Raw genomic sequence first — 56,065 nt, forward strand, 5'->3', positions numbered from 1 at the left:
GTGCTTGGGAATTGCCCCCGATATCTTCGACCTCGACGACGAGGATTACGCCGTGGTGAAGCTCGACCCGATTCCCGCCGATCAGGAGCAGTTGGCCGAGCAGGCGATCGCCGAATGCCCGCGCGCCGCGCTGTCCCGCGGCGACTGATCCGAGCCTAGAGCGCGCAACCCGAAACTAGAGGTATTCATAAATTGACTAGGCCTTATGACCCGGCTTCTCCTCAGACCGCTGCGCGGTCAGCATCGTCGCCGGGCGCTAGCACGAACGCGACCGATCTCTCCGGAAAGGTCGCGGTGGTCACCGGTGCGGCCGCGGGCCTGGGACGGGCCGAGGCGCTCGGCCTGGCACGCCTCGGAGCGACCGTCGTCGTCAACGACATCGCCGCCGCGTTGGACGCCTCCGACGTCATCGACGAGATCAACTCCTCCGGTTCGAAGGCCGTTGCCGTGGCGGGCGACATCAGCGAACGCTCCACCGCCGACGAATTGGTCGCCCAGGCCGACGGGCTGGGTGGGCTCGACATCGTGGTCAACAACGCCGGCATCACGCGCGACCGGATGCTGTTCAACATGTCCGACGAGGAGTGGGACCAGGTCATCGCCGTGCACCTGCGCGGCCATTTCCTGCTGACCCGCAACGCCGCCACCTACTGGCGCTCCAAGGCCAAGGAGGCGGACGGCAAGGTCTTCGGCCGGATCGTCAACACCGCATCGGAGGCCGGCCTGGTCGGCCCCGTCGGGCAGGCGAACTACGGCGCCGCCAAGGCGGGCATCATCTCGCTCACCCTGACCGCCGCGCGGGCGCTCGGCCGCTACGGCGTGTGCGCCAACGCCATCTGCCCCCGCGCGCGCACGGCGATGACGGCCGACGTGTTCGGCGATGCACCGGAGGTGGAGGCCGGCGGGGTCGATCCGCTGTCGCCAGAGCACGTCGTCAATCTGGTCAAGTTCCTGTCCTCGCCGGCGGCTGCGGAAGTCAACGGCCAGGTGTTCATCGTCTACGGTCCGCAGGTGACACTGGTCGCTGCCCCGACGGTCGAGCGCAAATTCAGCGCCGACGGCGCCGCTTGGGACCCTGCACAGCTGAGTGCGACGCTGCAGGAATACTTTGCTGGACGTGATCCTGAGCACAATTTTTCGGCGAGCGCACTGATGGATCAATAGCCATTTGGGGCTAGTCGATCGGGGGGAATCGGCAGGTAGAACGTGTGTCAGTTTGACACGTGACAAGTGCGTCTGACCTGGCGAATTAACGGTTGGGATAAGAAATGCTGTTCATTGACATGGTGAACTTGTTCTGAGTTAATATGATCCGGCTCACACCGAGCCCCATGCGACCGTAGACAACGCAAAGGCCAGCCATAGACTTCGCCGAGACCAGCCGAGGGGGGACACCGAGTTGAGGGAGCAACTTGCCGTTCCCGCCCGCGCCGTCGGCGGATTCTTCGAAATGATGATGGACACCGGCCGGGCAGCTTTTCGCCGGCCGTTCCAGTTTGGCGAGTTTCTCGATCAGACGTGGATGATCGCCCGCGTGTCGCTGGTCCCGACGCTGCTGGTGTCCATCCCCTTCACGGTGCTGGTGGCCTTCACCCTCAACATCCTGCTGCGCGAGATCGGCGCCGCCGACCTGTCCGGCGCCGGGACGGCGTTCGGCACCATCACCCAGCTGGGTCCGGTGGTGACCGTGCTCGTCGTCGCCGGTGCCGGCGCCACCGCGATCTGCGCCGACCTGGGCGCGCGCACCATCCGCGAGGAGATCGACGCGATGCGCGTGCTCGGCATCGACCCGATCCAGCGGCTGGTGGTCCCCCGTGTGCTGGCGTCCACGGTGGTGGCGCTGCTGCTCAACGGCTTGGTATGCGCCATCGGGCTTTCCGGTGGCTATGTGTTCTCCGTCTTCCTGCAGGGCGTCAACCCGGGCGCGTTCATCAACGGCTTGACCGTGCTGACCGGACTGCGCGAGCTGGTACTCGCCGAAGTCAAGGCGCTGCTGTTCGGTGTGATGGCCGGGATGGTGGGCTGTTACCGCGGCCTGACTGTCAAGGGCGGGCCCAAGGGCGTCGGCAACGCGGTCAACGAAACCGTGGTCTACGCCTTCATCTGTCTGTTCGTGATCAACGTGGTGATGACCGCCATCGGCGTGCGAATTTCGGCGAAGTGATGAGACGGGTGAGCACGCGATGAGTTACGACGCCACACTGCGGTTTCGTCGCCTCTTCTCGCGGCTGCAGGAGCCGGTCGACGACTTCGGCGAGCAGGCGTTGTTCTACGGGCAGACCGTGCGCTACGTCCCCAACGCGCTCACCCGATACCGCAAGGAGACGGTCCGGCTGATCGCCGAGATGACCATGGGCGCGGGGGCTCTCGTGATGATCGGCGGCACGGTCGGTGTCGCGGCGTTTTTGACCCTGGCCTCCGGCGGTGTCATTGCCGTGCAAGGGTATTCGTCGCTGGGCAACATCGGCATCGAGGCGCTGACGGGATTCCTGTCGGCCTTCCTGAACGTCCGGGTGGTCGCCCCGGTGATCGCCGGCATCGCGCTGGCGGCCACCATCGGCGCCGGCGCCACCGCCCAATTGGGCGCCATGCGGGTGTCCGAGGAGATCGACGCCGTCGAGTGCATGGCGGTGCACTCGGTGTCCTACCTGGTGTCGACCCGCCTGATCGCCGGCCTGATCGCGATCATCCCGCTGTACTCGCTGTCCGTGCTGGCCGCGTTCTTCGCCGCCCGCTTCACCACGGTGTACATCAACGGGCAGTCAAAAGGCCTCTACGACCACTACTTCAATACGTTCCTGATCCCGTCGGACCTGTTGTGGTCGTTCCTGCAGGCGATCGTGATGTCCATCGCGGTCATGTTGGTGCACACCTATTACGGCTACAACGCCAGCGGTGGTCCCGTCGGCGTCGGCATCGCAGTCGGCCAGGCCGTGCGGACCTCGTTGATCGTCGTGGTCGTCATCACTTTGTTCATCTCGCTCGCTGTGTATGGGGCGTCCGGTAACTTCAACCTCTCCGGCTAAGAGGACCGCTTAAAAAGACATGGCAGACACAGGCGCGCGACGCACGACCGTCCGGCTGGCAGCAGCAGTGCTGGCCGGCCTGATGGTGGCTTTCGCTGTGCTGACTTACCTTTCCTACACGGCCGCCTTCGCGTCGATCGACACCGTCACCGTGTCGGCGCCCCGGGCGGGGCTGGTGATGGAGAAGGGCGCCAAGGTCAAATACCGGGGCATCCAGATCGGCAAGGTCGAGACCATCGACTACTCCGGCGACCAGGCGCGCCTGACGCTGGGCATCAACAGCGACGACATGCATTTCATCCCGTCCAACGCGGCGGTGCACATCGCGGGTAACACCATCTTCGGTGCCAAGGCGGTGGAATTCATTCCGCCGCAAACGCCGTCGCCGACCTCGCTACGTCCGGACGCGCACGTCGCGGCCTCGTCGGTGCAGCTCGAAGTCAACACCTTGTTCCAGTCGCTGATCGACCTGTTGCACAAGGTCGACCCCGTCGAACTCAACGGGACGCTGAGCGCGTTCGCCGAAGGCCTGCGTGGCCACGGCGATGACCTGGGCGGCATCCTTTCGGGACTGAATACGCTGACGCGCCAAGCGAATCCGAAGCTGCCCGCCTTGCAGGAAGACCTCCGCAAGACCGCGGTCGTGGCGAACGTCTACGCCGACTCCGCCCCCAATCTGAACACCGTGTTCGACAACCTGCCGACGATCAACAAGACCGTCGTGGACCAGCAGAAGAATCTCGACAAGACCCTGTTGGCCACCATCGGCCTGTCGAACAACGCCTATGACACGTTGGCGCCGGCCGAGCAGGACTTCATCGACGCCATCAACCGGCTGCGGGCCCCGCTCAAGGTGGCCGCCGACTACTCACCGGAATTCGGCTGCCTGTTCGCCGGAATCGAGCGCGGCATCAAGGAATTCGCCCCGCTGCTCGGCGTCCGCAAGGCCGGCCTGTTCACGTCGTCGAGCTTCGTGCTGGGCGCGCCGTCGTACACGTACCCGGAGTCGTTGCCGATCGTGAACGCCTCCGGCGGCCCGAATTGCCGTGGGCTGCCCGACATCCCGACCAAGCAGACCGGCGGCTCGTTCTACCGGGCGCCGTTCCTGGTCACCGACAACGCCAACATCCCGTACGAGCCGTTCACCGAGCTGCAGTTCGACGCGCCCTCGACGCTGCAGTTCTTGTTCCACGGCGCCTTCGCGGAACGGGACGATTTCTGATGCCGGACAGTTCGGGCATGCCGTCGCACCGCGAGATGATGATCAAGGTCAGCATCTTCGCCGTCGCCATGCTGCTGGTGTCGGCCGGGCTGGTGGTGGTGTTCGGTGACTTCCGGTTCGGACCCGAAAGCACCTACCACGCAACGTTTACCGACGTCTCGCGGTTGAAGGCCGGTCAAAAGGTGCGCATCGCCGGGGTGCCGGTCGGTGCTGTGTCGGACATCAAGCTCAATCGCGACAACACCATCGACGTGAAGTTCGGGGTCGACAAGCGCTACACGCTCTACTCGTCGACGCGCGCGGTGATCCGCTACGAAAACCTCGTCGGTGACCGATATCTGGAGATCACGTCCGGCCCGGGAGAGTTGCGAAAACTCCCCGCCGGCGCGACGATCAACAGCCAACACACCCAGCCCGCACTGGATCTCGACGCGCTGCTGGGCGGGCTGCGGCCGGTCCTCAAAGGCCTCGACGCCGACAAGGTCAACACCATCAGCAGCGCGGTCATCCAGCTGCTGCAGGGCCAGGGCGGCGCGTTGTCGAACGTGCTGGCCGACACGAGCGCGTTCTCCTCGGCGCTGGGCCAGCGCGACCAGCTCATCGGCGACGTGATCAACAACCTCAACACGGTGCTGACGACCGTGGACCAACGCAGCGCGCAGTTTTCGACAAGCGTGGACCAGTTGCAACAACTGATCACCGGGCTGGCCGAACACAAGGACGACATCGCGGGTGCCATCCCCCCGCTGGCCTCCACGACGACGGATTTGACCCAGCTGCTGAAGAATTCGCGCCGCCCGCTGCAAGGCGTCCTGGAGAACACCCGTCCGCTGGCCACCGAGCTGGACAACCGCAAGGCCGAGGTGAACAACGACATCGAACAGCTGGGCGAGGACTATCTGCGGTTGGCGGCCCTCGGCGCTTACGGGTCGTTCTTCAACATCTATTTCTGCTCCGTGACGATCAAGATCAACGGCCCCGCCGGTGGCGACATCCTCCTGCCGCTTGGTGGCCAGGTGGATCCCAGCAAGGGGAGGTGCGCTTTTGCCAAGTAACGCAACACATGAGCGCGATCCGCTGCGCACCGGCATCTTCGGCGTGGTGCTCGTGGTCTGCGTCGTGCTCATCGCATTCGGGTATTCCGGGTTACCGTTCTGGCCGCAGGGCAAGATCTACGACGCCTACTTCAGCGACGCGGGCGGAATCAATCCCGGCAATGCCGTTTACGTCTCGGGTTTCAAAGTCGGCAAGGTGACCTCCGTGGGTCTGGCCGGCGACAGCGCCAAGATCAGCTTCAGCGTCGACCGCCACGTCGCCGTCGGCGACCAGTCGCTGGCCGCGATCCGCACCGACACCATCCTCGGTGAGCGCTCCATCTCGGTGACCCCGGCCGGTGGCGGCAAGGCAACCACCATCCCGCTCAGTCGCACCACGACGCCGTACACGCTGGCCGGCGCGCTCGAGGACTTGGGTTCCAATGCCAGCAACCTGAACAAGCCGCAGTTCGAAAAGGCGCTGAACGTGTTGACCGACACGCTGCACGACGCCACCCCCGAGCTGCGCGGTGCGCTGGACGGCGTGACGTCGCTGTCTCGCACCCTGGACCGACGCGACGAGGCGTTGCAAAGCTTACTGGCGCACGCGAAGTCGGTCACCGGCGTGTTGTCACAGCGCGCCGAGCAGGTCAACAAGCTGGTCGACGACGGTAACGAGTTGTTCGCCGCGCTCGACGAACGCCACCGCGCGCTGGGTCAGCTGATCTCGGGCATCCAGGAGCTCTCGGCGCAGATATCCGGCTTCGTCGCCGACAACCGCAGGGAATTCGGGCCCGCGCTCAACAAGCTCAACGATGTGCTGTCCAACCTCAACGAACGCCGCGACTACATCACCGAGGCCCTCAAGCGGCTGCCCACCTACGCCACCGAGTTGGGCGAGGTGGTCGGCTCGGGTCCCGGCTTCAACGTGAACGTCTACGGCGTCATCCCGGCGCCGCTGCTCGCGACGATGTTCGACTTCTTCTATCAGCCCGGCAAGATGCCGGCCAGCCTGGCCGACTACCTGCGCGGGTTGATTCAGGAACGCTGGATCATCAGGCCGAAGTCACCATGATGCAGCGGATCATCCGCAGCAGGGGGCTGCGCTACGCCACCATCATCGCGCTGGTCGCGGTGCTGGTGGGCGGCGTGTATGTGCTGTCGTCGCAAGGGAATAACCGCAAGATCGTCGGCCACTTCGCGTCGGCGGTCGGGTTGTATCCCGGCGACCAGGTGCGCATCCTGGGTGTCCCGGTCGGCACCATCGACACGATCGAGCCGCGACCCTCCGACGTCAAGATCACGATGTCGGTGTCCAAGGACGTGAAGGTCCCCAAGGACGCCAAGGCCATCATCATGTCGCCAAACCTGGTGGCGGCCAGGTTCATCCAGTTAACGCCGGCCTACACCGGCGGGCCGGAGATGGCCGACGGCGCCAGCATCGGCCCGGACCGCACCGCGGTCCCGGTGGAGTGGGACGAGGTCAAAGAGTCGCTGACCCAGCTGGCGGTCCAGCTCGGCCCGACGGCCGGATCGCTGCAGGGCCCGTTGGGCGCGGCGATCAACCAGGCCGCCGACACCTTCGACGGCAAGGGCCAGTCGTTCCACAGCGCCCTGCGCGAGCTCTCGCAAGCCGCTGGGCGACTTGGGGATTCGCGCGGCGACATCTTCGGCACGGTCAAAAACCTGCAGGTCGTGGTCAACGCCCTGTCGTCCAGTAACGAACAGATCGTCCAATTCGCCGGTAGCGTCGCCTCCGTGTCGCAGGTGCTCGCCGACAGCTCGCGCCATCTCGACAGCACCCTGGGGACCCTCAACACGGCGCTGTCGGACATCCGTGGGTTCCTCCACGAACACAACTCGACCATCGTCGACACGGTCAACAACCTCAACGATCTCGCGAAGACACTGAGCGACGAGAGCGACGACATCGAGCAGGTGCTGCACGTGGCGGGCCCGGGTATCGCCAACTTCTACAACATCTACGATCCCGCGCAGGGCACGCTCAACGGTCTGCTGTCGATACCGGAATTCGCCAACCCCGTGCAGTTCATCTGCGGGGGATCCTTCGAGACCGCGGCCGGGCCCAGGGCGCCGGACTACTTCAAGCGCGCCGAGCTCTGTCGTGAGCGGCTGGGGCCGGTGCTGCGCCGGCTCACCGTGAACTACCCGCCGCTGATGTTCCACCCGCTCAACACGATCACGGCGTACAAGGGGCAGATCATCTACGACACCCCGCAGACTCAGGCCAAGGCGGCGACCCCGGTTCCGGAGCTGACGTGGGTGCCGGCCAAGGGCGCCCAGACGCCGGCCACGCAGAACCCGGCGGATCTGCAGGCGCTGCTCGTCCCGCCGGCCCCGCAGGCCGGTCCGGGGCCCGGCCCCGCGCCGGCCGGCGCCGCTCCGGCCCCCGGTCCCGCTCCCGGAAGCGCGTTCGGGCCGCGGCCGGGGCCTGCTCCGGCCCAACCCGCGCCCAACGGGCCCGCGGCCGGCTTGGGCGGTGGCGGATGAACCGAATGTGGTTGCGCGCCAGCGGATTGGCCGCGGGGAGCGTGCTGCTGGCCGGTTGCCAATTCAACGGCCTGAACTCGTTGGCGATGCCGGGCACCGCTGGCCACGGCAGCGGCGCCTACTCGGTGACCGTCGAGCTGCCCGACGTGGCGACGCTGCCGCAGAACTCGCCCGTCATGGTCGACGACGTCACCGTCGGAAGCGTTGCCGGCATCGCGGCCGAACAGCGCGCCGACGGATCGTTCTATGCGGCAGTCAAATTGGCGCTGAACAAAAACGTCGTCCTGCCCGCCAACTCGACCGCGACCGTCGCCCAGACGTCGCTGCTGGGTTCGATGCACATCGACCTGGCCCGGCCGAAGAACAAGCCGGCCGTGGGCCGGCTGACCGACGGGTCGAAGATCACGGAGGCCAACACCGGCCGCTATCCCACCACCGAAGAGGTGCTCTCGGCGCTCGGCGTTGTGGTGAACAAGGGCAATGTCGGTGCGCTGGAAGAGATCACCGACGAGACCTATCGGGCCGTCGCGGGCCGGCAGGACCAGTTCGTCGACCTGATCCCCCGGCTGGCGGAATTGACCTCGGGGCTCAACCGCCAGGTCAACGACATCATCGACGCGGTCGACGGATTGAACCGCTTCTCGGGCGCACTGGCGCGCGACAAGGACAACCTGGGCCGGGCGCTGGACACGCTGCCCGAGGCGATTCGCGTGCTCAACAAGAACCGCGACCGCATCGTGGAGGCCTTCGGCGCGCTGCACAAACTGGCCAACGTCACCTCGCACGTGCTGGCCAAGACCAAGGTGGACTTCGCCGCCGACATGAAGGACCTGTACTCGGTCGTGAAGACCCTGAACGACAACCGAAAGAATTTCGTCACCTCACTACAGCTGTTGCTGACGTTTCCGTTCCCCAACTTCGGGATCAAGCAGGCGGTGCGGGGTGACTATCTCAACGTGTTCACCACCTTCGACCTCACCCTGCGCCGGCTCGGTGAAACGTTCTTCACGACGGCCTATTTCGACCCGAACATGGCTCACATGGACGAGATCCTCAACCCGCCGGACTTCTTGACCGGCGAATTGGCCAACCTGTCCGGACAGGCCGCGGATCCGTTCAAGATTCCGCCCGGCACGGCTTCGGGACAGTAGGGCGGGCGCACATGCATGACAGACTGACCAGGATCCAGCTGGCGATCTTCGCCGTGATCACGGCGATCACCCTGACTGTGATGGCGATCTTCTACCTGCGGCTGCCCGCGACCTTCGGCATCGGAACCTACGGTGTGAGCGCCGATTTCGTTGCCGGCGGCGGCCTGTACAAGAACGCCAACGTCACCTACCGCGGCGTTGCCGTCGGCCGCGTCGAGTCGGTCGGGCTGAGCCCCAACGGCGTCATCGCCCAGATGCGGCTGAACAGCGAGACGGCCATCCCGTCGAACGTCACCGCCACCGTCAAGAGTGTGTCGGCGGTCGGCGAGCAGTACATCGACCTGGTGCCCCCGAGCTCGCCCGCGGCGAGCAAGCTGACCAACGGTGCCCGCATCGAGCGGCAGAACACCCGGATCGGCCAGGACGTCGCCGATCTGTTGAAGCGGGCGGAGACACTGGTCAACAGCCTGGGTGACACCCGGTTGCGTGAACTGTTGCACGAGACGTTCATTGCGGCCAACGGGTCAGGCCCCGAGCTCGCCCGGCTGTTCGAGTCGGCCCGGCTGCTGGTGGACGAGGCCAACGCCAACTATCCCCAGGTGTCGCAGCTGATCGATCAGGCCGGGCCGTTCCTGCAGGCCCAGATCCGCGCCGGTGGCGACATCAAGTCGCTGTCGGATGGGCTGGCGCGGTTCACCTCCGAGGTCCGTCAGGCCGACCCCCAGCTCCGCGACACCCTGGCCACGGCCCCCGGCGCCACCGACGAGGCCAGCACCGCGTTCTCGGGCATCCGCCCCAACTTCCCGACCCTGGCCGCCAGCCTGGCCAACCTCGGCCGGGTGGGCGTGATCTACAACAAGTCGATCGAACAGCTGCTCGTCGTGTTGCCGGCGTTGTTCGCGGCCATCACCACCGCCGCGGGCGGCGGGCCGCAAGACGAGGGCGCCAAGCTGGACTTCAAGCTCGACCTCAACGACCCGCCGCCGTGCGCCGTCGGCTTCCTGCCGCCGCCGCTGATGCGCACCCCGGCCGACGAGACGGTGCGCGAGCTTCCGAGGGACATGTACTGCAAGACCGCGCAGAACGATCCCAGCACCGTGCGCGGCGCGCGTAACTACCCGTGCCAGGAGTTCCCCGGGAAGCGCGCCCCCACGATTCAGCTCTGCCGCGACCCGAAGGGCTACGTGCCGATCGGTCGCAACCCGTGGCGCGGCCCGCCGGTGCCCTACGACACCCCGATGACCAACGGGCTGAACGTGTTGCCGCCCAACCACTTCCCGTACATCCCGCCGGACGCCGACCCAGATCCGGGCACTCCGATGGTCGGGCCGCCCCCGCCGGGTGTGGTCCCTGGACCCGGTCCGGCGCCGCACCAGCCGGCCTTCGCCCCGCCGCCGCCCAACGACAACGGGCCGCCCCCGCCGTTCACGTCGTGGCAGCCGCCGGGGGTGCCGCCGGTACCGCCGCAGCTTCCGTATCCGAAGTGGCTGCCTCCGCCGGCGCCGCCGCTAGGGATCAACCCGCCGCCGCCGGGCCCCGGCCCGGAGAAGCCGTGGGGCCCGCCGCCCGGCGGGCAGCCGCAGGCCAGCGGGCCGGCGTATGCCACCTATGACGAGAAGACCGGCGCGTTTGTCGATCCGGCGGGAGGCACTGGTATCTTCGCCGCCGGCGCCACCGGAACCTCCGGCGCCGAGAATTGGGTGGACCTCATGCTTGATCCAAGGCCTCTGTGATGGACGCTGCCATGGCAGACGAACAGACAACCAAGCCGCGCGCTCGTCGTAAAGCCTCGCGCGCGGCGGGTCCTGCCAAGAGCGAGTCGACACACGACGTCACGGTCCAGACGGAGGTGCCGGCCGCGCCGAAGCCGCCGGCGAAACCCGTCAAGACCCTCACGTCGATCAAGCCGCCACCGCGACGCCAGCCGCACCGCGCCCTGGTGGCGTGGATCTCCTTCGCGGCGGCACTGGTGGCGGTGGGGGTGTTGGCCGGGTGCGTGGCCCTCCTGGCCGTCCAGCACCGCCACGCCACCGCGGCGCAGGCGCGCGACCAACGGTTCGTCGACACCGCGACGCAGACGGTGGTCAACATGTTCAGCTACAAGCAGGACAACATCGACGAGAGCGTCAACCGGTTCGTCAACGGGACCAGCGGTCCGCTGCGCGGGATGCTCAGCGCCAACAACAATGTCGAGAATCTCAAGGGCCTGTTCCGCTCCACCAACGCGACATCGGAAGCCGTCGTCAACGGCGCCGCGCTGGAAGGCATTGACGCCGTTACCGATAACGCGTCCGTGTTGGTGTCGGTGCGCGTCACGGTCGCCGACATCGACGGCGTCAACAAGCCGTCCATGCCCTACCGGTTGCGCGTCATCGTGCACGAAGACGACTCCGGACGCATGAGCGGCTACGACCTGAAGTATCCAGACGGGGGTAATTGATGCGATGGCGGCGTTGGCTGCTCATCGTCGCGGGTTACCTTCTGGCCGTGGCGTTCGTCGGGTTGTCCGCGGCGGCCGGCTGGATGTATTGGGATCGGGTCGAGGTTCGCGGTGAGCAGGCGGCGCGTGCCGTGTTGCCCGGTTTGGCGGCCAAGGAAATCCCCGAGGTCTTCGCCTACGACTACCAAACGGTCGAACGCAGCCTGTCGGCGGCGTACCCGCTACTGACCCCCGACTATCGCGCGGAGTTCCAGAAGAGCGCCAACACCCAGATCATCCCCGAAGCCAAGAAGCGCGAAGTGGTGGTGCAGGCCAACGTCGTGGGCGTGGGAGTCATGTCCGCCCAACGGAATTCGGCGTCGGTGATGGTCTACATGAACCGGACGGTCACCGACAAGTCACGGCAGCCGCTGTATGACGGCAGCCGATTGCGGGTCGACTTCAAAAAGGTCGGCAAGCAGTGGCTGATCGCCTACATCACTCCGATCTAGCTCAGTAGCACATCGCAATGCCGTTGCAGTACAACGGGTAACGCTCGATCGGGCTGGGCGGCGGCCCGGTCATCGCCAGCGAAAAGGGCTGCTTCTTCATCTCCGGCTGCAGCCCGCATACCGGCCCGTGCAGCGTGGTGTGGGTGCCGCTCATCGTTTCGTCGCTGAACGCGAAGGTTTCGGTGGACGGCGCGGTGCCCCCGCCCGGGCAGGCCACGCCGTTGTCCTTTTGCACCTTGAACGTCCACAGCATGCTGGACATGCGAGCCCGGCCGCTGAAGTTCTGCAGCTTGTCGGCGGCGCTGATCTGCTCGTTCGTAGAGCTCACGATGTTCAGCGCGCAGTTCATCGCGAAGACGATCGGGTCGGAATAGTCGTTCATGTTCCGGGTCCCGGACGGCTGGTCACACAGTGCGGAGATGGTCCAGGTAACCCCGGAGACGCCCGCCTCGTTGTAGGCGTAGGTGCCGTCCGCCGGCGGCCCGAGCGCCTTGGCCGGTTCGCCGGATTGCAGCGCGATTCCCGTTGCGACAGCCGTGAAGACGGCGGCACCCGCGGCCAGTCCGTGACGGAGCTTCATGTGACTCTTTCTCCTTCGCGTGCGACGCTGCACCCGAGTATCACAGCGTTGGCGCGCCAACACCATGGGTTCCCGGGGCATCCGCGCTAATCGGCGTCATGGGGCCGCGCCTCGGCGAGCGCATCGAGGAATGACCGCGCCCAGCGATCGACGTCGTGGGCGAGCACCTGGCGGCGCAGCGACCGCATGCGCCGCCGTCCTTCCTCGACGGGCTGGTTGAGGGCGGCCTCGATGGCGTCCTTGACCCCCTCGAGGTCGTGCGGGTTGACCAGGTACGCCTGGCGCAGTTCGGCGGCGGCGCCGGTGAATTCGGACAGCACGAGCGCGCCGCCGAGATCGCTGCGGCAGGCGACGTACTCCTTGGCGACCAGGTTCATCCCGTCGCGCAGCGGGGTGACCAGCATGACGTCGGCGGCCACGAAGAACGCGATGAGTTCGTCGCGGGGGACCGGCCGATGCAGGTAGTGCACCATCGGATGCCCGACTTCGCCGTATTCGCCGTTGATGTGGCCGACCTGGCGTTCGATGTCGTTGCGCAGCTGCTGGTAACTGTCCACCCGCTCGCGGCTGGGCGTCGCCAGCTGGATCAGCACCGTGTCGTCGCGTTTGGCGCGGCCCTCGGCGAGCAGCTCCGAAAAGGCTTTCAGCCGAACGTCGATGCCCTTGGTGTAGTCGAGCCGGTCGACGCCGAGCAGCACTTTGCGGGGGTTGCCGAGCTCGGCCCGAATCTCCTTGGCGCGGCGCCTGATATCGCGGTGCCGGGCCGTTTGGTCGAGGGCACTGGAATCGATGGAGATGGGGAAGGCGCCGACCCGGACGACGCGGGATTCCAGCTCCACCTCGCCGTACCGCGACCGCACCCCGACCGCCCCGCGCGTGGTGTTGGCTCCGATCAGCCGCCGGGAAAGGAACAGGAAATTCTGCGCGCCGCCGGGCAGGTGGAATCCGACGAGGTCGGCGCCCAGCAGGCCCTCGACGATCTCGGTCCGCCACGGCATCTGCATGAACAGCTCCACCGGCGGGAAGGGGATGTGCAGGAAGAAGCCGATGGTCAGGTCGGGCCGCATCTCGCGCAGCATCGCCGGGACCAGTTGCAGCTGATAGTCCTGCACCCATACGGTCGCGCCCCGCGCGGCGGCACGTGAGGTGGCTTCGGCGAAGCGGCGGTTGACGACGACGTAGCGGTCCCACCATTCGCGGTGGTACAGCGGCTTGACGATCACGTCGTGATACAGCGGCCACAGCGTGGCGTTCGAGAAGCCCTCGTAGTACTCGGCGACGTCGTCCGCGCTCAGCTTGACCGGCCGCAGTTCCAGGTCCTCCTGGACGATCGGCTCGTCTTCGTGGTCGACGTCCTCGTCGACCACACCGGGCCAGCCGACCCACGCGCCGCGCCGACGGCGCAGTAGCGGCTCCAGGGCGGTGACCAGTCCCCCGGGGCTGCGCTTCCAGGCCGTGCTGCCGTCGGGAAGCAGCTCCCGATCTACCGGCAACCGGTTGGCGACGACGACGAAGTCGGAATCCCCGAATTTGGCCGCCTTGGAGCCTCGCCCTCCCCCGGGAGCCATTTACGCGTCGAGTTTCGCCGGCCCAATACCCAGCATGGACAGGAAGACCCGGCATTCGTCGGCGTCGTTGGCGTACGCCGCGACGACCCGCCTGGCCTGGCTCGCAGTGCTGTCCGCCACCGGCTCGACGTCGCCGATTTCGCCAGGATCAGATTTCGTAGGCATGACTTAACTGTAGGCGACGCGCGTGATCGGCCGCAGCCCGTCTCACCAGCTAACGGGCGTCGGGCGCGTTTATGGCTGGTTTGCAGGGACTCGTCGCGCCGCTCGCGAAGACACGACCGGCCGGGACGTGCCGCCGATCAAGGGCTCGCGGCGCGTCCCCCCGACGCGGCCCGGTTACACACTGGCCGTAATCTGTAAACAAGGCCAAATCAACGACGAACGAGGTGGGCGGAATGACAGTCTCCGAGCAAGCCGACACCGGGGCGGCCAACGCCAACACCCCGGAGCTCGTGGCCTACGAAACCCTCGACGAGGGCCGGATCGCGCGGATCTGGCTCAACCGGCCCGAGGCCCACAATGCGCAAAGCCGCGGCCTGCTGGTCCAGCTCGACGAGGCCTTCGGCCGCGCCGAGGCCGACGACACCGTTCGCGTGGTAATCCTGGCGGCGCGCGGCAGGAACTTTTCCGCCGGCCACGACCTGGGTTCCGAGCAGGCACTGGCCGAGCGCGCACCGGGGCCCGGGCAGCATCCGAGCTTCCGCTCGCGCGGGGCCACGCTCGAGCCGATCATGGAGAAGCTGTACCACCAGGAATGGCACTACTTTTTCGAAAACACCTGCCGCTGGCGCGATTTGCGCAAGATCACGATCGCCCAGGTGCAGGGCAACGCGATCTCGGCCGGGCTGATGTTGATCTGGGCCTGCGACCTGATCGTCGCCGCCGACAACGCGAAGTTCAGCGACGTCGTCGCGGTCCGGTTGGGCATGCCGGGTGTCGAATATTACGCTCACCCTTGGGAATTCGGTCCGCGTAAGGCCAAAGAACTGCTACTGACCGGTGATTCGATCGACGCGGACGAGGCGCACCGGCTGGGCATGGTGTCCAAGGTTTTCGCTGTCGACGAATTAGAGGAAAAGACACTCGAATTCGCGCGACGCATCGCCGAGCGGCCCACGATGGCGTCGCTGCTCATCAAGGATTCGGTCAACGCCGCCTCCGACGCGATGGGTTACACCGAGGCGCTGCGGCACGCCTTCCACGTGCACCTGCTGGGGCATGCGCATTGGGCGGCGTTCAACGAGAACCGGTGGCCGGTCGGCCAGCCTCCGCACGTCGAGGATTGGCGGGACGCGAAGCCGACGAAGGTGGCGCGCCGCGATACGCCGTAGCGCCGCGCAGCCGAGGACCTAACGAGACCGGGGGTAGCGATATTCCCCCCGAGGGCACATGCTTCTATAGCTAGAACCTGTTCCAGTTTGAAAGGGCCTCGCGTGCAGCTTTCTTTCCAAGACCGGACATACCTGATCACCGGCGGGGGTAGCGGGATCGGCAAAGGCGTGGCCGCCGGGCTGGTCGCGGCCGGCGCCTCGGTCATGATCGTCGGCCGCAACGCCGATCGACTCGCCGGGGCCGTCAAGGAGATCGAAGCCCTGCCCGGCGAGGGCTCGATTCGTTATGAGCCCGCCGACGTAACCAACGAGGACGAGGTGGCCCGCGCGGTCGACGCCGCGACGGCCTGGCACGGCCGGTTGCACGGCGCGGTGCATTGCGCGGGTGGCTCGTTGACCGTGGGGCCGATCACCCACACCGACTCGGAGGCGTGGCGAAACACCGTCGACCTCAACGTCAACGGCACCATGTACGTGCTCAAGCATGTGGGGCGCGAGCTTGTGCGGGGCGGGGGCGGCTCGTTCATCGGGATCTCGTCGATCGCGGCCAGCAACACCCACCGGTGGTTCGGGCCGTACGGGGTCACCAAGTCGGCGATCGACCACATGATGATGCTGGCCGCCGACGAACTCGGCCCGTCCTGGGTGCGGGTCAACAGCATCCGGCCGGGCCTGATCCGCACCGATCTGGTCGACGCGAGCGTGATCCAGTCACCCGAGATCAGCGGCGACTACGCGCTGTGCACTCCGCTGCCGCGGGTCGGTGAGGTCGAGGACGTGGCCAACCTGGCCATGTTCCTGCTCAGCGACGCGGCGGCCTGGATCACCGGCCAGTGCATCAACGTCGACGGGGGACACATTCTGCGCCGCGGCCCGGATTACTCCTCGATGATGGTGCAGATGTACGGCGAGGACGCGCTGCGCGGGGTCGTGGCACCCTGACCCGTCGCCGCGCCTAGTGAACGGGAGAAGCGATGAAGCGTCTCGAGGGCAAGCGGATCCTGGTGACCGGCGCCGCGTCGGGGATCGGGCAGGCGACCGCGCTGCGCCTGCTCGACGAGGGCGCCGCCGTCGCGGCCTCCGACGTCGCGGCTGAGGGCCTGGACACCACGCGTGCGCGGGCACAAGAGGCCGGCATCGCCGACCGGCTGAGCATCGTGCCGATGGATGTCGGCAGCGAGGATTCGGTGGTCGACGGGGTGCGCCTGGCCGTCGAGCGGCTGGGTGGGCTTGACTCGCTGGTCAACGCGGCGGGCATCCTGCGGGCCGCGCACACCCACGACACCACCCTCGAACTCTGGAACCGAATCGTCGGCGTCAACCTGACCGGAACGTTTCTGGTGGTGCGCGAGGCGCTACCGGCCTTGTTGGCGAACCCGCGCAGCGCGATCGTGAACTTCAGCTCCACGTCGGCCTCGTTCGCCCATCCCTACATGGCCGCCTATGCCGCGAGCAAGGGCGGCATCCAGGCCTTCACCCACTCGCTGGCGCTGGAATACGCCAAGCAGGGCCTGCGCGCGGCGTGCGTCGCGCCGGGCAGCATCAAGTCCGGGATCACCGATGCCACCGGCGGATACATCCCGCAGGACGCCGACTGGGCGCTGTTCTCGCGGCTCATGCCGGTCCTGCCAACCACGACGGAGTCCAGCGGCACGGGAATGGCCGGACCCGAAGCGGTCGCCGGGGTGGTCGCCATGCTGGTATCCGACGACGGCGCCTGGATCACGGGCACCGAGATCCGCATGGACGGCGGCACGCACAGCTGATGGCGGCTTAGTTGACGCAGGGCACGCCGCCGCCGTCGATCGGCTTTCCCTGATCGGGCGTCGGGTACGTCGTGGTGGTGCCGTTGTAGTAGTAGGTCTTGGCCTTGGTCGACGTGGTGGTGCTGGTGCTCGTGACGTCGTCCATCTGGGTCTCGTCCGGTGTGGGAATCGAGAAGTTGGTGTCCACCGTCACCCGGATGTGGCCGGGCTGGACGCCGGGGCTGGGCTGGCTGGGAGCGTCGAGGCCCAGCATGGTGGCCAGGTTGCGCGCATCGCTCTGCGCGCCGGCGCCGTACGCGATCGAGCTGGTGGTCGGCTCGCCGGACTCGCGGTCCCGGACCTGGCCCGGGGTGTAGCCCTTCTTCTTCAGCGCGCGCGATACCTCGGTGGCAAGCCCGCTCATGCTGCCCGAGTTGACCACGTCGACGACGGTGGACGGGTCGGGCTTGACGGCCGTGGTGGTGGGCGCGGTGGTCGGTGCGTCGGTGCCGATCGCCGCCGCCACCTCGGCCTTGATCGCGGCCGGGTCGACGATGTTGACGTCCTGGCCATCGATGTTGTCGTAGCGCACCACCGGTAGCGTCCGGAATTCCAGGTTGCCCCGGGCGAGCCCGCCGAGCCGTTGGATCATGTCGTCATTCCAGCCGGAGGAGAGCACCACGTCCTTGCGCGCCACCGCCATCAGGTTCTTGAGCTTGTCGATGTTGGTGAAGGTGCCCGCGGCCTGCAGCTCCTGCATGACCGACGAGATGAACGCCTGCTGCCGATGGGTGCGGTCCAGGTCGCCGTTCTCCAGGCCGTGCCGCTGCCGGACGAACGACAGCGCCTCGGACGCGTCCAGTCGCTGGCGCCCGGCCGGGAAGTCGGCGCCGGAATACGAGTCGTAGACGGCGTGGTTCAGGCACACCTCGACGCCACCCAGCGTCTGCGCCAGATCGTAGAAACCGGCCAGGTTGACCTCGGCGAAATAGTCGATCGGCACCCCGGTCAGGCTGCGCACCGCGCGCAGGGTCGCCGCCCGCCCGGCCTCGCGACCCTTGGTCTCGAGCTCCTTCTGACTGCTCGTCCCCTGGTTGGCCAGCTTTTGCGCGACGTACTGCTTGGTCAGCCCGTAGGCCTCTTTGATCTTGATGTGGTTGTATCCCGGGACCCCGGTGAACGGCACCCAGTCGTCGCGCGGGATCGAGAACGCGACCACTTTGTTGTCGGCGCTGACGTGCACGAGGATCAGCGTGTTGGTGTTGTAGCCGCCGTCGTCGGAATCGCCCGCGTGCAGGTGCTTGAGGATCGAATACGGCAGGTCGTTGCCGTCCTGATCTTTGCGCGAGTCCAGGCCGATCAGCAGGATGTTCATGTTGTCGCCGCTGGACCGCGGATCGTCGGGCTGCAGGGCGTTGGAAACGGTGATGCCGCCCAGCGCGCCGTGCGCCACGTAGTACCCGGCGCCGGTCAGCCCGACCGCCGCCACGGAAACCAGCGCGCCCAGGGTGCGCGTCAGCCCCTTGCGGAAGCGAGAGGGCTGACGGACGGCTCGATGACGGCGATGGGCGCCGCCCGAGCGGGCCATCACAAACCTCTGCCCGCACCCAGCGCATCACCGGGCCCCGCAACGGCGGTTAGCGGCGATGTCGCTTCGAGCATGGTGACAAGTATGCGTTAGCCAGCTGTGAAGGCCCCAATCGAGAGCGCCCGCCGGCGGCGGCCGTCACCGGAATCAGCGGGCCCACTCGGCGCGATTCGCGGCCGCGATCGCCGATCTACCTGCCTGTTTTGCTCGGGCGGTGCGGGTGTGCGCCCGGGACGACCCCCGCCCGGTCTCGTACGCGAGCCGGATCGAGCCGAACTTGTGACCGCACGGATACCCGGCACCGCACCGACCGCCCGGGACCGGCAGCAAACCGTCGCCGTCAGCAGTACAGGTACTCGATGCGCCATCGACCGTCGACGTAGTCGGCGCGGTACTGCCCGCCCAGCGCCGGGTTGGCATCGTGAATGAGGCCAGAGCCGCCGACCCCCGGCGTGAAGCCCGGCGGATCCCACGCGATGGACACCGGGTGGGGCGGCATGTTCGGCGTGCATCCGACCTGCTTCTTGACGTAGCCGTCGATGATCGCACGCTCGGCGGCGGCCTGGTCACCGCCGTCGGCCGCGGGGGCGTTGGCGCACAACGCATTTGCGCTACAGGGGCGTTGGCCCACGGCGGCGAGTGCCGGCGCGTTCGGGTGCAGCATGGCCGCTGCGAGCACCCCGGCGGCCGCCGTGATCAGGGCAGTTGCGCCGATGCGCATGTCGTCTCCCTGCAGTGCTATCGGGCTTTGACCAGGTCCTCGCCCGAGGAGTAAAAGAGCGTGATGTTGGAGCCCGTGACGATTTCAGCGAGGTAGACGCCCGCCGGTTCGACCTCGTAGTAGTAGTGGGTGTTGCCCTCGTTGTCCAGCGTCGACGCGCACGGGTAGCCCGGCGCCCCGCACCGTTGCTTGATCGGTATCGCGAAGACGGCGAGCAACACGAGGACGGCGATTCCGATGCCGAGCGGGACTTTCTTCACTGCCGACCTCGTTTGCGCCAGATCTACCACGGTTGGAGTGTAAGCGGCCGGGCCGCCCCCGGCACCCGGTGCGCAGCGGGGCGTTTTTCCAACCCGGCAGCGTTTGGAGGCCCCGGTGCGGGGGGTACGCGGGTTTGAGCCGATCGAAGGACTGAGCATGGGCGATACGGACCTCAGGCCGCCTTCGGCGAAGCGGCCAGGCGATTCAGAGCCACCCGAGCCGGGGACACCGGGCGAGACGCCGGAGCGGCTCACGCCCACCGAACCGCCCGAACGGCTCACGCCAACTGAACCGCCGGAGCGCTTGACGCCATCGGAACCGCCCGAGCGTCAAACTCCGGAATGACAAACGCGCGACTGAGCAGGATCGGAGGACAGACATGCGCGCCGAGGAAGGCGACGAATCGGTCAAGGACTACGCGAAGGAAGGCCGGGAAACCTTGGGCCGCATCAAAGCTTCCCAACATGCGGGGGGCCGGCTGGGTGACATCGCCCGTCGGTTTGCCGGGTTGTGGCGGGGCCAGCGCGGCCAGCAGGGCACCGAGCCGCCAGCTGAAACCTCTGACGGCGGCGGCTAATTCGTGCCCGGGGCCGGGTATCGGTGAGCCCACGGGTTCGCCTCTTCGAGTTGGGCGGCCAACTGGAGGAGCTCGCCGTCGGCGCCCAGCTTCCCCACGAACTGAACACCGAGCGGAAGGCCGTTCTGCGTCCAATGCAGTGGGACGCTGATCGCCGGGCGCCCGGTGAGGTTGGCCAGCTGCGTGTAGGGCACCCAGCCCAGGCTCTCCTGGATGAGATCGTCGAGAATTCCGCTGAGCCCCATGAGTTTTCCCGCGCGTAGCCTGCTGATCACTCGGGCCGCGCGCTGCAACACCGCCGACGTCGCGGTGGCACCAACCTCCAGGGGCGGGGTCGCCAAAGTGGGGGTCAGGAAGTAGTCGTAGGCGCCGTGAAACTCGGCCAGGGACTGGATGTAGTTGTTTCTGTTTTCGAGCGCGGACATGACCGCCAGGACACCACCGGATCGGCCGAGTTCGCTGACGGCCAACGTGTCGGCCTCGAAGTCGCTGTCGCGGGCGCCGGTTCGCCGCTTGATATCGGCGACCTGGTGGTGAAGCTGTGCGAACCAGATGGTCAGAAAGTCACGGCCCAGTGCGGCGTCATCGTACGGCGGCGCGACCTCGTCGACCTGATGGCCCAATTCGCCCAGTAGCACCGCCGTCTTCTCGACCGCGGCAACGGCTTCGGCGCTGGGCCGCGGGTTGATCGCCGAGCGCGCCGAGTACCCGATTTTCAACCGCTCCGGACGACGCTTCACGAGCTCGCTGAATAGCTTGTCGGGCAATGCAACTCGGTAAGCGGAACCCGGATGGTGCCCGACGATCGCGTCGTAGAGCGCGGCACTGTCCCGCACGGTGCGCGATACCACCCCCTGGGTCGCCATCCCCAACAGCATCTCGCCGGTCTGCGGGCCGTAGGGAGCCAAGCCCCGGCTGGGCTTGAGGCCGACGAGTCCGTTGCAGGCGGCGGGGATTCGGATCGACCCGCCACCGTCGTTGGCCCCGGCGGCCGGAACGATGCCGGCGGCCACCGCCGCACCGGATCCGCCCGACGAGCCGCCTGGCGTGTGCCGGATGTTCCACGGGTTGCGGGCCGGGCCCCAATAGTCGGGTTCCGTGACACCCTTGGCGCCGAATTCGGGCGTATTGGTCATCCCGAAAATCACCAGGCCCGCGTCCAGAAACCGCTGCGTGATCAGCGCGTGCCGGTCGGCCACCTCATTGGCCAGCGAGCGCGACCCGCACGACGTGGGAAAGCCGCGGTACTCCTGGCCGAGGTCTTTGAGCAGGAAGGAAACACCGGCAAACGGGCCCTTCAGGCCCGGATCGGCGGCCCGGGCGTCGGCGACACCGTCGAGGCGACGGACGATGGCGTTCAAGTGCGGGTTCACCGCGTCCGATCGTTGCCGTGCCAACGCGAGTAGTTCGGCCGGGGTGACCTGCTTGCGCTCGACCATTTCGGCCAAGGAGGTCGCATCCAGCGACATGTACTCGTCGAGATGCATGCCTTCTCCTTCGCTTCGGCCCGTCGCTGCGGCGCCGCCCGCCCCCTAAATTGACGCCGCTGCACGCCATTGGCGTCAAGCGAACGCGGGCGCCGGTTGCGGGCGCCTTAGTATCACCTGGTGCCCACGGCAGCTGAACCGTTTACGATCCGGGGTCCCGGTGGGGTCCAGATCGTCGCCGACCGACTCGGGGATCCTCATGCGCGCGCGGTGGTGTTCCTGCATGGCGGCGGTCAGACGCGCCGTTCGTGGGGCAAGGCCGCTGCCGCGGTCGCCGCGCGGGGGTGGCAGGCCGTCACCGTCGACCTGCGCGGCCACGGCGAATCGGACTGGTCGGACGACGGCGACTATCGCGTCGTCAGTTTCGCCGGCGACGTCCAAGAGGTGCTGCGCACGCTGCCTCCGCGACCGGTCCTGGTCGGTGCCTCGCTGGGCGGGTTCACGTCGATGCTGCTCGCCGGGGAGCTGTCCCCGGGCATCGCGAGCGCGGTCGTGTTGGTCGACATTGTCCCGAACATGGACCAGTCCGGGGCGAACCGGATCCATGCCTTCATGGCCGAGCGGGTGGAATCGGGGTTCGGCTCACTGGACGAAGTCGCCGACGCGATCGCCGAGTACAACCCGCATCGGCCGCGACCGACCGATCTGGACGGCCTGACCACCAACCTGCGTCGCCGCGGCGACCGCTGGTATTGGCACTGGGATCCGCAATTCATCAGCGGCACAGCCGCATTCCCGCCGTTCGAGGTCACCGACCCCGATCGGATGCACGCGGCCGTGGAGGCTATCCTGCGCGGCGGGGTGCCGATGCTGCTGGTGCGCGGGCAGATGAGCGACCTCGTCAGCCAGGAGCGCGCCGACGAATTCCTGGCGCGTTTTCCCCAAGTCGAATTCACCGATGTCCGCGGCGCGGGACACATGGTCGCCGGTGATCGCAACGACATCTTCGCCGGCGCCGTGCTGGACTTCCTTGCCCGGCACGTCGACGCCGGATGAACCGGCCGCGCGGAACCTGCTGGCCGCCAGTGCATTCGAGGCGAGTGGCGCTGCTATTATCTGCCCGGCACAAACCGGAGGGGGACGGCGTGAACATGCCGTGGTTGCGGGGGCTGGGACTCGTTGGGGCCGTGCTGGTGGCCGCGACGACGCTGGCGAAAACCGCTGCGGCGGCGCCGCCGCCGGCCCTGCCGTCGCCGCCCCCGGCACCGGGCATGGGAGTTGATCATGAATCCGGCAGGTGCACAGCGGGTTTCGCGGCACAGGGCGCCGACGGCAGCTACTACCTGATGACCAGCGGGCACTGCGACTCGCACGATGGCGCGGAGTGGACGTACGGCAACGATGCTCCGCTCGGCAAGATCTCGGCCAGCGAGCATGAAGGGGCCAAGCGCGACGCCGCGATCATCCGCCTCGAGCCGAGCATCGGCATGCCGGTGGGCGACATAGCCGGCAGGTATCAGGTTCGGGATGTGTTGAGCCACGCGCAGATCCAACCCGGTATGCCGTTCTGCAAGATCGGTGCGGTGACGGGTGAGACGTGCGGCGCCATCAAAGGAATCGACGGTGACGTGGTCGAAGCAAGCGTGTTCAGCCTGGACGGCGACAGCGGCAGTCCCGGCTTCGTGATGAACCCCGACGGCACCGTGAGCGCCGTCGGTCTGTTGATGTCCTCGCCCGACGGTGACGACTACACGACCTATTTCATGCTGATCAATCCGCTGCTGGACAGGTGGGGCCTGCGCGTTCTCCCGTGAGTGTCGTAGCGTTTGCAATTCTGACGTACCGGGTACCGACGCCATGGTGAAGCAGCGGAACCGGCGACACGAAGGGGAAGCAGTAGTGAAGCGTGGGATCGTAGCCGGCGTTGCCGGTGTGGCCCTGGTGATCGCGGCCGGCGCGGGGTGTTCGAGCAACAAGTCCGGTACGTCGCCGTCCGGCTCGTCTTCGCCGGCGGGTGCGGCAGGTCCGCTGGTGATCGTCGACGGCCAGAACCAGAACGTCAGCGGGCAGGTCACCTGCACCGCCGCGGGGGACAACACCAACATCGGCATCGGCGACCCCACCGCCGGGCTCGGCGCCGTGGTCAGCAATGGCAATCCGCCCCTGGTCCATTCGGTCGGGCTGGGCACTGTAAACGGGGTCGCGCTCGGTTTCTCCGACGCCGCGCCCAACCAGGGCGGCAGTGCCGGGGCCGCGGTCAACGGCAAGACGTGGGCGATCAAGGGCACCGCTACGGGTGTCGACATGAGCAACCCGCAGCAACCGCAGCAGGTAACCAAGTCATTCGAGTTGGACGTCACCTGCCCGTAGCGCAGGCCATCGACACCCGAGGGGAACGCAGCTATGTCTATGAAACGTGTCGTCGGCGCTGCCGCGGTGGCCGCCGGCCTGAGCATCTCCATGGCCACCCTGAACGCCGGGACGGCCTACTCCGCGCCACTTGACCCGCCTCCGCCTTGCCCGGGCTGCCACGGCGGTGGCGGTGGTGGCGGCGGCGGGGGCGGCAACCCCGGCGGCCCGGGCGGCGCGCCGGGCGGCCCGGGTGGACAGCCCGGCGGCCACGGCGGTCAGCAGGGCGGGGGGAACACCCCGGCGCAGGGTGGGCAGAATGGTCCGCCGGCGCAGGGTGGGCAGAATGGTCCGCCGGCGCAGGGTGGGCAGAATGGTCCGCCGGCGCAGGGTGGGCAGAATGGTCCGCCGGCGCAGGGTGGGCAGAATGGTCCGCCGGCGCAGGGTGGGCAGAATGGTCCGCCGGCGCAGGGTGGGCAGAATGGTCCGCCGGCGCAGGGTGGGCAGAACGGTCCGCCGGCACAGGGCGGCCAGAACGGCCCGCCACAGGGCGGCCAGAACGCCCCGCAGCCGAATGAGCCCGGTCATAACCCGCCGCAGGGCGGGCAGACCAACGCCCCGGCGAACACGCAGAATCCGCCGGGGAACGAGCGGCAGCGGTACGCCTCGCTCAATCCCCCGAGCACGCAGCCGCCGCACCCGCCGTACATTCCGCCGCGCGGGGTGTATGCCAGCGGCAACGCGGAGATCGGCGGGCCGGTGGGTCTCGACACCGGCTTCAGCGTCGTGGGCCACGGGGCACCCCCGCCGCCGCGCCCGCACAACTACGGCTGGAACGACGGCCCGGCCCCGGGCCACCCGCCGCCGCACTGGGTGGGCCCGCCGCCCCCCGGGGGCTGGAACGGTCCGCCGCCTCCGGGTGGGTGGAACCGGCCGTGGGCCGGACCGCCGCGTGACGTGCTGGTGGCCCGGGCGGACTTCGGACCGTTCAACTACAACACCTTTACCGTCGTCCCGGTCTTCAACTGGCAGTACGGCGGTTGGGGTTACTGGTTCTTCGGTGTCTGGGTGCCCCTGTACTGAGCGCGTACTACTGCGGGTGGGCCGCCACGTAGTCCGCGGCCGGGATCGGTGACGACGCGTCGTAGCCGATGGGCAGCACCACGTCGCCCGCGGTGGTGCGGCAATAGACGTCCCACCGGTAGTACGCGGTGAACGTGGCCGGATCGGCCGCGATCAGCGCCGCGTATTGGTCGACCGCGCGCACGTATTCGCCGGCGTGGTTGTAGCCGTAAATGGCGCGATCCCGATCGTCGGCAAAGCCGTTGGCGGCCAGGTAGCGGCCCGCCGCCAGGATGCTGTCGCGCGGGGAGTGGATATCGCCGCCCTGTCCGTAGCCGGCGAACGTCGACGGCAAGAACTGCATGGGGCCCTGTGCCCCGGCGGTGCTCGCGCCCACGATGCTGCCGAACCGGGTCTCGATGAAGTTGATTGCGGCCAGGTAGTTCCAGCCGACGCCGGATTCGGACTCCGCCTGGTGGTAGTCGCTGAGCAGCTCGTCGGCCGGGGCCGGCGGCTCGATGCGCCACGCCGGCAGGGTGTCTCGCACCGGGGTCAGCGCGATGAGTTGCCGACGGGCGTCGACGTTGCGGTCGTAGACCTCGGCCAACTCCGCCGGGATGCGCGGGCGCGTCGTCGCGTCCCATTCGGGATGGCGTGCGATGGCCCGGTAGGCCGCCTGCTCGCGGTGTGCCGCCGCCGTCAGCGCCGGCTCCGCGGTCCCCGGGTCGCGCAGGGCGCGCTCGTCGGCGACGAGGTCGTCGACCAGCTGCGCGGGATCCGCGGCCAGCGGCGGCTGCGCGCCGCCGGGCGTCCCGGAGTCCACGGGCACCACCCGGGTCGGCGCCGCGGTGGCGGACGTCGTCGTGGCCGCCGGGGAGGCATGTTTGGGATGCGATGCCGAACAACCGGCGAGCGCGACCATGATCGCGGCGAGGACGAGCGGCGCGGCGCGTCGGTTAGGGCCCACAGTGATCACATCCGTCCATCGCCTCGATCCCCCACGGCTCCGGCTGGTTCGCCTCACAGCGAGTCTGTCGCATCCGAGCGCGTGACATCAATGCCGATGAAGGCTCAAACTGGTTGATATGCGCGACCGCGAGACGATCGACTCAGAACTGCGGCGCATCGCCCTTGGGCGACGATCGATCCGCGAGCAGGGTGGCCAGCCGTCGACCCAAGAGGTCGACGAACTACTCGACGAACTCCTGGCCCACAGCACCGGGGCGACGCTCGTGAACGCGCCCAGCGCCCCCGAAACCCCGGCGGTCGCCGCCGCCCGGCCCCGGCACGACACGGTCACGCTCCTGCGGCCCAGCGGCGTGCTGCGCCGCCTCGGCCTGCTGGCGGCGTTGCCGCTGTCACTGGTGGCGATCGCCGCCGCCGCGATCGCCATATTCGCCGTCCGCCACCAGGATTCATCGGCGCAGCCGACGGAAGCCCCGCCGCCGGCCGCGTCGTCACCCAGTCGACCGGTCGCGTCGCCACCCGCTCGCATGGCTCCCCCCGCACCCGCCCCGCGGATCGGCGTAGCCGACACGGCGTTCATCGCCGCGTTGAAGCACGAAGGCGTGCCGATTCCCAGCCAGGATTACGTGACGGTCCAGGGGCACGCCGTCTGCGACTTCCTGGCGCACCAACACAACTTTTCCGACGCGGTCGGATTCGTGCAGCGATCGTCGATCTGGGACGCCGATCAAAGCACTCATGTCACCGCGGGCGCCATCGTCGCGTACTGCCCCCAGTCCCTACCCTCTGCCTCAAACGAGATGCAGCCGTCCTATCAGGATGCCCTCTCCGATTTGCAGGCCATCGAAGGAAAACTGCGGGACATCCAGGGAGATCTGGACAACCTTCCGGGCCACCCGTGAATCTCAAGTAACTCAGCGGAGACGACGGCGCAGCCAGCCAACGACTTTCCAGCCTAGCCCGATGGTGCTCACGGCGATTTTCAGTACTGGGTGCATACCGGTCGCCCCATCAGGATCGCTTTCGAAGAACTCGGCGTGGGCAAGAATTTCGTCGCGGATGGGGTTCCAAACGGACGCAGGCGGGATGCCGTCCGGCCCGCGAATCAGCCCATGGGCTTTACCAAGATGGGGACTGTTGGGGTCCTCGGCCGCGATGACCCCAAGGTTTGGTCTGACGTGGCCCGCTGCAAACCGTGCCACACCATGTGTTTCCCAGTTGCACAGATCTTTGGTCTTCAGCTTCAACGAGCGAATCAGTCCATCGACGACTACTGATAAGCCATCAGGCTCTTTCTTGATGCTGAACGCTGCTGGCTGCGGCCGTCGCTTCCCAGTGATCGGATCGAGGTGCGACAGATAGGGTGGCTTGCCAGGAACTCGGCGGTAAAGAAGCTCTGTATCGGCGAACGAATCGTCATCGTATGCACCAGCAGGACCGATCTTGATCACTTTGGATCAACGAACGATGTTGCGCCAGTTCGGATTCTGGCGTTCAACTTCCTTCGAAAACTGATTCAAGCTGTACCGAAGTTCCCGCAGGGGTAGATCAGATCCAGAGTCCGAGAAGGACATTCCGGCAATATTTCTCACAGACCACCAATAGTCGCCTGACGAAAATATCTGAATCGTAATCGCCATGTCGCGCGCGGCCCAGTAGAAAATTAAGCCGTCGTCTTCAGGGGCGATCGAGGCGTCAACGGTGTGTGTCTTGAATAGAAACTCGATCAGTTGTCTTCCGCGAGAAGCCATTCCGGCGTTAATGCAACGGTCAGCGAGCAATGCGGTGAGCGTAGTGTGCGCCCGCACTTGAGCATTGTCCGTACTAGATTGGGGCGGTCGGCGAAAGAAACGGGGCTGCGTACAGTCGCCTTCTACTTCCATCGCTGCCGGACGGAGATAGAAATTCATCCTTGCTTTTTGGAGGGCAGCCGCTTCTGTTTGGCGAGAGGCTATTTTTGTCCAACCATCTTCGAGAATCGTCATGGCTGTGCCTTCCACCTCGTCTTCATGTCTTCGCTGAAACAGTCCTCAAACGTGCTGTTCTCAAGTTCGTGAGCTGAATCCAAGAGACTGCGGGCCGTTGTGCACGGATCATCTGACTTTATGGACGACGGATCAGCATGTGCCGCAACAGAATGGATGTCCAGCTCGGGACGCTGTTCCAGCCCTTCGTCTATGTGAACTCCAACGTTGCGCTTCAGACCACCTTCTTCTTCTTCGTTCCAATGGAGTTGAAAACCGATGTATGCCGCGTCGTGGAGTTGTTTTTCGTGCGCCTCGATATCAGACCAATCCCCGGTTAAATAGCCGACCAGCCAGCGTTCTGCGCCGATATCTTCCAGGGAATTTGAGTAGTAACACTGGCAGCCCTGGACCTCTACCGTGGCGTCGGAGACGTCGTCTACAATCCGGACGAAGTCGCCAAACTTCGTGATCAGTTCCTCCGCAAGCACCTCGTAGCTTGGGTATTGGTCGTTGGGTGTGTCGGCGTCGAAGCGCCACGTCAGTGACACGTGGTCGAACTGGAACGCGATCGTGCGCGACAGTGAGCTGTTGACCAACTCGACCCTCGGCATTGGCCATGGCGCATCGAACGGATCTGTCTGTGGGAGCGGGCTATAGGTGCTACGTGAACGCGGCACCGGTGGGGTCTGCCTGACCCCAGGGTAGTCAGTTGACCAAACCTCGCAGAGTTTGTTGATCAACCCTATGTCGTAGGGCAACGGCTTGACGTACACAGTGAAGATCGCCCTGCGGACCGGCGGACGTTCGTAGTGGGTCCTGCCTCCACTTACCACCGATTAGCCCCACTTACCACCATGTTGTTCATCTTTACACAAACCCGCCCACTGGAGGTATTATGCCCCGCGCTCGGCAACTTGTGTCGGTTCCGGTAATCCAGGTTGTTCAGCGCGAAATTGTCCCCGTTTTGAGTAGGAGCAAACGCGCGCTCGTGGAATGCCGGGGCCGCTCCCGATTGCGGCGCGGGCGCACCGTTTCGAGGCAGCGAGGCTCGTTAGCAACGCCGCCTTCCTTCGATATTGTCGCAGAAAGGCATTGTCTACCAGCGCAAATGCCATTGCAGCTACGGAGCCCCCTGTCAGGATTGAACTGACGACCGCTCGCTTACAAGGCGAGTGCTCTACCACTGAGCTAAGGAGGCGGGTAAAACCGGGACCAAGCCTAATCGGTCACTGGTCGGTGTCGATCACGCGCGCCGAGCGCACCGCCCGTGACGAGGGCCGCCGGCGCCCCGGCAGCGGGATCCGATCCGCGATGTTGCTCAGCGGGTTGACCACCATGGTGAGCGCGATGACGGCATCTTGCAGGGTGGCGATGGCGGGCTCGAGCGCCTCCATCCCCGGGGTGAGCCGCGCCAGGGTATCGGCGACGTCGGCGAGCTGGTCGAGCGGTCCGTGTTTGGCGGTCAGCTTGTCGACCAGGCCGCCTTCGCTGAGCAGGCGGTCGGCCAGCCCGTCCTCGGCCAGCAGGCGTTCGATCAATCCGTCCTCGGCGACCAGCTGATCGGCCAGCCCGCCCGGCTGCAGCGTGCGCTGCAAGGCGCCGCCCTCGGCGGTCAGCCGGTCGAGCAGGCCGCCCTCCGAGGTCAGCATGTCGACGACCCCACCCGGGCGGAGCAACCGATCGAGCGGCCCGTCCGGGGCCACCGCCCGACCCAGCGGGGCGTCGTCGTCGAGCAGCCTGGCCAGCCGGTTGGCGCGCACGAGCGCGTCGTCGAGACCCAGCATCGACGTCATCGGGTTGGTGCCGGCGGACCCGTTCTCGCCCAAAGCCCGCTTCGCCACGCCAACGGCCGCGCTTGCCACGCCCAGACCCGCATCCGCCGCGGCCAGACCGACCCGCGCGGGAGCGGTCGCCGCCGACACGATGCTTTTGGCGAGGTTCATTCTTCGAGTCTATGCACGGCGCGGCCTGCGAAAGGCCGATCCGTCTTAAGGCAACGCGCCGATGCCTGGCAGACTACTAACAGACGGTTGACACTGAGCTTTCAGGAATCACACAATTTTTCCATAGGTAACTTCAAGTAAGGGACAGCAGCACCTGATGACATCGCCAACTCCCAGCGACACCAAACCGGAGGCCCGCGTCCTCGTGGTCGACGACGAGGCCAACATCGTCGAACTGCTCTCGGTCAGCTTGAAGTTCCAGGGCTTCGAGGTCTACACGGCAACCAATGGCGCCCAGGCGTTGGACCGGGCGCGCGAAGCCCGTCCCGATGCCGTCATCCTCGACGTGATGATGCCCGGCATGGACGGGTTCGGGGTGTTGCGACGGTTGCGGGCCGACGGCATCGACGCCCCCGCGCTGTTTTTGACGGCGCGGGATTCCTTGCAGGACAAGATCGCCGGCCTGACGCTGGGGGGCGACGACTATGTGACGAAGCCGTTCAGCCTCGAAGAGGTCGTCGCGCGGTTGCGGGTCATCCTGCGGCGCGCCGGCAAGGGCGGCGCCGAACCACGCAGCGCCCGACTGACTTTCGCCGATATCGAACTCGACGAAGAAACGCACGAGGTGTGGAAGGCCGGTCAGCCCGTGTCGCTGTCGCCGACCGAATTCACGCTGCTGCGTTACTTCGTGATCAACGCGGGCACGGTGTTGAGCAAACCGAAGATCCTCGACCACGTATGGCGCTACGACTTCGGGGGCGACGTGAACGTCGTCGAGTCCTACGTGTCGTACCTGCGGCGCAAGATCGACACCGGCGAGAAACGGCTGCTGCACACGCTGCGCGGCGTGGGTTATGTGTTGCGGGAACCGCGCTGAGCGCGTGCGCGGTCGTCAACGGTAGCGAAGAATTGGGTAGATGGTCACTCAGCCTCGACGCGGATTGCCGCTCCGAATAGGGCTCGTCGCCGCCACCCTGTTGTTGGTCGCCTGCGGCCTGGCCGTTTCCGGTGTCGCGGTGACGTCGATCCTCCGGCACAGTCAGATCAGCCGCATCGACCAGACGCTGCTCGACGCATCCCACAGCTGGGCCCTGGCCCCGCGTCGTCAGTCCCCGCCGCCGTACGAGGGCCCCGACCCGGGCCGGCCACCGTCGAAGTTCTACGTGCGCGGCGTCGGCACGGACGGCGTGCCCTTCACCGCCATCAACGACCGCAACGCCGAACCGGCGCTCCCGGCCAACAACGACGTGGGTCCCAACCCGACGACGCTGCCCTCGGTGAATGGCTCGAACATCCATTGGCGGGCCGTATCGGTGCGCGGGCCACAGGGTTTGACGACGGTCGCGATCGACCTGTCCGACCTCCAGCACACTCTCCGCTCACTGGTCTGGCTGCAGATCGCCATCGGGGTGGGGGTGCTGGTCCTGGTCGGGATCGCCAGCTTCGCCGTGGTCCAGCGCAGCCTGCGGCCGTTGGCCGAAGTCGAACGAACGGCCGCGGCCATCGCGTCCGGCCAGTTGGATCGCCGTGTCCCAGAACGGGATCCGCGCACCGAGGTGGGCCGGCTCTCGCTCGCCCTCAACGGAATGCTGGCGCAGATTCAGCAAGCGCTGGCGTCCTCGGAGTCCTCGGCCGAGAAGGCCCGCGGTTCCGAGGACCGGATGCGCCGCTTCATCACCGACGCCAGCCACGAGCTGCGCACCCCGCTGACCACCATCCGCGGTTTCGCCGAACTGTATCGCCAAGGCGCCGCCCGCGACGTCGCCATGTTGTTGTCGCGGATCGAGAGCGAGGCCTCCCGGATGGGTCTGCTGGTGGACGACCTGCTGCTGCTGGCCCGCCTCGACGTGCAACGACCGCTCGAGCACAACCGGGTGGACCTGCTGGCGCTGGCCAGCGACGCCGTGCACGACGCGCAGGCGATCGATCCGGGGCGAACCATCACCATGAAGGTCCTCGACGGCCCCGGCACGCCGGAGGTGCTCGGCGACGAAGCGCGCATCCGGCAGGTGCTGAGCAATCTGATCGCCAACGCCTTGCAGCACACCCCGGAAAGCGCCGACGTGACGGTGCGGGTCGGCACCGACGGCGACGACGCGGTCCTCGAGGTGGCGGACAAAGGCCCCGGCATGAGCGAGCAGGACGCGTCGCGGGTGTTCGAGCGTTTCTATCGCACCGACTCGTCGCGGGCGCGCGCGAGCGGCGGGACGGGCCTGGGCCTATCCATCGTGGAGTCGCTGGTGCGGGCGCACGGCGGTGTCGTCAGCGTGACCACCGCGCCGGGCGAGGGCTGCTGCTTCCGGGTGACGTTGCCGCGCATCAGTGACGTCCACGCGCAGCACGCGGTTCACGCCAACTGAGCCAGGGCCGCCTTGATCTTGGCCTGGGCCTCGTCCAGCGATTCCGGTGAGGGGTTGCGGTCCACGTTGGCGAAGCCGAAGTCGCTGAGGCTGCGGGTCGGGAAGACGTGCACATGCAGATGCGGCACCTCTAGTCCGGCGATGATCAGGCCGGACCGTTCGGTCCTGAAGGCCTTGCAGACGGCCTTGCCGATCAACTGGCTCACGGTCATCACCCGGGCGAAGGCCGCGCCGTCGACGTCCTGCCAATTGTCGATCTCTTCGCGCGGCACGACGAGGGTGTGTCCCTGGGTCATCGGCTCGATCGTCAGGAACGCCACGACGTCGTCGTCCTCATAGACAAAGCGGCCTGGCAGTTCGCGGTTGATGATCTTGGTGAAGATCGACGCCATGGGCACTCACTCCTCCTTGCCGAACTGCATCATGTCGAGGTTCCAGTAGCCACGCATGTTGGTGATCAACCCGGCGTCGTTGACCTTGTAGGTGAACACCCCACGCACCGAGCTGGTCAGGCCGCCCTCGAACTTGCTGTTGAGCACCAAGATGTGGGCGATCTCGTCGGGAGAGCTCGACGGGAAGGTCTCCTCGCAGGTGATGGAGAGCTGATTGGCCGCGATGTTGGTGTCGAAGAACGCTCCGACGGCCTCCTTGCCACGGACACCGGTGCCGTCGGGGTTGGTGACGGACTTGCCGATCGGGTCCTCGATGACGACGTCATCGGACATCAGCGCCAACCAGCCCGCCCGGTCGTGCGCCTGCACGCACCGCCACGAGGACTGCGACGCGGCCAGGGCCGGGGATGCCTGGGATTCTTGCGCGGCTGCGGCTTCGGTCATTTCTTCTCCTGTCACTAGTTTGCGCACCCGGTGCCTCGGAACGAGTCAACCCGATGGGCGTCCGTGAGCCGATTTCGTTGTGGCACAAGGAGGGAGCTCGACAGCACACCGCCATGGCGCCGGTTCGCCCCGGCGCCATGAGGTGGCACAAAGCCGGTCACAGCAGACGCGGCTGATGACGGGTCGTTTACCGGTCGGCGTCGGTGTAGCGGATGACTCCGCGAATGTTCTTGCCGTCCAGCATGTCCTGATAGCCGTCGTTGATCTGCTCGAGCCGGTATTGGCGGGTGATCATGTCGTCCAGGTTCAGCTTGCCGGCCTTGTACATCGACAGCAGCTGCGGGATGTCGTACTGCGGGTTGCCGCCACCGAAGATGGTGCCCTGCAGGTTCTTCTGCATCAGGGTCAGCATCGCCAGGTTGAGGTTGACGTTGGTGTCCAGCAGGCTGCCGATGGCGGTCAGCACGCAGGTCCCGCCCTTTTGGGTGATGTTGAGGTAGTTGTCGACGTCGGCGCCCTGCAGCTCGCCCACGGTGACGACGACCTTGTGGGCCATCAGGCCGTAGGTGACCTCGGCCATGCCGGCCATCGCGGCCATGATGTCGGGGTAGACGTGGGTGGCACCGAACTTCAGCGCCTGGTCGCGCTTCCATTCCACCGGGTCGATCGCGAAGATGTAGCGCGCGCCCGCGTTGACCGCGCCCTGCAGCGCGGCCATGCCGACCCCGCCGACGCCGACGATGGCGACGTCTTGGCCCGGCCGGATGTCAGCGGTGCGGACCGACGAACCGTAGCCGGTGGTGACACCGCAGCCGACCAGCGCGGCGACCTCGAACGGGACCGACGGGTCGATCTTCACCACCGAGCTGCGGTGCACGACCATGTAGGGGGAGAACGTTCCCAGCAGCGTCATGGGGAAGACGTTCTGGCCGCGGGCCTGGATGCGGAACGTCCCGTCGGACACCGCGGCGCCGCCCAGCAGGCCGGCTCCCAGGTCGCAGAGGTTGCGCATGCCGGCCTGACAGGTCGGACACTGCCCGCAGGACGGGATGAACGACAGCACCACGTGGTCACCCGGCGCGATGTCTTCCACGCCCGGCCCGACCTCGGTGACGATGCCGGCGCCCTCGTGACCGCCCAGCACCGGGAAACCGGCCATCGGGATACCCCCGGTGACCAGGTGATGGTCGGAGTGGCACATGCCCGCCGCTTCCATCTGGATCTTGACCTCATGCGCTTGCGGGTCGCCGATCTCGATTTCCTCGATGGACCAGGGCTGGTTGAACTCCCAGATCAGTGCGCCTTTTGTCTTCACGATGGTCCTGACCCCATTTCGCCTTTGGAATTGATCAGCGCTGACCGGCCCTTCATGCCGGCCAGCTAGGTGACGGATGCCACAGGCACCCTCGTCGCGTCAGCATAGCGCGTGCAACAAATCAAATGCTTGGTTGGCTCCCGCGGCGATCGCAAGCGCGGCGTAGCCGGGCGCAGCGGGTCGCCGCCATTGGCTCCCGCGGCGATCGCAAGCGCGGCGTAGCCGGGGCGCAGCGAGTTGCCGCCGTGGGCTCCCGCGGCGATCGCAAGCGCGGCGTAGCCGGGCGCAGCGGGTTGCCGCCATTGCTTCGGTCACCAGATGGGGACCGGTGCTTCGCCGAGCGGGTAGTAGCCGGGCAGCTTCTCGCCGGCGATGCTGCGTTCGATGCGCCGCTGCATGCCCTCGCTCAGGTCGCCGGACTCGATGAGCTTGCCGTACATGTACGCGACGTGTCCGAAGTCGAAGAAGTCGCGCTGCCACTCGATCAACAGGTCGTCGTTGAGCCGGAACCAGCTGCCGCCGATGCCGTAGATCTCGCCCTGGGTACCGTCGGCCTTGTTGACGATCTGCTTCCAAAAGCCGACGATCTCGCCCTGCTTCTCGTCGATGAGCACCTTCTGGTACTCATACACCCAGTTCTCCAGGCCTTCCATCTCCAAACCCAAAGCGATGTCGCGGATCTCGTCCACGCCGACGCACATCACGTCTTCTTTGGGGCCGATGTTCCACCCGTAGGTCGCGTCTTTGGTGTAGAAGTCCGCCAATGGCCGCCAGTCACCGGCCTTTTCGCAGTCCTTGTTGGCCTGCAGCCAGCGGTCGACCCATGCCTCGAGCTCTTCGCGTGACGCCACTGTCAATCTTCTTTCTCTTTGATGAGTAGTGCTTGTGTTGGGCACATCTCGACCGCGCGTTCGACTTCGTCGCGGGCGTCTTCGGGGGGCTCGGGGTCGAGGATCTCGACCTTGCCCCGCTTGGGCACCTGGAAGTAGTCGGGCGCCTCCAGTTCGCACATGGCGTGGCCCTGACACAAATCCAGATCGGCTTCGATTCGGAATCCGCCCATCGGACTTACTCCTTACGCCTTGCGCTTGCGGTAGCGGACCTTGGCCGGCCGGGCGAGCTGCACGACCATCTTCGAGTGATCGTTGTGATAGCTCTCCGCCGGTTGCGCCATCTCGAAGTCGTACTCGCGCAACAGGACCGAGAAGATCGCCTTGATCTGCATCTGGGCGAACGCTGCGCCGACGCAGCGGTGCCGGCCCGCACCGAACGGGATCCAGGTCCACCGGTTGACGATGTCGGCCTGCTCGGGCTTGTTGTAGCGGTCCGGTTTGAACGCATCCGGGTCGGGAAAGTCCTCGGGAATCCGGTTGGAGATCGCCGGAGAAGCCGCGACGTAGTCGCCGTTGTGAATCGGGAAGCCCTCGACCTCGAACTCGCCCTGGGCCACCCGCATCAGAATGATGAGCGGTGGGTGCAGCCGCAGCGTCTCCTTGACCACGTTGTCCAGCTTCGGAATCGAGCGCAGCGCATGGAAACTCACCTCCTGGCCGTCGGCGTAGAGCTCCTCGAGCTCGGCCAGCACCTCGGCGTACACCTCGGGATGGCGGATCAACTCGATCAGGGTCCACGCCGAGGTCCCCGAACTGGTGTGGTGCCCGGCGAACATGAGCGAGATGAACATCCCGGTGACCTCGTCGGCGGAGAACCGCGGATTGCCATCCTCGTCGTTGATCGACACGAGCACGTCGAGCATGTCGCGGTCGCTCTTGTCCTTCGGCGGGTTGGCCAGCCGCTCGTTCATGATCTCCTGCACCAGCGCAACGAGTTTGACGCGGGCCTCGTCGCGGCGCCGGAAACTGTCGATCGGCAGGTACGGATCGACGTAGCACAACGGGTCGGTGCCGCGTTCCAGCTCGTGGTAGTACTCCGCGAACCGGTGGTCGAGCTGGTTACGGAATTTCACGCCGATCAGACACGCCGTCGAGGTGTAGATCGTCAGCTCGGAGAAGAAGTCGAGCAGCTCGATCTCGCCCTCGTCGCCCCAGTCGGCGATCATCCCCTTCACTTGAGCCTCGATGGTGGCGGCGTGGCCCTTCATCTGCTCCCCGCGCAGCGCCGAGTTGTGCAGCATTTCCTTGCGCCGCTCCGGGCTTGCGTCGAACACCACGCCCTTGCCGAAGATCGGCGCCATGAACGGGTACGCCGCGGCCTGGTCGAGGTCCTCGTCGGCGGACCGGAAGAAGAACTCGTTGGCACCCGCGCCGGAGAGCAGGATGACGTGCTTGTCCACCAGCTGGAACCACCCGACGTCGCCGCACTCGTCGCGGACCCGCTTCATCAAACCGATTGGGTCGGTACGGAATTCCTCGAGGTGGCCGTGCTCTTCTTCGCCACCGGAAACCCGGGGCACGATAGCTGTGCTGGTCATTGTCCTGGCATCCCCTCTTCGCCGAGTGCGAGCTTCTGGCGATCTTTGTTATTGGCCAGCGGGGCTTCGGGCTGAAGCTCCATGTTGGCAACGAAGCCGCCGCGCGGCGTCTCGGCGACGAACGTGATGGCGCGTGCCAAATCCGCTGCGCGCAAGAAGTAGTCGTGACGGGCCTGGCCCCACTTGGCCCAGTCTTCCAGTGCGGGACCGATCTTTTCGGCGGGCAGGCTCCACCCCATCGACGTCTTCGTCGGGCCCGGATGCACGATCGAGGCCCGCACGCCGGTGCCCTCGAGCTCCATCTGAAAGTTGGTGACCATCGCGACCAGGGCGGCCTTGGCGGCGCCGTAGGCGCCCATGTGCGGTCGCTGGCGCAGGGCGACGTCGGAGCCGACGAAGATCAAGTCACCCCGCTGCCGCTCCAGCATGCCGGGCAGCACCGCGGCGGCCAGCCGGTTGGCGCCGACGAGATGGATCTGCAGCTGGGACTCGAATTCGTCGGTGGTGATCTCGGCGAGCTTGCCGAAGTAGGTGTCGCCCGCGCCGGCGACCAGTACCTCGATGTCGCCGAGCGCGTCGACCGACTGGGCCACAAAGGATTTCACCGAATTCGGGTCGGTGACGTCCAGGTGGAACCCGACCGCTTCGCCGCCCTCGGCGTTGATCTTGCCGACAATGTCGTCGAGCTTCTCGACCCGGCGTGCGCCCAGGGCGACCGGGAAGCCGTGCGCCGCGAGTTCGATGGCGGTGGCCTCCCCGATACCGGAGGACGCTCCGGCCACGATGGCGGGCCGGCGTTCGGGCAGGGGCTCAAAGCGGGGCATTCAGCGGACCTCCACGCTCATTGGTAGGTGGGCGAATCCGCGGACATTGCTGGAGTGGACGCGGACGGCGTTGGCCTCGTCCACTTCGTAGCCGCGGATTCGCTTGAACAACTCGGTGAGCGCCACCCGGGCTTCCATCCGCGCCAAATGCGCGCCCAGGCAGAAGTGTGCGCCGCTACCGAAACTCAATAGCTTGGGCCCGATTTCGCGCCCGATCACATAATCGTCGGGCTTGTCGAACACCCGCTCGTCACGATGGCCCGAACCGGGCAACAGCAGCAGGACGTCGCCGTCGGGAATGGTGGTGTCATAAAGGGTGAGCTCACCGGACACGGTGCGGGCCAGTATCTGGCTGGAGGTGTCGTAGCGCAGGGTCTCCTCGACCCACAGCGGCACCCGGGACAGATCGTCGTAGACCGGGGTCAGCTGATCGGGGTTCTTATGACCCCAAAAGGCGGCGTTGGCAAGCAGTTTGGTGGTGGTCTCGTTTCCCGCGATCACCATGAGGAACATGAAGCCGAGCACCTCGTCGTCGGTGAGCCGGTCGCCGTCGATCTCGGCTTCCAGCAGCGCCGACGTCAGATCGCCCGTCAATTGCTCGCGTCGCTCGGCCACCATCTGTTGGTAGTAGACGATGAGGTTGAGGGAGGCCTCGACGGCCTCGGGCGGCACGTCGGTAACTCCCTCGTCGCGGTGCATCACCCCGTCGGCCCAGGCGCGGACCTGGTCTCGGTCCGGCTCGGGCACACCCATCAACTCGGAGATGACGTCCATGGGCAGCTTGCCCGCGAACTCGTCGACATAGTCGACGGTGCCGTTCGCTGAAGACTTAGCCTTGGCCAGCATCGTGTCGAGGTGCTGCGTGGCGATCTCGGTGACCCGGGGTTCGAGTTCGCGAATCCGGCGCGGCGTGAAGCCTTTTGAGACCAGCGTGCGCAGCCGCAGGTGGGCCGGATCGTCCATCGCGAGAAAGCTCATCGTCTTACTTGCGTGCGGGCCGCGCGACGCCGGATCCAGCGACACGCCGTACTTGTTGGACAGCGTGGTGCTGTTGCGGAAACCCTGCAGCACGTCCTGGTGCCGGGACAGCGCCCAGAACTTCAGTTCTTCATTGCGATACAGCGGGGCGTCGTCGCGGAGACGCTTGTAGTACGGGTACGGATCCTCGTGGAAGTCGTAATCGTAGGGATCGAGGACCAGCTCGTGGTCGCCAACGTGGACGGTCATCGCTTAGGTTCCTGCCTTACGTCTCGGGGCTTGTGTCTTTGGCGCCGGTCAGGATCAGCCGCACCACGTAGGCCAGCCGGTCGGCGATCTCGCGGTAGCTGAATTCGCCACTGCCGCCCTGGACCAGCGCGCCGAAAAAGGACATCTCCAGTGCGGACACGGTCGTGGGATCGGCGTTGGGGCCCATCGCGGATGTGATCCTGCGGTGGATCTCCACGCCGATGCGGTCGCGGGCGGCGCGCACCGCGGGGTCCGCCCCGCCGCTGAGCAAGGCCGTCGTGCAGGCGGCGCTGACTTCGGGCTCGTCGGCGACCACCAGGGCCAGATGGCGCAGCACCTGTTCCACCCTGCTGGGCATCGGGTCGTTGACGTCGGTGAAGTAGGGGACCTGCCGCACCAGGTCCAGGTAGACCTCGGCGATCAGGTGATTCTTCGACGAAAAGTAGGTGTAGGCGGTGGCGGGCGCCACCTTGGCGCGGGCCGCCACCGCGCGCACGGTCAGGTCGGCATAGGACTTCTCGCGCAACGTTTCGATGCCGGCGGCCAACACCTTGCGGAAGGTCTCCTCTTGACGCCGATTGCGCGGCGTCTGACCGGTCTGACGGTCGGCGTCGGAGGTGATCGCCAGTGCATCGCTGGACACATGTCCAAGCTAATCGATGTTGTCGGCGCGAAGCAAGTCCGTCCCGGAAACATTGTGGTTAATCTGCGGTTTTGGGGCGAGTATTCGAGTCGAACGGGATCCGCCCTTGCACCGCCGCTGGCCAGGAGACTATGGTTCGATCGGACGATATCGGACAACTGTCCACTAGATTGGCGTGGCGGGTTGGCCGCGCACAGACAGGAGCGGGACATGGCCTTGCTGGCCGACGGCGTGAGCGAACTCTTCATCGACGGCAAGATGTCGGCCGGCAGCGCTGGCACCTTTCCCACGGTCAATCCGGCGACCGAGGAAGTGCTGGGTGTCGCCGCCAACGCCGACGCCGCCGACATGGAACGCGCGATCGATGCCGCGCGGCGCGCCTTCGATGAGACGGACTGGTCGCGCAACACCGAATTGCGGGTGCGCTGCGTCCGGCAACTGCGCGAGGCGATGCAGCAGCACCTCGAAGAGCTGCGCGACCTGACCATCGCCGAAGTCGGGGCGCCGCGAATGCTCACCAGCATCGCCCAGCTCGAAGTCCCGGTCAACGACCTGGCGTTCGCCGCGGACACCGCCGAATCCTACGAATACAACCAGGATCTCGGCGAGGCGTCGCCGATGGGCATCCCCACCAGGCGCACCATCGCGCGCGAGGCCGTCGGCGTCGTCGGCGCCATCACCCCGTGGAACTTTCCCCACCAGATCAACCTCGCCAAGATCGGGCCCGCCCTGGCCGCCGGAAACAGCGTCGTCCTCAAGCCGGCACCCGACACCCCCTGGTGCGCCGCCGTGCTGGGGGAACTCATCGCCGAGCACACCGACTTTCCGCCCGGCGTCATCAACATCGTCACCTCCGACGACCACGGTGTCGGGGCGTTGCTATCGAAAGACCCACGGGTGGACATGATTTCGTTCACCGGGTCGACGGCGACCGGGCGCGCCGTGATGGCCGACGGCGCGGCGACCATCAAGAAGGTCTTCCTCGAGCTGGGCGGCAAGTCGGCATTCATCGTCCTCGACGATGCCGACCTCGGCGGCGCGGTCGGCGTGGCCGCGTTCTCGGTGTGTATGCACGCGGGGCAAGGCTGCGCGATCACCACCCGGCTGGTGGTGCCGCGGGCGAAGTACGACGAGGCCGTCTCCATCGCGGCCGCGACGATGGGCGGCATCAAGGCCGGCGACCCCACCGACCCCGGAACCATCTGCGGGCCAGTGATTTCGGCGCGCCAGCGTGACCGGATACAGGGCTACCTCGACTCGGCGATCGCCGATGGCGGGACGTTCGCCTGCGGAGGCGGCCGGCCGGCCGACCGCGAAGTCGGCTTCTTCATCGAGCCCACGGTGATCGCGGGACTGGGCAACGACGCGCGCTGCGCGCGCGAGGAGATCTTCGGCCCGGTCCTGACGGTGATCCCGCACGACGGCGACGACGACGCCGTCCGCATCGCCAACGACTCGCCATATGGCCTGTCGGGCACCGTGTTCGGCGCTGACCCCGACCGGGCGGCCCGGGTCGCCGCGCGCGTCCGCGCGGGCACGATCAATGTCAACGGCGGCGTGTGGTACTCGGCCGACGCGCCCTTCGGCGGTTACAAGCAGTCCGGAAACGGACGCGAGATGGGCCTGGCCGGTTTCGAGGAGTACCTGGAAATCAAAACCATTGCGACAGCAGTTAATTAGAGGAGCTTGCGAACATGCGATTCGAGAACAAAGTCGGCATCGTCACCGGTTCCGGGGGCGGGATCGGGCAGGCCTATGCCGAGGCGCTGGCCCGCGAGGGGGCCGCGGTGGTGGTCGCCGACATCAACGCCGAGGCGGCCGAGGCGGTCGCCAAGCAGATCGTGGCTGACGGTGGAACCGCGATCAGTATTCCGGTCGACGTGTCCGACCCGGCGTCGGCCAAGGCGATGGCCGATCGCACGCTGGCCGAATTCGGCGGCATCGACTACCTGGTCAACAACGCCGCGATCTTCGGGGGCATGAAGTTGGACTTCTTGCTCACCATCGACCCGGAGTACTACAAGAAGTTCATGAGCGTGAACCTCGACGGGGCGTTGTGGTGCACGCGCGCGGTCTACAAGAAGATGGCCAAGCGCGGTGGCGGGGCGATCGTCAACCAGTCCTCCACCGCGGCATGGCTTTACTCGAACTTCTACGGGTTGGCCAAGGTTGGGATCAACGGACTCACCCAGCAGCTGGCCACCGAACTCGGGGGTCAGAACATCCGGATCAACGCGATCGCGCCGGGCCCCATCGACACCGAGGCCAACCGGTCGACGACGCCGCAGGAGATGGTTGCCGACATCGTCAAGGGAATCCCATTGTCGCGCATGGGACAGCCCGAAGACCTCGTCGGCATGTGTCTGTTCCTGCTGTCCGACGAGGCGTCGTGGATCACCGGCCAGATCTTCAACGTCGACGGCGGACAGATTTTCCGGTCATAGCCGCCGGCGACGATGCAGAGCGAAGCGATGAGGAGGAGCGGCGCAGATGACACCGCCGGCGACGATGCAGAGCGTAGCGATGAGGAGGAGCGGCGCAGATGACTGATCAGCTCAAGCTGGGCTATATCGGGCTGGGCAATATGGGCGCTCCGATGGCCACGAAGATGACCGAATGGCCGGGCGGGGTAACGGTTTTCGACATTCGGACCGATGCGATGACCCCACTGGCCGAAAAGGGCGCCCGCCTGGCCGACAGCGTCGCCGACGTCGCGGCCGCCGACATCATCCACATTACCGTGCTCAACGACGCCCAGGTCCGTGAGGTGGTCGGCGAGCTGGCGGCGCACGCCAAGCCCGGGACGGTCATCGCCATCCACTCGACCATCAGCGACACCACGGCCGCCGAACTGGCCCGCGAGCTCAAAGACCGGGGCATCCACATCGTCGACGCCCCGGTCAGCGGCGGCGCCGCTGCCGCCGCGAAGGGTGAGCTCGCCACCATGGTGGGCGCCGACCGCGAGGTGTACGAGCGAATCAAGCCGGCGTTCAAACACTGGGCAGCGGTGGTCATCCACGCCGGTGAGCCGGGTGCGGGCACCCGAATGAAGTTGGCCCGCAACATGTTGACGTTCACCTCGTATGCCGCCGCGTGCGAGGCCATGAAACTCGCCGAGGCGGCCGGGCTGGATCTGCAGGCGCTCGGACGGGTGGTGCGTCATACCGACGCTCTCACCGGTGGCCCGGGGGCGATCATGGTGCGTGAGGACATGAAAGACCTCGAGCCGGACAACTTCCTGTACCAGCCGTTCCTGCACACCCGGGGGCTGGGGGAGAAGGATCTGAGCCTGGCATTGGCTCTCGGCGAGTCGGTGTCGGTCGATCTACCGCTCGCGCAGTTGGCCTACGAGCGATTGGCCGCCGGCCTCGGGGTGCCGCACACGAAGAAAGAGGCGTAATGGACGAGCTGCGCAGCAAGGGTCTCGCGAAGATGAACGAGGTCTACGGCTGGGAGATGCCCAACGTTGAAGGCGACGCGTACTTCGACCTGACCGTCGATCACCTGTTCGGCAGCATCTGGACGCGGCCGGGATTGTCGATGCGCGACAAGCGCATCATGACGCTGACGGCCGTGACCGCGATCGGGAACCGCGACCTGGCCGAGATCCAGATCAACGCCGCGCTCCTCAACGGCGAACTCTCCGAGACCGAACTGAAGGAGATGGCCGTCTTCCTCACCCACTATCTCGGCTTCCCGCTGGGTTCGGCGCTCAACGGCGCGGTCGACGCCGTGGTGGCCAAGCGCAAGAAGGCCGCGGCAAAGGGGGCCGGCGAGGACAAGAAGGGCAACGTCGACGCCGCGCTCAAGATGCACTCGGGCGAAAAGTCGTGACCGCCGGCTGACGCACGTTCGTGCTCCCTGCGCCGGATAGCTGTTCCGGCGCGGGTTTTCGTGAACCCCTCCTAACTCATGGGTGTACAGGGACGGCAACGCAGAATATCCTCGATCGCGGTGTTTGGCGCGTCACCGCTGATTCCCGGTGCGTGGCGCCCATGAGCGGGGCCGGTCTGCAGAAGGACCAAAGGGAGCTGAGGAGCAGGATGGCAAAGGAAAACCCGGACGAAGGTGAAGCGCCGATCATCGTCGGCATGGCGGAGGCGGCGATGCACATGTACGTCACCGCCATCACCGCGTTGCCCGATGCTGGCGATGACGAATTTCGGCCCCGGGTCGAGGTAATTCTCGCTGGCTTGCGCAAGCTCCGAAAATCGCTGACCGACGGCGCGGCCCGCAGCAGGCTGACTCCCGGCGTGATCGTTGCGCTCAGCGAAGCTCGTCGGTGTTACGACGACCTGATGGAACGCGCCGCGGCCGCACCCGCGGCCACGCTGGGCCAGCAACTGTACGTGGCCCGGTTGCGCGCCAAACTCTCGGCGAAAGAGGCGGCGAACGGGGTCGGACTGCGCGCGGAGCTGCTGGACCAACTGGAAGCCGGTGAAATGCCAACCGAGGATGAGGCGATCAAAGTCAAAGCGCTGATCGAGGCCCTCGGCCGCGGGGTGCCGGCGACGAACAGCAACGGCGAGCACGGACGATTGCCCATCGAGTCGCTCGACGAATCAGTGGCGTGAAGCCTCTTGGGCGAGCTGCACTCTGGAACTGATACTCAGTTTGGCGTAGACGTGGCTCAGATGTGCCTGCACCGTGCGCGCGGAAAGGAAGAGGCGCGCGGCGATGTCCTTGTTTGATAGGCCCTCGCAGACCAGGTTGACCACGTTGAGCTCGGCCGGCGTCAGCGATTCCCATCCTGTTGCCGGTCGTTTGCGCTCGCCGCGCCCACGCTGCGCGTAGGCGATCGCTTCGGCGATCGACAGCGACTCGCCCTCGGCCCATGCCTCACGGAATTCGTTTTCGCCCATGGCTTCCCGCAGGGCGGCGACCGATGCGTCATAGTCGGCGTCATAGATCTTGAAGCGCACGTAACCGGAGCGGCCGCGAACCGCCTGTGTCGCTCCGAAGAGGCGCCCGGCCTCTCGGTTCGCACCGGCACCCGCCGCAAGCATGGCCAGGCATTCGAGGACGTCGGGAACAACGTAGTAGCCCTTAAGGTCCCCGGCGCCGGTGAGCGCATCGCGTGCGTCGCGCGCCGCCCGCTCAACATCGTTCTGTGCGATCGCAACACGCGTACGCTTTGCCAGCGCCAGCAGCCGGTGCATGCCCGGGGCCACCGCGACGGCATCGTCGGCCAAACGACGCGCCACCGCCAGATCACCCCGTGCGAGGGCGACGTCCGCGAGTGGGATGACGTTGACCGCGGCCAGTTCGGGTTGGGCCTTCATGCGCTCCCATGCCGCCTCGCCGGCGGCGGCAGACGCGTCCACGTCACCCGCGGCCAGGTTCGCGACCGCCAGCGCGGCGTAGGCGAAACCTTGGTTGAACGCGCTGAAATCCGCGGCGGATTCCACCGCCGCGGTGGCGGCGGCCCAGGCCTCGCTCGTGTCGCCCGCGAAGGCCAGGTAGTGCCCCAGGCTGACAAGGCTGGACATCCGCCACGTTTCGTCGTGCGCCGCCTCCGCCTCGGCGACCAGTGCGCGGAATTGCGCTACGGCTCCGGCGAGATCACCTTCCCACTGCTGCGCCAAGCCGATACACCACCGGCACGCGCGAGAGGCGTAGCCGTCCCCGATCGCGTCGGCGACGTCACGGCCTTCTTCGCCGGCCGCGCGAGCAGCCATCGCGTCACCTTGGCCGGTAACCGCGGCGAAAGCCTGAAATGCGAGGATCTGGCTCAGAATCCGGTCGTCGCCCACCACGCGGGCGAGGCCGAGCGCTTCGTCAAAGTACGAGCTGGCAGCAGCCGCGTCGTAGGCGGCGATGATGCCGCACCCGGCGAGCGCGCGAACCAGCAACGCCGGGTCGCCGATCTCACGGGCGAGCGCCAAGGCCTCCAGCGCCTTGTCCATGTTGTCGTGGATGGTCTGCGCGCCCTCGAGAGTGGCGTTGTCCGCGAGCGCCCGCGCGCGAACGGGGCGTGGCACGTCCGCGTCGTGCGCCGCGGCGTCGTCCAGCGCCGCTTCGAACCAGGCCGTCCCCTCCCGCACGCGGCCGCGAGTAGTCCAAAGCGGTTGCAACGCCGATGCGAGGCGCAGTGCCTCGGAGATCTCGCCATTCTCGCGGCACCACGCGAACGCCGCGCGCAGATTGTCCATCTCGATTGCGGCGCGCTCGACCCTACTCTGATAACCGGTGCGTCCGGGCTCATCGAGCAGGGCGGCCATTGCGGTGTAGTGGTCGCGGTGGCGCGCGCGGACGGCGTCGGCCTCACCGGACTCGCCGAGCTTTTCCAGCGCATACTGGCGAACCGTCTCCAGCATCCGGTACCGGGTCCCGAATTCGCCGTCTTCCGCCGCGATGAGCGATTTGTCGATGAGCAGCGTGAGCTGGTCGAGAATCTGGTAGCTCTCGACGTCGCTGTCACCACAAACCGCTTGTGCCGCATCGAGATCGAAACCGCCGTGGAATACTGCTGCCCGGCGAAACAGGACGCGTTCCGGCTCGGTCAACAGCGCGTGCGACCAGTCGACCGACGCCCGCAACGTCTGTTGGCGGCGGACGGCGGTGCGCGCGCCGCCCGTCAGCAGACGGAAACGGTCGTGCAGGCTGTGGAGGATCTGCGCCAATGACAGCGCGCGAACACGCGCGGCCGCCAGCTCGATCGCCAAGGGTATGCCGTCGAGGCGTTCGCAGATCTCTGCTACCGGGGCCGAGTCCTGTTCGTTCACAACGAAATCGGGCCGCACCTGGCGGGCCCGCTCGGTGAACAACGTGACGGCCTCGTCCGTGAGTGACAGGGAAGGAACACCCCAGGCGACTTCGCCCGGAACCCGAAGGGGTTCACGGCTCGTGGCGAGAACGTTCGCCGCGGGGCAGGCTCCCAGCAGCGCAACGGTCAGCGCGGAACACGCCTCGATCAGATGCTCACAGTTGTCCAGGACGAGGAGGACGTGCCGGCCGGCGATGGCGCGGATGAGGGTGTCCATCGTCGAACGGCCCGCTTGGTCCGGCAGCGCCAGCGCCCGCGTCACGGCGACCGGCACGACGGTGGGGTCGGTGATCGGCGCCAGATCGACATACCACACGCCGTCCGCGAATTCCGTGTCCATCCGGTCCGCAATCTGCACCGCTAGCCGCGTCTTGCCCACACCACCCGCGCCGGTCAGCGTCACCAACCGGTTGCCGGCGATGATTTTCCGCACGGTCTTGATTTCGGAGTCGCGGCCGACGAAACTCGTGAACTGCACTGGAAGATGCTGCTTCCCACTGGTTTTCGCCGCGCGTAGCGGCGGGAAGTCGTTGCGCAGCTCGGCGTGACACAGCTGCGTCACCCGTTCTGGGCGGGGCAGGTCGCGCAGCGCGTGGGTGCCCAGATCCAGCAGCCACGCGCCGGCAGGAAGTCCGTCGGCGAGGAGGTCGCTCGTCGTGGCCGAAAGGACCGTCTGGCCCCCATGGGCAAGATCACGCAGCCGGGCGGTGCGGTTGATGGTGGGCCCCACGTAGTTTGCCTCGTCGCGCAGTTGCACCTCGCCTGTGTGCAGACCGATCCGCAAGCTGATCGGTGCAAGCGACGCGAGCTGCAGCCGCAGCGCGAACGCGGCGGCGTCGCTGGCGCGGGCGAACGCCACAACGAAGCTGTCACCCTCGCCTTGCTCCACGGGGCGCACCCCGCCGTGCTCGGTCACCAGATCCGATACCACCCGGTCCAGGCGTGCGACCGCGGCGCTCATGTCTTCGGGCTGGGTCTGCCATAGCCGCGTCGATCCCTCGACGTCGGCCAGCAGCAACGTCACCGTTCCGGTCGGGAGCTCGCCTACGCCCAAGTCGCTCCAGTTCAGAGGTTCCAGCGGCGGCGTTTCCGCACGTCGGTCGGTGGTCTCAGTCATGGTAGTCAGCATGTGGCATTCGCACGCAGCAAACATCAGCGCAAATGCCTAGAATCCGCCTCCTCCGTCGCCCGCCGGATCTAGGCCGATCGGCGAATGTTCTTCGTCGCCCGAGATCGCATAGTGACCTGGTCGGACTCAGGAGGTCACCAATGACAAGCCAGACTCTCATCGACGCCCACTTCACGACGGGCGTCCTGCACGGGCACTACGACACCCGTTTCGAGGATCTCGTCGCCGGGCTGGTCGACGAGGTCGGCACCGGCGGCGAACTCGGCGCCGCCATCGCGGTAGATATCGACGGCGAGCTCGTCGTGGACGTCTGGGGCGGGCATGCCGATCGAGCGAAAACCCGGGAATGGTCGCAAGACACCATCGTCAACGTCTTCTCCAGCACCAAGAACGTGACCGCGCTGGCCGCGCTGATGCTCGTCGACCGGGGGCTGCTCGACCCCTTCGCCCCGGTCGCCAAGTACTGGCCCGAGTTCGCCGCCAACGGCAAGGACCACATCGAAGTGCGCCACGTCCTGAGTCACACCTCGGGATTGTCCGGCTGGGAGATGCCTTTCTCCCTCGAGGACATCTACGACTGGGACAAGTCCACGTCGCAACTCGCCGCGCAGGCGCCGTGGTGGCCACCGGGCACGGCGTCGGGTTACCACGCGATCACCATCGGCCACCTCGTCGGCGAAATCGTCCGGCGGGTCACGGGCAAGCCGCTGAAGCAATTCGTGCGCGAGGAGATCGCCGAACCGCTCGCAGCTGACTTCCAGATCGGCGCCCGGCACGAGGATTACGGCCGCATCGCCGAGCTCGTTCCGCCGCCGCCGCTCGATGTTCCGCTCGACGCGGTGCCCGACGACCACCCGATGCGCAAGACGTTCGCCGCGGTGCCGCCCACCCCGGAGGCTGCGCTGGCGGCACAGACCAGCGCGTGGCGAGGCGCGGACATCGGCTCGGCCAACGGCCACGGCAACGCTCGCTCGCTGGTCCGCGCCCTGTCTCCAATTTCGTTGGGCGGCAAGGCCAATGGGGTGCGGCTCTTGGGCCCGGACACCATCGACCTGATTTTCCAGGAGCAAGCCAATGGCATCGACCTGGTGCTGGCCATGCCTGCGCGCTGGGGCATCGGATTCGCGTTGCCCCTCCCGGAAGCGGTGCCCGACATTCCCGACGAGAAGATCTGCTACTGGGGCGGGTGGGGAGGCTCCATGGCCGTGATGAATCCGGACCGTCGCACCACGTTCGCCTACGTGATGAACAAGATGGGCCAGGTCACCTCGGCGGGAACCGAGCGCACGCGCAAGTACACGCAACTGATCTACCAGGCCCTGTAGGCGTCGCGCGTGCGCCCGGCTAGTCTGACGTGTCGTGCGCGTCCTGGTGATCGGTTCCGGTGCCCGTGAGCATGCGCTGCTCCTGGCGCTCCGCAAAGACCCGCAGGTGACGGGACTGGCCATCGCCCCGGGCAACGCCGGCACGGCCCGGCTGGCCGAGCAGCACGACGTCGATGTCACCTCGACGGAAGATGTCGTCGCCATGGCCCGAGCGGTCCGCGCCGACCTGGTGGTCATCGGTCCCGAGGTGCCGCTGGTCCTCGGGGTGGCCGACGCGCTGCGGTCCGCGGGCATCGTCTGCTTCGGCCCCGGCAAGGACGCCGCCCGCATCGAGGGCTCCAAGGCGTTCGCCAAAGAGGTCATGGCCGCGGCCGGCGTGCGCACCGCGGCCACCGAAATCGTCGACAGCCCCGCACTTTTGGACGCCGCCCTGGACCGCTTCGGCCCGCCGGCCGGCGATGCGGCCTGGGTGGTGAAGGACGACCGCCTGGCCGCCGGCAAGGGCGTGGTGGTGACCGCGGATCGCGGTGCGGCGCGAGCGCACGCCGCCGGGCTGCTCGAAGCCGGCCACCCGGTGCTGCTGGAGTCGTATCTGGACGGTCCCGAGGTGTCGCTGTTCTGCGTCGTCGACGGCGCGACCGTGGTCCCGCTGCTGCCGGCGCAGGACTTCAAGCGCGTCGGCGACGGCGACAACGGACCCAACACCGGCGGCATGGGCGCCTACGCGCCGGTCCCGTGGCTTCCCGACGAGGTCTATCGCGACATCGTCGGCAACATCGTCGAACCCGTTGCGGCCGAGATGGTTGCGCGTGGCTGCCCGTTCAGCGGATTGCTGTATGCCGGGCTCGCGATCACCGCAAACGGGCCCGCGGTGGTCGAATTCAACTGTCGCTTCGGCGATCCCGAGACCCAAGCGGTGCTGGCACTGCTGGAATCACCACTCGGCCAGCTCCTGTACGCGGCGGGCAGCGGCACGTTGGCGGAGTTCGGCGAGCTGCGCTGGCACGACGGTGCCGCGGTGACGGTGGTGCTGGCGGCGGAGAACTATCCCGGGCGTCCTCGGGTGGGCGATGTCATCGTCGGCTCCGAGGCCGACGGGGTGCTGCACGCCGGAACCGCGCGACGCGAGGACGGCGAAATCGTCTCCTCGGGTGGCCGCGTGCTGTCGGTGGTGGGAACCGGCGCCGACCTGTCGGCCGCGCGAAGTCACGCGTATGACGTCCTGCGTTCGATTCGACTGCCCGGCAGTCATTTCCGCAACGACATCGCCCAGCTGGCGGCCGAAGGCCAGATCCGCGTCTAGAAGGCGTTAGAAGGCGGCCGCCTGTCCGTCGCGGCGCGGATCGCTGGCCGCGAAATAGCCGCCGTGGAGTCGCCAGATCGCCTGGCAGCTGCCGAATTGGTTGTAGTCGTCGACGGCGACCAGGTCGTGCCCGCGCCGGCGTAATTCGTCGAGTGTCGCAGCCGGGAAACCCTTTTCGCAGCTGACCTGCGTCCCCTCCACCCACCGGAACCGCGGGCCGTCACACGCCGCCTGCGGGTTCTGCCCGTGGTCGGCGATGCGCACCATCACCTGCACATGTCCCTGCGGCTGCATCATTCCGCCCATCACCCCGAAGCTCATCACCGGGGCCCCATCCTTGGTCACGAAGGCCGGAATGATGGTGTGGAAGGGGCGCTTGTTCGGGCCCACGACGTTCGGATGGCCGTTCGTCGCAAGGAAATTCGCGCCGCGGTTTTGCAGCGAGATGCCGGTGCCGGGCACCACCACGCCGGAACCGAATCCCATGTAGTTCGACTGGATCATCGACACCATCATCCCCGCGGCGTCGGCCGCGGTCAGGTAAACGGTTCCGCCCGTCGGGGCGCCCGCGGACGCCGGCTTCGCCCTCGCGCGGTCGATCAGCGCGGCGCGCTGCGCCAGGTAGTCCGTGTCCAACAGGTGTTCGGGCCGCAGCGGCATGTGCTCGATGTCGGCGACATACGCCTGGGCGTCGGCGAACGCGAGCTTCACCGCTTCGATCTGCAGGTGCACGCTGTCGGCGGAATCCGGTGGCAGCGACGCCATGTCGAAGCGCTCCAGGATGCCCAGGGCGATCAGCGCGACGATCCCCTGCCCGTTGGGCGGAATCTCGTGCACGGTGTATCCGCGGTAGCCGCCGTCGACCGTGCCCACCCAGTCGGCGCGGTGAGCCGCGAGGTCGCTGCCCCGCATGACACCGCCGTGGGCCGACGCGTGCGCCTCGAGTTTGGCGGCCAGTGCCCCGCGGTAGAACGCCTCGCCGCGGGTGGTGGCGATCGCCTCGAGTGTGGCCGCGTGATCGGGCAGGCTGAATCGCTCGCCGGGTTTCGGCGCCCGCCCGCCCGGCAGAAACGCCTCGGCGAAACCCGGCTGCCTCTCGAAGAGCGGCACCTGGGCCGCCCACTGCTCGGCCACCGTCGGCGAAACCAGAAAGCCGTTGCGGCCATAGGAGATCGCGGGCTCGAAGAGCCGCTCGTACGGCAGCTTGCCGAACTTGGAATGCAGTTCGGTCCACGCCGACACCGCGCCGGGCACGGTCACTGAATTCCACCCGAAGAGTGGAACAGCTTCTCCGCCAAAGTATTCCGGAGTCCAGCCCGCCGGAGAGCGGCCCGATGCGTTCAGCCCGTGCAATTGCTTGCCATCCCACACGATGGCAAAGGCGTCCGAGCCGATGCCGTTGGAGACCGGCTCCACGATCGTCAGCGTGATGGCGGTGGCGATGGCCGCGTCGACCGCGCTGCCGCCCTGGGCGAGCATCCGCAGGCCCGCCTGGGCGGCGAGCGGTTGCGATGTGCACACAACGTTTTCCGCCACGACGGGCTTGCGGGGCCAGGCGTAGGGGAGGTTCCAGTCGAACGGTGCGCTCATCTCCGCGAGCGTAACGCCATGGCGATTTCGGACGCTGCGATGCTTCGCCGTGCGTTACCCCCGCGGGGCGCCGGCGCAGACCCCTCACGCCGTCAGCAGCGGTGCCATCCAGGTCAGCTCGGCGGGCAACTGCGAGCTCCAGAATCCCCCGTCGTGCCCACCGGGCGAGAAGCCACCGGCCGGCGGATTGGGCAGTTGCGCGATGAACTGCTTTGTCGCGCTGTAAAACGGATCGCTGTCGCCGCAATCGATCCGAATGGGGATCGAGGCCAGGGCGGGCATGCCGAACACCGAGTTCGCCGCGAAGTCGTCGGGGCCGTCGAAAGCGCCGGGTGCGGCCGCGCCCGACGACATCCACAGTGCGGGGCTCACCGCGCAGATCGCCGCGGTGCGGCCCGGTCCCAACCGACCGCCCAGCAGCAATGCGCCGTAGCCGCCCATCGACCAACCCAGGAACGCCACGCGTGACGTGTCCAGTTTCTGGTTGCCCAGCATCGGGATGAGCTCGTCGAGCACCATGGCGCCGCTGTCCTCGCCGGAAGACCGTTTGTGCCAATAGCTGCCGCCGCCGTCGACGGCGACCACCGCGAACGGCGGTAGTCCGGCGTCGACGGCCTGCGCCAGACCGTGTTCGACGCCGCCCGCCATCACGGTGGACGCGTCACTGCCCTTGCCGTGCAGCGCGATCACGGGTCGCAGCGGCTTCGTCTGGCCCGGCGGACGCGCGATGGCCCAATTCGTGTTCACGCCGCCACGCGCGGCGGAGACGAAGGAACCGGTCACCATGGTGGGCGCGGCCGCCGCCGGGGGAGCCGGATCGCGAGGCGGGCTGGGCGCCAAAGGCGCCTGGGTGCCGGCCGTCGACACCGTTGTGGCATGAGATGTGCGTGGCTGTAACAGGATGTCGAGTCCGTACGCGCCGACGGCGCCGAGGGCCGCGCCGGCGCCGAGACCGAGCACGGCGCGGCGGCTCAAGTGGGGCATGCGGGCCATCATGCCATGTTCGTTCGGCGGGCCGTTTGGCCGAAATGGCAATGCAGTACCACTTTGGCTGGCACGATGGCTACTCGTGACTGCAGCGGTTACTCCGAAAGGAGAACGTCGACGGTACGCGCTCATCAGCGCCGCCGCCGAGCTGCTCGCCGAGGGCGGGTTCGAAGCGGTGCGCCACCGGGCGGTCGCCGGGCGGGCCGGATTGCCGTTGGCGTCGACCACCTATTACTTCTCCTCCCTCGACGATCTGATCGCACGCGCGGTCGAGCACATCGCGATGATCGAGGTGGCGCAGCTTCGGTCGCGGGTCACCGCGTTGTCCCGGCGGCGCCGCGGGCCGGAGACCATCGCCGAGGTGCTGGCGGACCTGCTCGTCGGGGACGTGTCCGGCCCGGGACTCACCGAGCAGCTGATCTCGCGCTACGAGCGACACATCGCGTGCACCCGCCTGCCCGCGTTGCAGGAAACCATGCGACGCAGCCTGCGTCAGCGCGCCGAGGCCGTTGCGGAGGCCATCGAGCGCTCGGGCCGCTCCGTGCATATCGAACTGGTGTGCACGCTGATCTGCGCGGTCGACGGGTGTGTAGTGTCGGCCCTGGTCGAGGGCCGGGATCCGCGCGCGGCGGCGCAGGGCGCGGTGGTCGATCTCATCGAGGTGCTCGCCCCCATCGATCAGCGCCCCGTGCAGATCTGACCGGGCAGCGACGGCGTCACGATGCACCCGCTGTCAACGTCGCCGTAGATCGTCATCCCGGCCGGGCGGCGGTGGGCGTACAACGCCACGTAGGCACAGACGACCGCGTCGACCGGATCCTCGGCGCGGCGCAGCTCGCATTTGCGGTGCGCGGCGGCCACGGCCGTCCGCAACGCGACCCAGCCCTCGTGCGCGGCGACGCGCAGCGGGATCGGGGCATGCGCGAGCCGTTCGAGCCCGTCCATCAGTAACAGCAGCTCGGACTTGAGCCGGTCGACGCTACGGCCCGGCTTGGCCTTGTACTTCAGGGTTCGCTCCAACCCGAACACCGCGACCGTCGCCGCATGCGGGTAGACCTCGACGGCGCGACGGCCGACCGGTGACCGAGGATCCAGGTCGAGGCCGAGCGCCGCGGCCAGGCGTCCGCCGCGCGGGCCGTTGGCGAATTCGGGCTTTCCGGTGTTGCAGGGGTGGGCGCCGGCCTCGAACCTGCGGAAGTCGCGGTTGAGCGCGGTCTCGGCCGGACGCTGGCCGGTCGGGTTGTTCACCACCAGAGGCGCGTCGAAGGCGACGACGCAATCACCCCGCACGTAGGGCCGCAACGCGGCCAGGATCTCGTCGTCGTCGCGGGCCGCGCCCACGCTCACCAACTCGCCGTCGGAGTCGACGACGGCGACGCCGGTCGGGTTGCGACCCGCCCAGGCGAGGTCGACACCGGCGAAGTACATCCGCACAGGGTATGACCGCGACGCAACGAGGGTATGGCGGCATCGAATGTAACGCCACGGTGATTTTCGGCACGATTTTTCGCCGCCACGTTACGCCCGGTGATGAGAAGACCCGGGCGCGACGACCGTAAGCTGTGTGTTCGTGAGGACCAAGTGAGCATTCCGAATGTGCTGGCCACCCGGTACGCCAGCGCCGAGATGGTCGCGATCTGGTCGCCGGAGGCCAAGATCGTCGCGGAGCGTCGGCTGTGGCTCGCGGTGCTGCGCGCGCAGGCGGAGCTGGGCGTCGCCGTGCCCCCACAGGCGATCGCCGACTACGAGCGGGTGCTCGAGGACGTCGACCTGTCGTCGATCGCGGACCGTGAACGGGTCCTGCGCCACGACGTCAAGGCCCGCATCGAGGAATTCAACGCGCTGGCCGGTCACGAGCATGTGCACAAAGGCATGACCAGCCGCGACCTGACCGAGAACGTGGAGCAGCTGCAGATCCGGCGGTCGCTGGAGCTCGTCTTCGCGCACGGGGTGGCGGTCGCGGCGCGGCTCGCCGAGCGGGCCGTCGCCTATCGCGACCTGGTGATGGCCGGACGCAGCCACAATGTCGCCGCCCAGGCCACCACGCTCGGCAAGCGATTCGCCTCGGCGGCCCAGGAGACGCTGATCGCGTTGACCAGGCTGCGCGAGTTGATCGACCGGTATCCGCTGCGCGGCATCAAGGGACCGATGGGCACGTCGCAGGACATGCTCGACCTGCTGGACGGCGACGCGGCCAAGCTCGCCGAACTCGAGCGGCGCATCGCCCAATTCTTGGGTTTCGCAACGGTTTTGACCAGCGTCGGGCAGGTGTATCCGAGATCGCTGGACCACGACGTGATTTCGGCGCTGGTGCAGCTGGGCGCGGGGGCGTCGTCGATGGCGCACACCATTCGGCTGATGGCCGGCCACGAGCTGGTCACCGAGGGATTCGCGCCGGGCCAGGTCGGCTCGTCGGCGATGCCGCACAAGATGAACACCCGCAGCTGCGAACGGGTCAACGGCCTGCAGGTGGTGCTGCGCGGATACGCGTCGATGGCCGCCGAGCTGGCGGGTGCGCAGTGGAACGAGGGCGACGTCTTCTGCTCGGTGGTGCGCCGAGTGGCATTGCCGGACAGCTTCTTTGCCATCGACGGGCAGATCGAGACCTTCCTGACGGTGCTCGACGAGTTCGGCGCCTATCCGGCGGTGATCGCTCGCGAACTGGACCGCTACCTGCCGTTTTTGGCCACCACCAAGGTGTTGATCGCCGCGGTGCGCGCCGGCATGGGCCGCGAGGCGGCGCATCACGTGATCCGCGAACACGCGGTCGCGACGGCGCTGGCCATGCGGGAACGCGGGGCCGAGCCCGATCTGCTGGACCGGCTGGCCGCCGACGACCGGCTGCCGTTGGACCGGGCGGCCCTGGACGCCGCGCTGGCGGACAAGAAGGCCTTCACGGGCGCGGCCGGTGACCAGGTGGACGAGGTGGCGGCCCTGGTGGACGCGCTGGTGAGCCGCTACCCGGATGCCGCGAAGTACGCCCCGGGTGCGATCCTGTGACCCTGGCCGGCGCACTCGCGGAGATCGATTTCACCGATCTCGACAACTTCGCCAACGGATTTCCGCACGACCTGTTCGCCATCCATCGCCGCGAGGCGCCGGTGTACTGGCACCCACCGACCGACAACACCCCGGACAACGAGGGCTTCTGGTCGGTCGCCACCTACGCGGAAACGCTTGAGGTTCTCAAGGACCCGGTGACGTACTCGTCGGTCACCGGGGGCGGACGGCCCTACGGCGGCACGCTGTTACAGGACCTGGCGATCGCCGGGCAGGTGCTCAACATGATGGACGACCCGCGGCATTCGCAAATCCGGCGACTGGTCAGCTCCGGGCTGACGCCGCGGATGATCCGTTTGGTGGAAG

57 protein-coding genes, 1 tRNA gene and 1 pseudogene (2 of these 59 only partly in view) are annotated in these 56,065 nt (G+C 67.1%); 33 read left to right on the forward strand and 26 right to left on the reverse strand.

Annotated elements, in window-relative coordinates; genetic code table 11:
- The 12 genes and pseudogenes from K883_RS11825 to K883_RS11880 all read left to right on the forward strand — a co-directional run.
- Nucleotides 1-148 carry the 3' portion of a ferredoxin gene (locus tag K883_RS11825; protein ID WP_003877155.1) on the forward strand. It extends 44 nt beyond the left edge of the window, so 148 of the gene's 192 nt are visible here — the last part of the coding sequence; its start codon lies beyond the left edge, outside the window; it ends in the stop codon at nt 146-148.
- 110 nt (nt 149-258) lie between these two features.
- Nucleotides 259-1,164: pseudogene (locus K883_RS11830) on the forward strand (3-oxoacyl-ACP reductase); the annotation flags it as partial.
- Nucleotides 1,165-1,399: 235 nt separating this feature from the next.
- Complete coding sequence (locus tag K883_RS11835) at nt 1,400-2,164, forward strand: MlaE family ABC transporter permease (RefSeq protein ID WP_014379050.1); 765 nt, start codon at nt 1,400-1,402, stop codon at nt 2,162-2,164.
- Nucleotides 2,165-2,183: 19 nt separating this feature from the next.
- Complete coding sequence (locus K883_RS11840; protein ID WP_008263742.1) at nt 2,184-3,026, forward strand: MlaE family ABC transporter permease; 843 nt, start codon at nt 2,184-2,186, stop codon at nt 3,024-3,026.
- Between the two features lie 19 nt (nt 3,027-3,045).
- The gene (locus tag K883_RS11845) at nt 3,046-4,248 is read left to right on the forward strand and encodes a virulence factor Mce family protein (RefSeq protein ID WP_014710875.1); all 1,203 of its coding nucleotides are present in this window, start codon (nt 3,046-3,048) and stop codon (nt 4,246-4,248) included.
- Nucleotides 4,248-5,303 (forward strand): virulence factor Mce family protein, encoded by a 1,056-nt coding sequence (locus tag K883_RS11850; RefSeq protein ID WP_008263746.1) that lies wholly within the window; start codon nt 4,248-4,250, stop codon nt 5,301-5,303. Before K883_RS11845 ends, K883_RS11850 begins: the two co-directional genes overlap by 1 nt.
- On the forward strand, nt 5,293-6,357 hold the full coding sequence (locus K883_RS11855) for a virulence factor Mce family protein (protein ID WP_014381763.1): 1,065 nt from the start codon (nt 5,293-5,295) through the stop codon (nt 6,355-6,357). The genes K883_RS11850 and K883_RS11855 overlap by 11 nt, the downstream gene beginning before the upstream one ends.
- Nucleotides 6,354-7,793, forward strand: coding sequence for a virulence factor Mce family protein (locus tag K883_RS11860; protein WP_036454556.1), 1,440 nt, complete (start codon nt 6,354-6,356; stop codon nt 7,791-7,793). Before K883_RS11855 ends, K883_RS11860 begins: the two co-directional genes overlap by 4 nt.
- The gene (locus tag K883_RS11865; protein ID WP_014710877.1) at nt 7,790-8,944 is read left to right on the forward strand and encodes a virulence factor Mce family protein; all 1,155 of its coding nucleotides are present in this window, start codon (nt 7,790-7,792) and stop codon (nt 8,942-8,944) included. Before K883_RS11860 ends, K883_RS11865 begins: the two co-directional genes overlap by 4 nt.
- Before the next feature lie 11 nt (nt 8,945-8,955).
- Complete coding sequence (locus K883_RS11870; RefSeq protein WP_014710878.1) at nt 8,956-10,677, forward strand: virulence factor Mce family protein; 1,722 nt, start codon at nt 8,956-8,958, stop codon at nt 10,675-10,677.
- A complete protein-coding gene (locus K883_RS11875) occupies nt 10,677-11,384 on the forward strand; it encodes a hypothetical protein (RefSeq protein ID WP_014710879.1) in 708 nt (235 codons plus the stop codon). Before K883_RS11870 ends, K883_RS11875 begins: the two co-directional genes overlap by 1 nt.
- Nucleotides 11,384-11,875, forward strand: coding sequence for a mammalian cell entry protein (locus tag K883_RS11880; RefSeq protein ID WP_014710880.1), 492 nt, complete (start codon nt 11,384-11,386; stop codon nt 11,873-11,875). The genes K883_RS11875 and K883_RS11880 overlap by 1 nt, the downstream gene beginning before the upstream one ends.
- A 1-nt stretch (nt 11,876) precedes the next feature.
- Here K883_RS11880 and K883_RS11885 read toward each other — a convergent pair whose 3' ends face one another.
- The 3 genes from K883_RS11885 to K883_RS27515 form a co-directional block, all read right to left on the reverse strand.
- Nucleotides 11,877-12,455, reverse strand: a complete 579-nt coding sequence (locus K883_RS11885) for a hypothetical protein (RefSeq protein WP_008263759.1) — start codon at nt 12,453-12,455, stop codon at nt 11,877-11,879.
- An 86-nt stretch (nt 12,456-12,541) separates the two neighbouring features.
- Nucleotides 12,542-14,023: an alpha,alpha-trehalose-phosphate synthase (UDP-forming) gene (locus K883_RS11890; RefSeq protein WP_008263761.1), complete on the reverse strand. Its 1,482-nt coding sequence runs from the start codon at nt 14,021-14,023 to the stop codon at nt 12,542-12,544.
- Complete coding sequence (locus K883_RS27515; RefSeq protein ID WP_008263763.1) at nt 14,024-14,188, reverse strand: hypothetical protein; 165 nt, start codon at nt 14,186-14,188, stop codon at nt 14,024-14,026.
- A gap of 233 nt (nt 14,189-14,421) precedes the next feature.
- Here K883_RS27515 and K883_RS11895 point away from each other — a divergent pair, with 233 nt between their 5' ends.
- The 3 genes from K883_RS11895 to K883_RS11905 all read left to right on the forward strand — a co-directional run bounded on the left by K883_RS11895 (nt 14,422) and on the right by K883_RS11905 (nt 17,123).
- The gene (locus K883_RS11895; protein WP_008263765.1) at nt 14,422-15,357 is read left to right on the forward strand and encodes an enoyl-CoA hydratase; all 936 of its coding nucleotides are present in this window, start codon (nt 14,422-14,424) and stop codon (nt 15,355-15,357) included.
- Between the two features lie 102 nt (nt 15,358-15,459).
- On the forward strand, nt 15,460-16,299 hold the full coding sequence (locus K883_RS11900) for an SDR family oxidoreductase (protein ID WP_008263766.1): 840 nt from the start codon (nt 15,460-15,462) through the stop codon (nt 16,297-16,299).
- 32 nt (nt 16,300-16,331) lie between these two features.
- The gene (locus K883_RS11905; RefSeq protein WP_008263768.1) at nt 16,332-17,123 is read left to right on the forward strand and encodes an SDR family NAD(P)-dependent oxidoreductase; all 792 of its coding nucleotides are present in this window, start codon (nt 16,332-16,334) and stop codon (nt 17,121-17,123) included.
- A 7-nt stretch (nt 17,124-17,130) separates the two neighbouring features.
- Here the strand turns inward: K883_RS11905 and K883_RS11910 are convergent, their stop codons facing one another.
- The 3 genes from K883_RS11910 to K883_RS11920 form a co-directional block, all read right to left on the reverse strand.
- Nucleotides 17,131-18,690 carry an LCP family protein gene (locus K883_RS11910; RefSeq protein ID WP_008263769.1) on the reverse strand — a complete coding sequence of 520 codons (1,560 nt, stop codon included), beginning with the start codon at nt 18,688-18,690 and terminating at the stop codon, nt 17,131-17,133.
- 340 nt (nt 18,691-19,030) lie between these two features.
- Complete coding sequence (locus K883_RS11915) at nt 19,031-19,411, reverse strand: hypothetical protein (RefSeq protein ID WP_008263771.1); 381 nt, start codon at nt 19,409-19,411, stop codon at nt 19,031-19,033.
- 17 nt (nt 19,412-19,428) lie between these two features.
- Entirely contained in the window at nt 19,429-19,671 is a 243-nt protein-coding gene (locus tag K883_RS11920; RefSeq protein WP_008263774.1) for a hypothetical protein, read from the reverse strand.
- 380 nt (nt 19,672-20,051) lie between these two features.
- On the opposite strand from K883_RS11920, the gene K883_RS11925 reads away from it, so the two are divergent.
- The gene (locus K883_RS11925) at nt 20,052-20,249 is read left to right on the forward strand and encodes a hypothetical protein (protein ID WP_008263776.1); all 198 of its coding nucleotides are present in this window, start codon (nt 20,052-20,054) and stop codon (nt 20,247-20,249) included.
- Here K883_RS11925 and K883_RS11930 read toward each other — a convergent pair.
- A complete protein-coding gene (locus tag K883_RS11930) occupies nt 20,246-21,736 on the reverse strand; it encodes an amidase (protein WP_008263778.1) in 1,491 nt (496 codons plus the stop codon). The two genes, K883_RS11925 and K883_RS11930, sit on opposite strands and share 4 nt — an antisense overlap.
- Nucleotides 21,737-21,856: 120 nt before the next feature.
- Here K883_RS11930 and K883_RS11935 point away from each other — a divergent pair, with 120 nt between their 5' ends.
- The 4 genes from K883_RS11935 to K883_RS11950 all read left to right on the forward strand — a co-directional run bounded on the left by K883_RS11935 (nt 21,857) and on the right by K883_RS11950 (nt 25,108).
- Complete coding sequence (locus tag K883_RS11935) at nt 21,857-22,732, forward strand: alpha/beta fold hydrolase (protein ID WP_029385077.1); 876 nt, start codon at nt 21,857-21,859, stop codon at nt 22,730-22,732.
- Between the two features lie 89 nt (nt 22,733-22,821).
- The gene (locus K883_RS11940) at nt 22,822-23,490 is read left to right on the forward strand and encodes a S1 family peptidase (protein ID WP_008263784.1); all 669 of its coding nucleotides are present in this window, start codon (nt 22,822-22,824) and stop codon (nt 23,488-23,490) included.
- 85 nt (nt 23,491-23,575) lie between these two features.
- Nucleotides 23,576-24,046: a lipoprotein LpqH gene (locus K883_RS11945; RefSeq protein WP_014379063.1), complete on the forward strand. Its 471-nt coding sequence runs from the start codon at nt 23,576-23,578 to the stop codon at nt 24,044-24,046.
- Between the two features lie 39 nt (nt 24,047-24,085).
- Nucleotides 24,086-25,108, forward strand: coding sequence for an MAP_0585 family protein (locus tag K883_RS11950; protein WP_036454559.1), 1,023 nt, complete (start codon nt 24,086-24,088; stop codon nt 25,106-25,108).
- Nucleotides 25,109-25,115: 7 nt separating this feature from the next.
- Here the strand turns inward: K883_RS11950 and K883_RS11955 are convergent, their stop codons facing one another.
- Complete coding sequence (locus K883_RS11955) at nt 25,116-26,009, reverse strand: lytic transglycosylase domain-containing protein (protein ID WP_170320657.1); 894 nt, start codon at nt 26,007-26,009, stop codon at nt 25,116-25,118.
- 163 nt (nt 26,010-26,172) lie between these two features.
- Here K883_RS11955 and K883_RS11960 point away from each other — a divergent pair, with 163 nt between their 5' ends.
- Nucleotides 26,173-26,955 carry a DUF732 domain-containing protein gene (locus K883_RS11960; RefSeq protein ID WP_008263794.1) on the forward strand — a complete coding sequence of 261 codons (783 nt, stop codon included), beginning with the start codon at nt 26,173-26,175 and terminating at the stop codon, nt 26,953-26,955.
- 12 nt (nt 26,956-26,967) lie between these two features.
- On the opposite strand, the gene K883_RS27520 is transcribed toward K883_RS11960, so the two are convergent.
- The 5 genes from K883_RS27520 to K883_RS11975 form a co-directional block, all read right to left on the reverse strand.
- Complete coding sequence (locus K883_RS27520; protein ID WP_020821552.1) at nt 26,968-27,504, reverse strand: hypothetical protein; 537 nt, start codon at nt 27,502-27,504, stop codon at nt 26,968-26,970.
- 6 nt (nt 27,505-27,510) lie between these two features.
- Entirely contained in the window at nt 27,511-28,038 is a 528-nt protein-coding gene (locus K883_RS27525) for a hypothetical protein (protein WP_131820922.1), read from the reverse strand.
- Nucleotides 28,035-28,631, reverse strand: a complete 597-nt coding sequence (locus K883_RS11965; RefSeq protein WP_008263796.1) for a hypothetical protein — start codon at nt 28,629-28,631, stop codon at nt 28,035-28,037. Before K883_RS11965 ends, K883_RS27525 begins: the two co-directional genes overlap by 4 nt.
- 515 nt (nt 28,632-29,146) lie before the next feature.
- A tRNA-Thr gene (locus K883_RS11970) sits at nt 29,147-29,218 on the reverse strand.
- Nucleotides 29,219-29,246: 28 nt separating this feature from the next.
- Nucleotides 29,247-29,963 carry a hypothetical protein gene (locus K883_RS11975; protein WP_008263798.1) on the reverse strand — a complete coding sequence of 239 codons (717 nt, stop codon included), beginning with the start codon at nt 29,961-29,963 and terminating at the stop codon, nt 29,247-29,249.
- A gap of 157 nt (nt 29,964-30,120) precedes the next feature.
- Between K883_RS11975 and phoP the strand changes: the two genes are divergently transcribed.
- Together phoP and K883_RS11985 are read left to right on the forward strand one after the other, a co-directional pair.
- The gene (gene phoP, locus K883_RS11980) at nt 30,121-30,840 is read left to right on the forward strand and encodes a two-component system response regulator PhoP (protein ID WP_008263800.1); all 720 of its coding nucleotides are present in this window, start codon (nt 30,121-30,123) and stop codon (nt 30,838-30,840) included.
- Nucleotides 30,841-30,880: 40 nt separating this feature from the next.
- Nucleotides 30,881-32,323 (forward strand): sensor histidine kinase, encoded by a 1,443-nt coding sequence (locus tag K883_RS11985; protein ID WP_020821555.1) that lies wholly within the window; start codon nt 30,881-30,883, stop codon nt 32,321-32,323.
- Here the strand turns inward: K883_RS11985 and K883_RS27530 are convergent.
- From K883_RS27530 to K883_RS12030, 9 genes are all read right to left on the reverse strand, one after another.
- Entirely contained in the window at nt 32,311-32,715 is a 405-nt protein-coding gene (locus K883_RS27530; RefSeq protein WP_008263807.1) for an HIT family protein, read from the reverse strand. The genes K883_RS11985 and K883_RS27530 overlap by 13 nt on opposite strands.
- 6 nt (nt 32,716-32,721) lie before the next feature.
- Nucleotides 32,722-33,159 carry a ketosteroid isomerase family protein gene (locus tag K883_RS27535; protein WP_008263809.1) on the reverse strand — a complete coding sequence of 146 codons (438 nt, stop codon included), beginning with the start codon at nt 33,157-33,159 and terminating at the stop codon, nt 32,722-32,724.
- Nucleotides 33,160-33,346: 187 nt separating this feature from the next.
- Complete coding sequence (locus tag K883_RS12000; RefSeq protein WP_008263811.1) at nt 33,347-34,474, reverse strand: NDMA-dependent alcohol dehydrogenase; 1,128 nt, start codon at nt 34,472-34,474, stop codon at nt 33,347-33,349.
- A 311-nt stretch (nt 34,475-34,785) separates the two neighbouring features.
- A complete protein-coding gene (locus K883_RS12005) occupies nt 34,786-35,325 on the reverse strand; it encodes a nuclear transport factor 2-like protein (RefSeq protein ID WP_008263812.1) in 540 nt (179 codons plus the stop codon).
- Nucleotides 35,326-35,327: 2 nt separating this feature from the next.
- Nucleotides 35,328-35,537 carry a ferredoxin gene (locus K883_RS12010; RefSeq protein ID WP_008263814.1) on the reverse strand — a complete coding sequence of 70 codons (210 nt, stop codon included), beginning with the start codon at nt 35,535-35,537 and terminating at the stop codon, nt 35,328-35,330.
- Between the two features lie 12 nt (nt 35,538-35,549).
- A complete protein-coding gene (locus K883_RS12015; protein ID WP_008263815.1) occupies nt 35,550-36,905 on the reverse strand; it encodes a cytochrome P450 in 1,356 nt (451 codons plus the stop codon).
- The gene (locus K883_RS12020) at nt 36,902-37,729 is read right to left on the reverse strand and encodes an SDR family oxidoreductase (protein WP_008263818.1); all 828 of its coding nucleotides are present in this window, start codon (nt 37,727-37,729) and stop codon (nt 36,902-36,904) included. The genes K883_RS12015 and K883_RS12020 overlap by 4 nt, the downstream gene beginning before the upstream one ends.
- Entirely contained in the window at nt 37,730-38,956 is a 1,227-nt protein-coding gene (locus K883_RS12025; RefSeq protein WP_008263820.1) for a cytochrome P450, read from the reverse strand.
- 16 nt (nt 38,957-38,972) lie between these two features.
- Complete coding sequence (locus K883_RS12030) at nt 38,973-39,599, reverse strand: TetR/AcrR family transcriptional regulator (RefSeq protein WP_008263821.1); 627 nt, start codon at nt 39,597-39,599, stop codon at nt 38,973-38,975.
- 210 nt (nt 39,600-39,809) lie between these two features.
- Between K883_RS12030 and K883_RS12035 the strand changes: the two genes are divergently transcribed.
- The 5 genes from K883_RS12035 (at nt 39,810) to K883_RS12055 (ending at nt 44,173) form a co-directional block, all read left to right on the forward strand.
- Entirely contained in the window at nt 39,810-41,279 is a 1,470-nt protein-coding gene (locus tag K883_RS12035) for an aldehyde dehydrogenase (protein ID WP_008263822.1), read from the forward strand.
- Nucleotides 41,280-41,293: 14 nt separating this feature from the next.
- Complete coding sequence (locus tag K883_RS12040; protein ID WP_036454561.1) at nt 41,294-42,043, forward strand: SDR family oxidoreductase; 750 nt, start codon at nt 41,294-41,296, stop codon at nt 42,041-42,043.
- A 98-nt stretch (nt 42,044-42,141) separates the two neighbouring features.
- Nucleotides 42,142-42,999 carry an NAD(P)-dependent oxidoreductase gene (locus K883_RS12045; RefSeq protein ID WP_008263825.1) on the forward strand — a complete coding sequence of 286 codons (858 nt, stop codon included), beginning with the start codon at nt 42,142-42,144 and terminating at the stop codon, nt 42,997-42,999.
- On the forward strand, nt 42,999-43,433 hold the full coding sequence (locus tag K883_RS12050) for a carboxymuconolactone decarboxylase family protein (protein ID WP_014710893.1): 435 nt from the start codon (nt 42,999-43,001) through the stop codon (nt 43,431-43,433). The genes K883_RS12045 and K883_RS12050 overlap by 1 nt, the downstream gene beginning before the upstream one ends.
- 209 nt (nt 43,434-43,642) lie before the next feature.
- Nucleotides 43,643-44,173, forward strand: a complete 531-nt coding sequence (locus K883_RS12055) for a hypothetical protein (protein ID WP_014710894.1) — start codon at nt 43,643-43,645, stop codon at nt 44,171-44,173.
- Here the strand turns inward: K883_RS12055 and K883_RS12060 are convergent.
- Nucleotides 44,162-47,494: a LuxR C-terminal-related transcriptional regulator gene (locus K883_RS12060; RefSeq protein ID WP_051701153.1), complete on the reverse strand. Its 3,333-nt coding sequence runs from the start codon at nt 47,492-47,494 to the stop codon at nt 44,162-44,164. The genes K883_RS12055 and K883_RS12060 overlap by 12 nt on opposite strands.
- A 140-nt stretch (nt 47,495-47,634) precedes the next feature.
- Here K883_RS12060 and K883_RS12065 point away from each other — a divergent pair, with 140 nt between their 5' ends.
- Complete coding sequence (locus K883_RS12065) at nt 47,635-48,819, forward strand: serine hydrolase domain-containing protein (RefSeq protein ID WP_051701154.1); 1,185 nt, start codon at nt 47,635-47,637, stop codon at nt 48,817-48,819.
- 34 nt (nt 48,820-48,853) lie between these two features.
- Nucleotides 48,854-50,122, forward strand: coding sequence for a phosphoribosylamine--glycine ligase (gene purD, locus K883_RS12070; protein WP_036454563.1), 1,269 nt, complete (start codon nt 48,854-48,856; stop codon nt 50,120-50,122).
- Between the two features lie 6 nt (nt 50,123-50,128).
- Here purD and K883_RS12075 read toward each other — a convergent pair whose 3' ends face one another.
- Together K883_RS12075 and K883_RS12080 are read right to left on the reverse strand one after the other, a co-directional pair.
- The gene (locus tag K883_RS12075) at nt 50,129-51,712 is read right to left on the reverse strand and encodes a gamma-glutamyltransferase family protein (protein WP_036454565.1); all 1,584 of its coding nucleotides are present in this window, start codon (nt 51,710-51,712) and stop codon (nt 50,129-50,131) included.
- Between the two features lie 84 nt (nt 51,713-51,796).
- The gene (locus K883_RS12080; RefSeq protein ID WP_036454568.1) at nt 51,797-52,708 is read right to left on the reverse strand and encodes an alpha/beta hydrolase-fold protein; all 912 of its coding nucleotides are present in this window, start codon (nt 52,706-52,708) and stop codon (nt 51,797-51,799) included.
- Nucleotides 52,709-52,781: 73 nt separating this feature from the next.
- On the opposite strand from K883_RS12080, the gene K883_RS12085 reads away from it, so the two are divergent.
- The gene (locus tag K883_RS12085; protein WP_008263833.1) at nt 52,782-53,399 is read left to right on the forward strand and encodes a TetR/AcrR family transcriptional regulator; all 618 of its coding nucleotides are present in this window, start codon (nt 52,782-52,784) and stop codon (nt 53,397-53,399) included.
- Here K883_RS12085 and K883_RS12090 read toward each other — a convergent pair.
- Complete coding sequence (locus tag K883_RS12090; protein ID WP_036454570.1) at nt 53,378-54,127, reverse strand: DUF429 domain-containing protein; 750 nt, start codon at nt 54,125-54,127, stop codon at nt 53,378-53,380. The genes K883_RS12085 and K883_RS12090 overlap by 22 nt on opposite strands.
- 153 nt (nt 54,128-54,280) lie before the next feature.
- Here K883_RS12090 and purB point away from each other — a divergent pair, with 153 nt between their 5' ends.
- Both purB and K883_RS12100 read left to right on the forward strand, forming a co-directional pair.
- Nucleotides 54,281-55,699: an adenylosuccinate lyase gene (gene purB / locus K883_RS12095; protein WP_014710898.1), complete on the forward strand. Its 1,419-nt coding sequence runs from the start codon at nt 54,281-54,283 to the stop codon at nt 55,697-55,699.
- Nucleotides 55,696-56,065 carry the beginning of a cytochrome P450 gene (locus K883_RS12100; protein ID WP_008263839.1) on the forward strand. It continues 878 nt past the right edge of the window, so 370 of the gene's 1,248 nt are visible here — the first part of the coding sequence; its start codon is at nt 55,696-55,698; its stop codon lies off the right edge, out of view. The genes purB and K883_RS12100 overlap by 4 nt, the downstream gene beginning before the upstream one ends.

Origin of the sequence: Mycobacterium sp. TKK-01-0059 (assembly GCF_000709305.1) — a bacterium.
In the GTDB taxonomy this organism is placed as follows: domain Bacteria; phylum Actinomycetota; class Actinomycetes; order Mycobacteriales; family Mycobacteriaceae; genus Mycobacterium; species Mycobacterium intracellulare.

What these genes read in the sequence shown, in the direction of transcription:
- K883_RS11965 (WP_008263796.1), bottom strand. Translation starts at nt 28,631, where the DNA reads ATGCCGAGGGTCGAGTTGGTCAACAGCTCACTGTCGCGCACGATCGCG.
- K883_RS11925 (WP_008263776.1), top strand. Translation starts at nt 20,052, where the DNA reads ATGCGCGCCGAGGAAGGCGACGAATCGGTCAAGGACTACGCGAAGGAA.
- K883_RS11840 (WP_008263742.1), top strand. Translation starts at nt 2,184, where the DNA reads ATGAGTTACGACGCCACACTGCGGTTTCGTCGCCTCTTCTCGCGGCTG.
- K883_RS11985 (WP_020821555.1), top strand. Translation starts at nt 30,881, where the DNA reads ATGGTCACTCAGCCTCGACGCGGATTGCCGCTCCGAATAGGGCTCGTC.
- K883_RS11960 (WP_008263794.1), top strand. Translation starts at nt 26,173, where the DNA reads ATGCGCGACCGCGAGACGATCGACTCAGAACTGCGGCGCATCGCCCTT.
- K883_RS12040 (WP_036454561.1), top strand. Translation starts at nt 41,294, where the DNA reads ATGCGATTCGAGAACAAAGTCGGCATCGTCACCGGTTCCGGGGGCGGG.
- K883_RS12055 (WP_014710894.1), top strand. Translation starts at nt 43,643, where the DNA reads ATGGCAAAGGAAAACCCGGACGAAGGTGAAGCGCCGATCATCGTCGGC.
- K883_RS12015 (WP_008263815.1), bottom strand. Translation starts at nt 36,905, where the DNA reads ATGACCAGCACAGCTATCGTGCCCCGGGTTTCCGGTGGCGAAGAAGAG.
- K883_RS11865 (WP_014710877.1), top strand. Translation starts at nt 7,790, where the DNA reads ATGAACCGAATGTGGTTGCGCGCCAGCGGATTGGCCGCGGGGAGCGTG.
- K883_RS27515 (WP_008263763.1), bottom strand. Translation starts at nt 14,188, where the DNA reads ATGCCTACGAAATCTGATCCTGGCGAAATCGGCGACGTCGAGCCGGTG.
- K883_RS11905 (WP_008263768.1), top strand. Translation starts at nt 16,332, where the DNA reads ATGAAGCGTCTCGAGGGCAAGCGGATCCTGGTGACCGGCGCCGCGTCG.
- K883_RS11870 (WP_014710878.1), top strand. Translation starts at nt 8,956, where the DNA reads ATGCATGACAGACTGACCAGGATCCAGCTGGCGATCTTCGCCGTGATC.
- K883_RS12035 (WP_008263822.1), top strand. Translation starts at nt 39,810, where the DNA reads ATGGCCTTGCTGGCCGACGGCGTGAGCGAACTCTTCATCGACGGCAAG.
- K883_RS11885 (WP_008263759.1), bottom strand. Translation starts at nt 12,455, where the DNA reads ATGAAGCTCCGTCACGGACTGGCCGCGGGTGCCGCCGTCTTCACGGCT.
- K883_RS12090 (WP_036454570.1), bottom strand. Translation starts at nt 54,127, where the DNA reads ATGTACTTCGCCGGTGTCGACCTCGCCTGGGCGGGTCGCAACCCGACC.
- K883_RS12060 (WP_051701153.1), bottom strand. Translation starts at nt 47,494, where the DNA reads ATGCTGACTACCATGACTGAGACCACCGACCGACGTGCGGAAACGCCG.
- K883_RS12010 (WP_008263814.1), bottom strand. Translation starts at nt 35,537, where the DNA reads ATGGGCGGATTCCGAATCGAAGCCGATCTGGATTTGTGTCAGGGCCAC.
- K883_RS11915 (WP_008263771.1), bottom strand. Translation starts at nt 19,411, where the DNA reads ATGCGCATCGGCGCAACTGCCCTGATCACGGCGGCCGCCGGGGTGCTC.
- K883_RS12025 (WP_008263820.1), bottom strand. Translation starts at nt 38,956, where the DNA reads ATGACCGTCCACGTTGGCGACCACGAGCTGGTCCTCGATCCCTACGAT.
- K883_RS27535 (WP_008263809.1), bottom strand. Translation starts at nt 33,159, where the DNA reads ATGACCGAAGCCGCAGCCGCGCAAGAATCCCAGGCATCCCCGGCCCTG.
- K883_RS12050 (WP_014710893.1), top strand. Translation starts at nt 42,999, where the DNA reads ATGGACGAGCTGCGCAGCAAGGGTCTCGCGAAGATGAACGAGGTCTAC.
- K883_RS11875 (WP_014710879.1), top strand. Translation starts at nt 10,677, where the DNA reads ATGGACGCTGCCATGGCAGACGAACAGACAACCAAGCCGCGCGCTCGT.
- K883_RS11975 (WP_008263798.1), bottom strand. Translation starts at nt 29,963, where the DNA reads ATGAACCTCGCCAAAAGCATCGTGTCGGCGGCGACCGCTCCCGCGCGG.
- K883_RS11860 (WP_036454556.1), top strand. Translation starts at nt 6,354, where the DNA reads ATGATGCAGCGGATCATCCGCAGCAGGGGGCTGCGCTACGCCACCATC.
- K883_RS12020 (WP_008263818.1), bottom strand. Translation starts at nt 37,729, where the DNA reads ATGCCCCGCTTTGAGCCCCTGCCCGAACGCCGGCCCGCCATCGTGGCC.
- K883_RS11950 (WP_036454559.1), top strand. Translation starts at nt 24,086, where the DNA reads ATGAAACGTGTCGTCGGCGCTGCCGCGGTGGCCGCCGGCCTGAGCATC.
- K883_RS27525 (WP_131820922.1), bottom strand. Translation starts at nt 28,038, where the DNA reads ATGACGATTCTCGAAGATGGTTGGACAAAAATAGCCTCTCGCCAAACA.
- K883_RS12075 (WP_036454565.1), bottom strand. Translation starts at nt 51,712, where the DNA reads ATGAGCGCACCGTTCGACTGGAACCTCCCCTACGCCTGGCCCCGCAAG.
- K883_RS11910 (WP_008263769.1), bottom strand. Translation starts at nt 18,690, where the DNA reads ATGGCCCGCTCGGGCGGCGCCCATCGCCGTCATCGAGCCGTCCGTCAG.
- K883_RS11930 (WP_008263778.1), bottom strand. Translation starts at nt 21,736, where the DNA reads ATGCATCTCGACGAGTACATGTCGCTGGATGCGACCTCCTTGGCCGAA.
- K883_RS11890 (WP_008263761.1), bottom strand. Translation starts at nt 14,023, where the DNA reads ATGGCTCCCGGGGGAGGGCGAGGCTCCAAGGCGGCCAAATTCGGGGAT.
- K883_RS11845 (WP_014710875.1), top strand. Translation starts at nt 3,046, where the DNA reads ATGGCAGACACAGGCGCGCGACGCACGACCGTCCGGCTGGCAGCAGCA.
- K883_RS11850 (WP_008263746.1), top strand. Translation starts at nt 4,248, where the DNA reads ATGCCGGACAGTTCGGGCATGCCGTCGCACCGCGAGATGATGATCAAG.
- K883_RS11880 (WP_014710880.1), top strand. Translation starts at nt 11,384, where the DNA reads ATGCGATGGCGGCGTTGGCTGCTCATCGTCGCGGGTTACCTTCTGGCC.
- K883_RS27530 (WP_008263807.1), bottom strand. Translation starts at nt 32,715, where the DNA reads ATGGCGTCGATCTTCACCAAGATCATCAACCGCGAACTGCCAGGCCGC.
- K883_RS11895 (WP_008263765.1), top strand. Translation starts at nt 14,422, where the DNA reads ATGACAGTCTCCGAGCAAGCCGACACCGGGGCGGCCAACGCCAACACC.
- K883_RS12045 (WP_008263825.1), top strand. Translation starts at nt 42,142, where the DNA reads ATGACTGATCAGCTCAAGCTGGGCTATATCGGGCTGGGCAATATGGGC.
- K883_RS12065 (WP_051701154.1), top strand. Translation starts at nt 47,635, where the DNA reads ATGACAAGCCAGACTCTCATCGACGCCCACTTCACGACGGGCGTCCTG.
- K883_RS12080 (WP_036454568.1), bottom strand. Translation starts at nt 52,708, where the DNA reads ATGATGGCCCGCATGCCCCACTTGAGCCGCCGCGCCGTGCTCGGTCTC.
- K883_RS11955 (WP_170320657.1), bottom strand. Translation starts at nt 26,009, where the DNA reads ATGGTCGCGCTCGCCGGTTGTTCGGCATCGCATCCCAAACATGCCTCC.
- phoP (WP_008263800.1), top strand. Translation starts at nt 30,121, where the DNA reads ATGACATCGCCAACTCCCAGCGACACCAAACCGGAGGCCCGCGTCCTC.